This is a genomic window from Brevibacterium sp. ACRRH, assembly GCF_022346365.1.
Lineage (GTDB): Bacteria > Actinomycetota > Actinomycetes > Actinomycetales > Brevibacteriaceae > Brevibacterium > Brevibacterium paucivorans.
Window position 1 is genome coordinate 115,343 of sequence record NZ_JAKRMN010000005.1, and the last position, 56,755, is coordinate 172,097.

Sequence of the window (56,755 nt, forward strand, 5' to 3'; positions counted from 1 at the left end):
ATCATGGAACGCGTCCACGAACACTTCATTGCTGGCGTTGTACCACGCGGGGTGTACGCCCCCGGCTTGCCCGGCCCGAGCCGCCAACCCCAACGCGGGGAACGCTTGGTGATCGACCGGTTCAAAGGTCCACGTCACGGGTTGTGACCAGTCGTTCGGGACCGTGGCGGCGGGAATGTGTTCTTCGTACCCCAAGGCGTATGCGATCGGAAGTTTCATGTCCGGTGGCGACACTTGCGCCAGTGTGGAACCGTCCACGAACTGCACCATGGAATGAATGTTGCTCTGCGGGTGGACCACCACGTCGATCCGGTCATACGGCACGTCAAACAGCAGGTGCGCCTCAATCACTTCGAGCCCCTTGTTCACCAGGCTCGCCGAATTCGTGGTGATCACCCGTCCCATGTCCCACGTGGGGTGTTTGAGCGCTTGTTGCGGGGTCACACGTTCTAGCTGTTCGCGGGTCATGCCTCGGAAAGGTCCGCCCGAGGCGGTTAAGACTAACCTGTCGACCTCCCGGTGAGTGCCCGCGCGCAACGCCTGCCACAGAGCAGAGTGCTCCGAGTCAACAGGAAGAAGGCGAGCGCCCGTCGAGGCCGCTAAGTCCGTGATCATGGTTCCCCCGATGATGAGGGACTCCTTGTTCGCTAGAGCCGTGTCCGTTCCGGCCTGCAGGCTGGCATGGGTGGCGGTCAGACCAGCTGCTCCCGTGATGGCGTTGAGCACCGTGTCAGTGGGCATGGCCGCAATCGTTGCGGCAGCTTCAGGGCCACACACGATCTCACGCACCGAGTTCGGTTTACCCGCTTCGCTGGCGGCTGCGTCCACCGCGGAGGCAACTACCGCCTCGGCGTGGGAAGCACACCCAACGACAGACACCCCGAACTCAACCGCCTGACGGGCCAGCAACTCAACGTTGGCACCCGCAGACAGCGCCGACACACGAAACCGGTCAGGGTGAGCAGAAATGAGCTCTAACGCCTGCGTTCCGATCGAACCAGTTGAACCTAAAATCGCGATTTGTCGAACAGCCACCAGACAATCTTGACACGATAACTGCAGAGGACGCTGAGCCAGCCCCCGCAACCTCGGGCCGGGTTTAGTGACACGGAACACGCAATGTACAGTGCAAATAGACGAATCGGATACGCATTCGCGCATCTACACCAACGACAACAAGGAGAAAAACGTGGCAAAGACGCAAACACCGGACGAAATCCTGCAAATCGACTCGGTTTTTAGCAAAGAAGACCTCGAATGGGCCGGTGTTGTTCGCCAATGGGCCGATGACAACCTGCGTGACAAGATCGGCGACTGGTACTTAGAAGGCACCATTCCGGCTCGTGAGCTCGCCAAAGAACTGGGCCAGCTGGGCGTCCTAGGTATGCACCTGGAAGGCTACGGATGCGCCGGTTCCACCGCAACCCAGTACGGCCTGGCGTGCCGCGAACTTGAAGCCGTGGACTCCGGTCTGCGTTCGCTGGTGTCCGTGCAGGGATCGCTTGCAATGTTCGCAATCCACCACTGGGGTTCGGAAGAGCAGAAGAACGAGTGGCTGCCACGCATGGCTCAGGGTGAAGCCATTGGGTGCTTTGGTCTGACCGAACCTGATGTGGGATCCGATCCGTCCAACATGCGCACTGTGGCCAAGCGCGACGGTGACGACTGGGTGCTCAACGGCGCAAAAATGTGGATCACCAACTCCCCTGTTGCGGATGTTGCCGTTGTGTGGGCTAAGACCGACGAAGAGGACGACAAGGGTCGCCCCGTCATCCGTGGTTTCGTGGTTCCGACCGACACACCTGGTGTTGAGTGCCCCAAGGTTCAACGCAAACTGTCGCTGCGCGCGTCCATTACGGGTGAAATCGTACTGGACAACGTGCGCCTCCCTGCTGACGCCATGATGCCTAAGGCCAAGGGTCTGCGCGGGCCACTCACGTGCTTGTCTGAAGCTCGTTTTGGGATTGTGTTTGGTGCTACTGGTGCTGCTCGCGACGCACTTGAGCAGGCGCTCATGTACACCGGTTCACGTATCCAGTTCGACAAGCCACTCGCGGCATTCCAGATCACGCAGCAGAAGCTGGCAAAGGCCTTTGGTCAGTACTCACAGATCACCCTGCTGGCAGCCCACCTGGGCAAGCTCAAGGACACCACGGGTGTTCGCCCTGAACAGATCAGCTTGGGCAAGATGGTCACCGCCGACACCGCGATGAACATCTGCCGTGACTTGCGTGCGCTGTTCGGTGGTTCGGGTATTACCAGCGAATACTCGCCGCTGCGCCACGCCATTAACCTGGAAACCGTTCTTACGTACGAAGGTACTCACGAGGTTCACCAGCTCACGTTGGGACGTTCGCTCACCGGTATCAACGCGTTCGCGTAACGAGATACGTATAGGTCGTCTAAAGTGAGGTGGCTGGGAACGGTTGAGCTGTTCCTGGCCACTTTCGCGTTTTGGCATTCAGGCCCAGAGGGTACGTAGCCTACGAGTATGCTTTGATCGCTTCCACGGCTGTCAAGCGCTGAGTATTGGGTGCGTTGGAACACTGCACAACGGCGTCGGGGCGAAGCTCCACCACGGAGGCCGGCTCAACCCGTGCATCGCGCACAACCGTGTCCAGGACAAACTCGTTACCCTCAAACAGGGCAACAGCGCCTTCAAAATGGCTGGGCAACGCCTTCACGGGCTTAGAAAATGCCTGGTGGGCACCTCGCTCGCTGGGACTCTGAGCGGGCGTCTCCCCCGCCACAATCCGAACCGGGGCGCCGGAGTCCGCGGATGCGACACACGCGCCCACACGCCACGCACCCAATTTCACCAGGTGGGCTGTCAGCGGGGACACCTCGGTCGCAACCGACACGCACGTCCCTTCGCCCACTTCCATCAGGCGCAACACGCCAGCGAACTTCGCGGAGCGGTCTAACACCTCGGCGAAAGTAAGCTCCACCAACTCCCCAAAGCAGTTGCGATCGCGCACAAACACGTCATCAGCGCGACCCATGGCAACGGGGAAATCCAACAGCTCATACACCGGGTTCATGAGCCCCGGGTGGCCCTCCCCGCGAACGCCGGGCCGGGCAAACCAGTGGATATCAGTCAACCGAAGCCATCACTTCAACAACACGGTCGATAAACGCATCCACCTGGTCTTCGTTGTACGCCTTCTTGCCCTTGCGGATCTTGAACAGGACGCGACGAACCTCGTCCACGCTCATCGCTAGGCCATCGGTGAAGTACGCGTTGATCTTGTCGCACAGTTCGTCGACTTCTTCGATGTCGTAGCCAATGGTTCCGCGGCCAGCCAGGTTAAAACGCTCGCCCGGTGCACGGCTCAAACGCCCACGCAACGAACCGGCAGCGCGCGTGAGCTCATCAACCCAAGCGTCCTCACCAGAGGTGGCGACCAACTGCTCACGGCTACGCTTGGCGAACGCGTCCTCCAAACGGTCAAGGGCCGCGTCGACAACGCCCACGTGGTAGCCGCCGCGCTTTAGGTCAAAACCAACAGTGCGCACCGCACGCGCGTCCAGGTCACCGGGCTGAGGGGTTTCGCGCTCAAAGCTTTCGCGGGCGCGCTTGAAGAAGCTGTCGACCTGTGCCGGGTCATAACCGTTCTTCCACCCCGACATCTTGGGGAAGTTCTGTTCCAAAGCGTCTCCTTAGTCCTCATCCTCAGCAGCCAGCTGACCACACGCACCGTCGATGTCTTTACCGCGTGTGTCTCGAATTGTAGTCGGTACCCCCGCCTTGACGAGCCTGCGCACAAACTCAGCGGCAACCTCGGGCTCGGAAGCCGTCCATACGGACCCCGGCGTGGGATTCAGCGGGATTGGGTTCACGTGAACCCAGCCACGACCTCGGGCGTTGAGCTTCTTAGCCAGAAGCTCCGCACGCCACGCGTGGTCGTTCATGTCTTTAATGAGCGCGTATTCGATCGACACGCGCCGGCCAGTGGTTTTGTAGTAGTCGTATGCGGCGTCGATCGCTTCGTCGGCGTTCCACCGCGTGTTGACGGGGATCATTTCGTCGCGCAGGTCGTCATCCGGCGCGTGCAGGCTCAGTGCGAACGTCACCGGAATGTTTTCCGTGGCGAGTTTCTTGATGCCAGGCACCAGGCCCACGGTCGACACGGTGATGCGGCGCGGCGACATGCCCAGGCCGGCTGGCGCGGGGGTTGTGAAGCGGCGCACCGCGTTCATGACGCGCTTGTAGTTGGCCAGCGGTTCCCCCATTCCCATGAACACTACGTTGGTGACACGGTCGTGTACCCCGGCCGAGGTGGTTGCAGCTTGGGCGTCTGCGGCGCCGGTTTCTGCTGGTGTGTCTGTGGCGCTTTCGGGGGTGTCGGCTTCGGAGCCGACTTCAGCTGCCTCTTCGCCCAGGTAGTTGGTGGTCGTTGCGGTGGCAGGCGCCAGTTCCCCGGCTGCGATCACGCGGTTTGCTTGGATGACTTGGTCGACAATTTCGGCCGTGGACATGTTACGGGTGAGGCCCTGCTGACCGGTTGCGCAGAAGGGGCAGTTCATGCCGCACCCACACTGCGAGGACACGCACACGGTGATGCGGTTACGGTAGCGCATGAGCACGGATTCGACCATGGCACCGTCGAACAGCCGCCACAGGAACTTGATGGTGTCACCATCTTCGGTGCGCAGGCGCCTGACCTCGGTGAGCAGTGGTGGGAAGAACTCTGCAGCGAGTTCTTCGCGCTGATCGGCCGGCAAGTCGGTCATGTCAGCTGGGTCAGTGGTGTTGTGTACGTAGTAGTGGGTGGCCAGCTGTTTGGCACGGAACCCGGGAAGCCCTTTGTCTTTGACAGCCTGCGTCAGTTCTTCTAGCGACAAGTCGGCTAGGTGCTGAGGTGGCTGTTTTACCCGAGGTGAACGGAAATTCAGGAGGGGCCGACCGTCCCGCATGGGGGTTTTCGAGGTCGTTCCGTCCTCATGTTCGACAACAGGGCGTACCTGACGAGGTGTTAAATTCTGGGCCATGGCCCTCCCAGTATCGCACGAATTAGCTCAGACAGACACTTAGCGTGTTGTCCGGTCCACCTAGAACCGGTCCACCTAGAACAGGAGCCCCGGCAAGAAGTGGTACAGAGCGAGAGCCACCGGAGCGGTCGGAAGAATCGAGTCCAGCCGATCCATGACTCCCCCGTGACCAGGCAACAGCGTGCCCATGTCTTTGAGACCCAAGTCGCGTTTGATCATCGACTCAGAAAAGTCACCCAGTGTTGCGAAAACCGGAATGACCATGCCCAGAACAAGGCCGGTCCACCACGGGGCCCCGAACGCCAGCACCACCATGCACACGCCTACAACGGTGGAGAAAAGCGCGGATCCGGCAAAACCTTCCCAGGACTTCTTTGGCGAAATACTAGGCGCAATGGGGTGTTTGCCCCACAGAACACCAAAGGTATAACCACCGGTATCACTAGCAACGACCATGGCCAGGAAGGTGATCACCAGCATGTTGCCCATGGGAAACGACAACATGTAGGCAATGAACGAGCCCATCAGCCCCACATACGTGAGGGCAAAGATACTCAAGCACACGTCTTTTACAGGGTTGAGGCGGTGCCGGCGGATCTGGTTGTAGATGAGGATGAACCCGCACCCCAGTGTGAAGGTCACCCAGAGCGCTTCACGCCCCAGAAAATACGCGGCCAGGATCATGAACCCAGCCGAAATCATGGTGGGAACACGCGCCACTTTAGAACCGGATCGGCTCAGTGCGTTGGACAGTTCCCAGGTTGCAGCCACGACACCAATGAGTGCCACGACCAAGAACATTTCGGGAATGAACACCAGGCTGGCAAGCACTGCTCCACCCAGCACCAATCCCACGGCGATCGCAGCGGGCAGGTTACGCCCGGCTCGCCCGTAGTCCTTTTTAGGCGGCTGAGGTGCCTGCGGGTTGGGTTCAGCCCCCGTGACGGGGTTCTGAGAAGTCGAAGAGGCGCCAGCCGAAGTATTCGACTGGCGCTCGTCGTAAGACGACAAATCAGACTTCAAGCAGCTCTTTTTCTTTAGCGGCCAAAAGCGAGTCGATTTCGTCGACCTTCTTCTTGGTGAGTTCGTCGAGCTCGCCAAGAGCGTGCTTGACTTCGTCCTCACCAGCTTCGCCGTCCTTCTGGATGCGTTCGAGCTGTTCCTTGGCCTTGCGACGCACGTTGCGCACTGAGATGCGGCCTTCTTCAGCGTCGCCCTTGACGATCTTGACGTACTCCTTGCGGCGCTCTTCGGTGAGTTCCGGGAGGGTCACGCGGATAACGTTTCCGTCGTTAGCGGGGTTTGCGCCGATGTCGGAGTTACGCAGTGCGTTCTCAATGTCGGTCAACGCACTGCGGTCATATGGGGTGATGAGAATGGTGCGTGCTTCAGGCACCTGGAACGATGCGAGCTGCTGCATAGGCGTGGGAGTGCCGTAGTACTCCACAGGGATGCTGGAAAACAGTGCAGGGTTCGCACGACCGGTACGTACGTTACCGAAAGCGGACTGGGTAGCTTCGATCGCACCATCCATTTTGGCGCTAGCTTCTTTAAGAATTCCGTTGATCAATGTCTTCTCCTTGGGAACGTTCTGTTCAATCCTACCTGGGGTGACCTGGACGGCAGACTCTATGCGCTGACTACGGTTCCGATGTCTTCGCCCATGATCGCGCGCTCCAAGTTCCCGTCACCCTGCATGCCAAACACACGCATGGGAAGGGAGTTGTCCATGCACAAACTGAACGCGGTCGCGTCAACGACTTTGAGACCTCGGGTAAGTGCGTCCTGGAAGGTGATGTGGTCAATCTTGGTGGCCGACGGGTCCTTCTTGGGGTCCGCGGTGTACACGCCGTCCACACCGTTCTTGGCAATGAGAACTTCGTCGGCGTGGATTTCGAGCGCACGCTGCGCGGCCACGGTGTCGGTTGAGAAGAACGGCAGTCCAGCACCCGCGCCGAAAATGACCACGCGGTCCTTTTCCATGTGTCGCATGGCGCGGCGCGGAATATACGACTCGGCCACCTGGCTCATAGGGATCGCGGTCTGAACGCGCGTGTCCACGCCCTGCTGTTCCAAGAAGTCCTGCAGAGCCAGGCAGTTCATCACGGTGCCCAACATGCCCATGTAGTCCGCACGAGTACGGTCCATTCCACGTTGCTGCAGTTCCGCCCCGCGGAAGAAATTGCCGCCACCTACGACGATACTGATTTCCACCTCGGGCACGGTAGGCACGATCTGCTTAGCGATTGCCGACACAATGTCCGGGTTCACCCCAACGGATCCCCCACCAAAAACTTCACCTGACAGTTTCAGAAGCACTCGCCTGCGATCAGTACGAACCGGATGCATTGCGTGGCTAGAAAAATGAACAGGCGATTCCATGGGATCCTCACGTCAAAACTTGCGGGCCACCTCTAATACTAACGGTCGCCCACAGCGTTTGTGTAAGCGACGCCGAGGTGGTACCTAGTTTTCGCGGATCTGGGCGGTGCGCAGGTAAGGGAAGGACTCCTGGACGTCGTCAAAGCGGTCGCGGGCTTCGTCAGTGGTGACGGTTGGTGGGACGACGATCCGGTCGCCACTCTTCCAGTCCACGGGGGTTGCGACTTCTGCGCGGTCTGCAGTTTGGAGGGCGTCGATCACGCGCAGGATTTCGTCGAAGTTGCGCCCGGTTGACTTGGGGTAGGTCATGGTGAGGCGGATCTTCTTGGCGGGGTCAATGACGAACACCGAACGCACCGATGACGTGTCGCCTTCGTTGGGGTGGATCATGCCGTAGAGTTCCGCGACTTTCTTGTCGGGGTCGGCGATGATGGGGTACTCCACGGTGGTGTTGCCGTAGGAGTTGATGTCGGAGATCCAGTTGTCGTGGTCTTCCTTCGAGTCCACCGACAGGGCGATTGGCTTGACGTCCCGCTTTGCCCATTCCTCGCTTAGCTGTGCGACGCGACCCAGCTCGGTGGTGCAGACGGGAGTGAAGTCGGCTGGGTGCGAGAAGAGCACAACCCAGTTGTCACCAGCCCAGTCGTGGAACGAGATTTCGCCAGCCGAGGTTTCGGAGGTGAAATCTGGGGCTACGTCACCGAGCATGAGGGTCATCATGAGTCCTTTCGATTGTGGGTATTCCCCACACAGTAAACGCTGGGTGTAACCACGGACTCGCGAGAGGGTAAAGACCCGCCCCCACCTGGGTAAAGACCACGTGAACTTAGGAGAGTCGTATCCCTACGGGGCAACGTGGGCAAAACAAAAACGTGCCACCACAAAAATGTGGTGGCACGTTTTTGTTAGCTAGCGCTTAGATTAGGCTCCCACACGCACACGTGCGAAACCGGTTGCCTTGATGCCAGCTTCGTCCAAGATGGACTGAACCGACTTCTTTGGCTCCTTGGCAAAACCCTGGTCCAGCAGAACGTTTTCCTTGAAGAATCCGTTGACGCGGCCTTCAACGATCTTTGGCAGAGCAGCTTCTGGCTTGCCTTCGTTCTTTGCGGTTTCCAAAGCGATTTCGCGTTCCTTTTCAACCAGTTCAGCTGGAACGTCTTCGCGGCTGAAGTACTTAGGTGCAAGAGCAGCAATGTGCACGGCTACGTCATGTGCAGCCTGGTCGTTGTCACCTTCGTATGCCAGCAGAACACCAACCTGTGGAGGCAGGTCCTTGTTGGTACGGTGCAGGTAGGAAGCGATCTTGGCACCTTCGAGGCGCGCAACGGTCTTCAGGTCAACCTTTTCACCCAGGGATGCACCACCTTCGGTGATGATCTGGGAGACAGGCTTGCCGTCGATTTCCACGTTCTTGAACTCTTCAGCGTCCGAAGCGTTGTTCGCCACTGCCAGTTCCAGAATTTCGTCAGCCAGGCTGATGAACTTGTCGGACTTAGCAACGAAGTCTGTTTCGGAGTTGAATTCGATCATGGTTCCGACGCCACCGTCGGTCTTGATAGCGACAAGACCGTCCGAGGTCGAACGTCCTTCACGCTTGGTGGCACCCTTGAGGCCTTTAACGCGCAGAATTTCAACAGCCTTGGCCTGGTCGCCCTGAGCCTCGTCAAGAGCCTTCTTCACGTCCATCATGCCTGCACCGGTCTTTTCGCGCAGAGCCTTGATGTCAGCGGCGGTGTAGTTTGCCATGTGATCTCCTATAGTCGAGAGGATTTACGTGCGTGGGGTTACAGCACTAACGTGTCAGGCTTCAGTCGACTTGTCGTCGGCGTCAGCGGCGGCTTCTTCCTTGGATTCTTCCAGAGCTGCTTCTGCCTTGGGTTCTTCCTTAGCGTCGGCAGCCTTGGTTTCGTCCTTGGCTTCCTTTGTTTCTTCTGCCTTGGCTTCGTCAGCCTTAGCGTCTTCTGCCTTAGCGTCGTCCCCGCTCTTACCTTCGAGGAGTTCGCGTTCCCATTCTGGCATTGGTTCAACGTCAACAGCGGAGACGTTCTTTTCACCTTCGTCAGACGAGTGGCGCTTGAGCAGACCTTCGGCAACTGCGTCTGCAACGACGCGGGTCAGAAGGGCTACGGAGCGGATCGAGTCGTCGTTACCTGGGATTGGGTAGTCAACTTCGTCAGGGTCGCAGTTGGTGTCGAGGATACCCACGATTGGGATACCCAGCTTCTTAGCTTCGTCAACAGCCAGGTGTTCCTTCTTGGTGTCAACGATCCACACTGCTGAAGGGGTGCGCTGCATGTCGCGGATACCGCCCAGTGTGCGCTCAAGCTTTTCCTTTTCGCGCGACAGGATGAGCAGTTCTTTCTTGGTGTGACCTGAACCAGCTACGTCGTCGAAGTCGATTTCTTCGAGTTCCTTCAGGCGACGCAAACGACCAGAGATGGTCTGGAAGTTGGTGAGCATACCGCCCAACCAGCGCTGGTTCACGTATGGCTGACCAACGCGCTGTGCCTGTTCGGCAATCGCTTCCTGGGCCTGCTTCTTGGTTCCGACGAACATGATCGATCCGCCGTGCGCAACGGTTTCTTTGATGAACTCGAATGCGGTGTCGATGTAGCCCAGCGTCTGCTGCAGGTCAATGATGTAAATGCCGTTGCGTTCCGTGAAAATGAAACGCTTCATCTTGGGGTTCCAGCGACGAGTCTGGTGACCAAAGTGAACACCGGAGTCGAGCAACTGGCGAGTGGTGACGACGGCCATGCCGACGCCCTCCTTTCATGGCGCTTACGCGCGTTCGGGCACAGGTTCCAACTGGGTTGACCCTGTGCGGATTTCGGTTTGTTCCTGGTATCCGTGGCGATAGCCCACGCTTCACCCACGTGTCCTGTTGGAGGAATATGTGTGGATAAAACGCACCTGAGGCACCGCTCGTGTCTCGGATACGCGTAGTCAAGAGTTTTGACACTCCTGCTGGCCCTATTTTATGCAGGTCACGTGCGAGTAGCCAAATAGGTACTTGTGGCACCACGCGTGTGGATTGTTTTTCGTTCCCGTGGCAAAAGGATTGTGGAAGACTCCGCGGTTTCCACAGGGTTGGCTTCGGGTCTTCTATCAGTGCTGGTCGCGTAGTGCTATAAGTACATGATTTCTCGAATTTTGACTGTAGTTTCGTGGCTCGTTTTAGCGATGACGCTGATAAGTGCCACACATGTTCCAGATTCCGCGGTGTATGCGTCACCCGGTGAGCGCTCAGATGAACCGTCCGGTACGTGGATGACTCCGGTGCCTGGGTTTGAAGTAGTCCGTGGTTTCGATAAACCTGACAAGAATTGGCAGTCCGGGCACCGAGGTATCGATGTCCTGGCGTTGCCCGGTGAGCCCGTGCGTGCCCCAGGTTTTGGCGTGGTGCGGTTCGTGGGAGTGGTTGCGGGAAAACCCGTCATGAGTGTCGAGGTGGGTAACCACGTGGTGAGTTATGAGTCGGTGGACAGCGATTTGAAGAAGGGCGATGAGATTACTCCCGGGATGCACATGGCTACGGTGTCCTCCCCTTCGCATTGCCCGCAAGGGTGCGTGCATGTAGGTGTATGGCGTAAGGACAGAGCGAAGGATTACCTCAACCCGGTAAATTTCTTCTCTTCCGGCGCTTCGATCCTTTTGCCAGAGGCGCAAGCGCCCAAGCCCCTGGCGGTCGATCAGCAGCCGAGTTATAAGGGCAAAGGTAAGGGCGCAGGCCCGTGGGGTGGGCACCAAAACGGACGAATCCCAGCAGTCGCGATGTGTGCCGTGAAGTCTGCGCCAGGTCACATGCTCAGATGTGACGCCGCGCGGGCCTTCGATGAGTTATCGGCTGCGTTCAAGGCCCAGTTCGGCCGGCCGATCTCAGTGACTGACTCATATCGCACGTATGAGCAGCAGGTGATTCTGAAGAAGCGGAAAGGCAGAATGGCTGCCACTCCGGGCAGGTCGAACCACGGGTGGGGCCTTGCCGTGGACCTCGGTGGTGGCATCAACCGCTTTGGAACAGCGGAGCACCGGTGGTTGCGTGCGAACGGCCCAAAGTACGGGTGGGATCACCCTGGCTGGGCACGCCAAGGCGGGTCATTGCCCGAGCCGTGGCACTGGGAGTTCATGGGCTAAACCGGTGGGCTGAGACCGTCAAACATGATGGCGATGCAGTACACATGGAATAGTTCGCACGAAGTGTGTGTTTCGCGAGTATGAGCACACGTATTGCAATCATTGGTGGACACGGAAAAATTGCTCGTCTCGTCACTGAACGCAAAGGTGACGTCGATATCACCAGCGTGGTGAGAAACCCTGATCATGTCGATGAGCTCAGCGCTATGGGCGCTCACCCAGTAGTTCTCGATGTAGAGACAGCGGCGGTTTCAGAACTGGCCGAGGTCGTTAACGGTCACGACGCCGTTGTGTTCCTCGCTGGTGCGGGTGGAGGTTCGGGTGTGTTCCGGAAATACACCTCGGACTTGAAAGCAGCGATCACTTCTCAGCAGGCAGCCAAGGAAGCGGGTGTGAGCCGGTTCGTGCAGGTGTCGTTCGTTGGTGCAGAGCACCCAACTGCGGAAGGCACTGACCCGGTCTTTGCCGCGTACTGGGATGCAAAGCGTATTGCTGATGACTCGCTTCGGGCGTCCGACTTGGACTTCACGATTGTCAAACCTGGGCGTCTGACAGATGAGCCCGAGACTGGGAAGCTTTCGGTTTCCCAGGGTGAGGTGCGTAAGGGGTCGACTACGGCGCGTGCCGATGTAGCGAACTTCATTCTGCACATCCTGACCGATGAGCGCACGTACGGGAAGGACCTGGACATCCTCGACGGGGACACCCCGATGGAGGACTCGCTCAACGCGTTTCTTGCTTAATTCTCGATAGTCGCGCCTGAGTGTCAGGCGCTGGCGAAACACAAGCACACGGCGAGGCCCACTCACACGCTTAGGCGCGTGGGTGGGCCTGCGTATAGGAGTCTTTAAGTTTGCCCAGGCTCACGTGCGTGTATATCTGGGTTGAGCTCAGGGTGGCGTGGCCCAGGAACTCTTGCACTTGGCGGATGTCGGCCCCGTTTTCAACCATGTGGGTGGCAGCCGAGTGGCGTAGGCCGTGGGGCGAGATTTCCGGTGAGTTGGCTCGTTTGGCCGTCGCCTTGTGGACCACGTCGCGTACTTGGCGCTGGTTGATTCTGCCACCTCGGACGCCTACAAACAGGGCTTCTTGACCGTCACTGGCCAGGTGGTTCCTGACTTCTAACCATTCGGTGAGTGCGCGTTGTGAAGGGCCACCGAATGGGATTCGGCGCTGCTTGTCTCCTTTTCCTAGGACCGTGATGAGTCCGGCGGTCCAGTCGACGTCGGTGGTGTCGAGGTTGACGAGTTCGGATACGCGCATGCCGGTGGCGTACAGCAGTTCGACGAGTGCGATGTCGCGTGTGCGTGCGGCGCGTTGGGTCTTGGTGAGTTTCGCGCCGTCGGCGGGCGGCTCAAAAGGTTGTGTGAGTACGTCTTCTGTGTGGGACTGCTGTAAAACGGTGGGCAGGCGGGTAGCTTTTTTGGGCGTGGATAGTCTGCTGGCCGGGTTAGTGGCGGTGATGCCTGCCCGAGTGGTGAAGGTGAAGAACGACCGGATACCTGCGATGCGACGGGCGAGGGTTCCGGACGACGCGCCTTGGGACGATAGGTGTAGGAGCCACTGGCGGAGGTTGCCGATTTCGATGTCGGTCAAATGAATGGGGTCACCGTTGCCGTCGTGGGTGAGGAATTGCATGAGGTTGGTGGCGTCGGCGATGTAGTTGCGCACGGTGTGTTCCGATGCGTTCTTGTGTACCGTCAGTTCGTTGTGAAAGCGGTTAAGTGCGTCGACGTATTCGGCACTCAACCGGTTACGTTGAGGTTCGCCAGTTGCGGTGGCGTTGTGTGGGGAAGTCGCCATTCTTCAAGGATACAAGCTCTCTAAACCTGTTTCTTTAACCCAGTTGATCGTGGCTGTCGCGGCTCGGCGCCGCAGTCATAGCAGTATCTCCAACGCCAGGCGTAGCCGCGGCTTCACCTTGGGGAAGGCATCGGCCATGCGCAGCAACCTCGCGGGCGTTGACCCGGTACGACGCAGCCATCGCCGGAGCGCCTCGTAGGCAGTCTCGCTGCCCTCGTGATGCATGAGTCGGAAGCAATCGATGATGGTCCGCTCGGGCGAGTAGATCGCCACCGTCACGCCCGGAGCAACACGGCGTGTTTCACGCCCGAGGAGGAAGGTGTCGGTGGCGAAGCTGTGCCAGGTCACGTGGTCGAACCCTGCCGGGTGCCTTGTTCCGCGCGGTAAGGTATGTCGGTGTCGAACGGGATCACGTCGGTGAGGTCATGATGCGCGAGCGCGCTGGTCAGGCACATCGTCGCCTCCGATCGCAGGGCGGTCGCGGCGGCGAGAGAAACAAAGCGCTCATCAGGCATGCCGGGGTAAAGATACACGCCACGTCCCACGCGCTCGATCTCCTCAGCCGCGAGCAGGTCGTATACCTCATGCTTGCGCAGTCCAGCCATACGGGCCCGTTCGAGTGTGAACACCGGCGCCAGGTTAATCGCCGTCAGCCCAACAATCTCCTATCTGCATACACATCTAGCGTATGTGTCAACGGTTAAGAACAAAAGGAGTGGAGGACAACTAGCAACACCACCCTGCATCACACAGAATCATCAAGCGCCGCGGCCCCTCTAGCCATGCTTCTTCCACCCATGCCAGTCCTTTGCCGCTCGGCCTTTCATCATAAGCACACCAACCACCGAGTGAGCTTCAGCAACGGTCAGACTTAACTTAAGAGCTACCAGGACCAGCCGACCAGCGCGAAGGTATTGGTCACGATCGTGTCCGGCCTTGCGCTTGGGAAGCCACTCGCAATCCTGCCTTTTGCGTACGGCACAGAAGTCCCATAGCGTCCTATTCCATGGATCCCTGGAATAGCACGCTACAGTTCCTTACCGCCCCAGGCCAAAACGTCACTGACCTCGAATCGCCAATTCAGCTTGCAGAGACATTCCGACTTGCGTCGCCACCAACGGGACTTTGCGCCCACGCCCGTCACTCTCCACGGAAGATACCGAATGAATACCGACTCTAAACTCCACGCATCGATTAGTGAGCACGAACGTGCCCGCGTGCACAAACGCACGCTCACAGTTGTGATCCTGAGTCAGATCCTTGGGGGTGCTGGCCTGGCTGCCGGGATCGCTGTAGGAGCGCTGCTTGCGCAAGACATGCTCGGCTCCGATGCTCTCTCCGGCTTGCCGACTGGCCTATTCACGCTGGGCTCGGCCCTCGCCGCCTACCTTGTGGGCCGCTCCACACAGCGATTCGGTCGCCGCATGGGCTTGGCCTGCGGGTTCATCGCCGGTGGGATCGGCGCTCTCGGCGTCGTGATCGCCGCAATCGCAGACAACACTCCCCTGTTATTCGTTGCTTTGTTCATCTACGGCTCAGGCACCGCGACGAACCTGCAAGCCCGCTACGCTGGCACAGACCTGGCACTGCCCAGCAGGCGCGGGTTCGGAGCGAGCATGGCGATGGTCGCCACCACGATCGGTGCCGTCGCAGGCCCGAACCTCATCGAGCCAATGGGCGTTTTCGCTGACGCAATAGGCGTGCCAACTCTGGCGGGTCCGTTCATCCTGGCATCTGTTGCCTATACCGCGGCTGGTCTCTTCCTGTTTGCATTCCTCCGGCCCGACCCCTACCTGCTTGCACGAGACATAGCCAAACACGAAACAGACCATGCCGCCCAAAGTGATCAATCCACGACAATACCGAAAGTCGGGGTGAGCGCATACGTCGGCGCGACGGTGATGGTACTCACGCAGATCGTCATGATCGCGATCATGTCGATGACTCCGGTGCATATGAGAGCCCACAACCACGAAATGGCCGCGATTGGCCTCGTGATCGGACTCCATATCGGAGCGATGTGGCTACCTTCGCTATTCACCGGCGCCCTCGTCGACAAACTCGGTCGCACCCCAATGGTTATCGCCTCCGGAATCACACTGTTGCTCGCCGGGCTCTTGGCAGCGCTTGCTCCTGTCGATTCTCTCGGACTGCTAATCCTCGCGCTCGTACTGCTCGGCCTCGGATGGAACTTTGGCCTAGTCGCAGGCACAGCGCTCGTGGTCGATGCAACAGTGCCGCAGAACCGACCCAAAACACAGGGCACCATCGATGTGCTCATCGCGCTCGCCGGCGCTGGTGGCGGGGTGGCATCCGGGGCCGTCATGCACGCCACGAGCTACCAGGTGCTGTCCATTGGCGGCGGCACCCTCGTTACCCTCCTAATCCCCGTTCTCTTCTGGGCACGGAACGAACAGCGCTGAGGCGAAAGCTCACTGCTTCCCACCACGAAAACGTTACCCTTACTCCATTAAAGTGAAGAATATGTCTGGGCTGAGCAAAGCCGACGTGTTCGATGTGTTCGCCGAAGTCGTGCTGTACTGCCGGGGACAACTGTGCAGAATCTCACGGGAAGCCACCGTGTGGTTGCGTGAACGAGGCATCGACGCGAAAGCGATGGATGAGGGCATCATCGAGTGGAGAGCGAACAAAGACATCATTCTCAACGTCGCTTGAAAACCCGAAGCTTACGAACCTCAGAGCAAACCGCGCTTCCTGCAAACGCACGACACTTCGAGACCCATAGTGAGCAGTATGACGAGTGGTTGGACCGTCATGACATGCTGTATCGGGCCGAGGTGGATGCGGTGAGGCCGATCCAGTAAACCGCGTCACTTCCTGGGCTTGAGATCGGAATCAGCACCGGAATTGGGGATTCGGGACCGCTCTGCGCGTAGGCCGGATAGGCCATCAATCGACCTGTACGGCCTGGACGAGCATTGACGCCTGGCTGGTGTCGCGATGTGTTCATGCGCTCTCTCCTTGTTCAAGGAGGTGCGCTTTCCACCCCGCGCCTCGTACATAAACAACACGCCCTGCTGATGGCTTAACTCTAGCCGCCCTTCCTCCACCCGTGGGTGTCCTTTGCAGCTCGCCCTTTCATCATGAGCACACCAACCACCGACCGTGCTTCGTTCACCGTCACCCCAGCTTTACTGGCCACCGAATCCAAACCCGCACCTCTCACTGTGGGCAGTGCGGCGAACACCCGCAACTCACGTTCATCCAAATCATCCGTGATCCTCAACTCCGCCTGCGACGCATACGAATCCCCCTCACGCACCGCGTCCAAACCACCGACGAGCTCTTTGACCTCCTCGGTCGACGTCACCACAACCGCCGCCCCATCACGCAACAACCGGTGACACCCACTGGACTGAGGATCAGTCACCCGCCCCGGAACAGCCCCCACCTGGCGACCCAACTCAGCCGCCCGATGCGCCGTATTAATCGCACCCGACCTAAACCCCGCCTGCACCACCACAGTCGCACCAGACAACGCAGCAATCAGCCTGTTCCTCGCAAGAAACCTGTGCCTCATCGCAGTCGCACCAGGAGGACACTCGGACACAATTAGCCCCGCCTCAGCAACAGCACGCAACAAATCAACATTGCCCTTGGGATACAACGAATCCACTCCCCCAGCCATAAACGCCACAGTCGCAGGCCCACTCGCACCACGCATCGCACCCTCATGCGCCGCCGAATCAATCCCATACGCCCCACCAGACACAACCGCGACCCCATCCCGGGCCAACTCAAACCCCAACGACCTCGCCACACTCACCCCGTAGTCCGACGGCGCCCGCGCCCCCACAAGCGCAATCGCCTTCGAGGCCATCACCTTCAACGACCCAGCACCGCGCACCCACACACCCAGGGGACGCTCATCACCCAGATCATCCAACGCAGACGCCCACTCGCTACCACCTCGGACAATGAGCCTGCACCCCAACTTGCCCATCACCCGCACATCCCTAGCCGCATCCAGCATGTTCACCCGCGCAGACCACCGCTCAACAGCCGTCGCAAAATCAGCCGAGGACACCTCGGCACCGGCATCGTGCAAAGCCCTCACCACCCGGGACTCAGCAACCTCGCCCCGCACGCACGCCAACACCTCTTCAGGCCCCACCACGTCCACGCACATGCTTAGCAACCGGTCCCCTGGTTCGGACAGACGCATGACATCGGCCATCGCCAAAACCACGTCATCCACAACGCTCACCCTTCCCTGGTTCGTAACGTATACGCGTGCGCTAAGTCGTCACCCGTTGGACGTTCCCGGCCACCCAAGTCCGCCACCGTCGTTGCGATCCGCACGATCCGGTCATAGCCCCGCATGGTCAGATCACCTCGGTCCATCGCCGCATCCAAGGGCGCGGTCTCCTGCGGCGTAAACGCAAACAAAGCACGTAACCAACTACCAGGCGCCCGCGCATTCGTCGACCACACCTGACCCTCATACCTACTGGCCTGGATGCGCCTAGCCTCAACCACCCGAACAGCCACATCCGCCGTACACTCCCGCACCTCACTCGCATGAACATCCGCAGCGGACAACGGCAACATGTCCATCTGAATGTCGATCCGGTCCAACAGCGGCCCCGACAACCGATCCCGGTACCGCCTTTTGGCAATCGGCGTACACGGGCACGCCTTCCCGTCACCCACCGCCGAACCGCACGGACACGGGTTCGCCGCCAGCACCAACTGAAAGTCCGCCGGCAACGTCACCGTCCCCCACGCTCGGCCAATCTCACACCGACTGTTCTCCAACGGCTGCCGCAACGCCTCAAGCACGTCACGGTGAAACTCCGGAGCCTCGTCCATGAAAAGCACGCCCCGGTGAGCACGGGAAAACACGCCTATCGAGGTGGGTTTGGAACCGCCCACCATGGCCGCCGAGGTCGTTGAGTGGTGCGGAGCTTCAAACGGTGGCGTTGTATCCAGTCCGAATTCCGGGTTTAACGTTCCGTCGATGGATCGCAGTGAGAAGGTTTCGATGGCCTGCTCTTCACTGAGTGCTGGCAAAAGGCCCGGCAAGCAACCAGCGAGCATGGTTTTGCCCGCGCCCGGTGACCCGATCATGAGAATGTGGTGGCCACCTGCGGCCGCGACTTCGAGCGCGTACCGTGCTTCGTCCTGGCCTTGCACCTCTGATAAGTCGTTCACGGACAACGGTTTCCGTGCCTTAGTCGTGTGCCGCTCCACTGGCGGCAGTTGAGGGACTTGGACGTCCCCACCAAAGTGGTTCACCACTTCGCCAAGCGAGTTAGCGGCGATCACGTTAAGACCCGTCAGCATCCGCGCTTCTTTTTCATTCGCTTGGGACACCACCACGGTGGTAAGCCCAGCTTGTTTAGCTGCGATGAGCGTGGGCACGACACCGTTGACGGGGTGGAGCCGTGAGTCCAAACCCAGCTCAGCACAAAACACCACGCGGTCGGTTGCTTGAGGGATTCTGCGTTCTGCTTGGAGGATCGCCACAGCGATTCCCAGATCAAAGTTGGTCCCGTACTTCTTCACGCTGGCCGGTGAAAGGTTCACGGTGATGCGTTGAGCACTCATCGCAAACCCCAGATTCGCCGCCGAGGCGCGCACGCGTTTCTTCGCCTCATTCACGGACGTATCAGGCAAACCCACCACGTCAATTCCGGGCAGACCACTGTTGATGCTGGCTTCAATAGCGATTGGGGTGCCTTGGGTTCCCCACAACGCGACCGCGGTTGAACGTCCTACATGCAAACTCATTGGGCATTCCTCACGTGGGTGAGAACAGGCTGGCCGGAGTTCCACACGATGCCGATCACATCGACACGGAACTCAGGCACCCATTCGGGTTGAGCAGATAGCCACGCAATCGCCAGCCCACGCAACGTGCGCATCTTGAAGTAACTGACGTGCTCAAGCGGGTGACCAGCACGCACAGTGTTGCGGGTTTTGACCTCGACAAAAACAACGGAGGCACCGTCGCGGGCAATGATGTCGATCTCGCCTAGCCGGCACCGCCAATTGCGGTCCAGGATGTGCCACCCGAGACCTTCCAAATGGTCCGTTGCGAACTGCTCACCCAGCGCGCCAAGAGTCTGATTGCGTTTCATGCTTCAACACTGAACGCACAACGCACTCACGCATAGACGTACTCAGCTACCTGTGGAAACACCTCGGGCATCCACAGGGACAGCGCCACCTCAACACTGGCCCACTACCAGGGAAAACTCACTACCCACAGGGAAACGTCCCCTGTTTCAGGCGCTGTCCCCAGGTTCAGCGCCGTCAGAAGCCTGGGTTTCTTTCTTCATCCAGTCCTTACCGTCGACCGCGCGGGCAACCATCATCGACGACACGGTGTCACCGGCCGCGTTGATGGTGGTGGCTGGCGGGTCCACCACGGTACCGATCACCGAAATGATGGGCAGGGCCGCTGGCGGGAAGCCGTACATGGACACGATCATGAGCTCACCAAGGAACCCACCGGACGGAATCCCAGACATCACCATTCCGGAAAGCAGCGCAATCAGCACCGCAATTGCGAGCGCTTGAGGGGTGAAAATGTCGCGCTCGAAAACGGCGAACAAGAACGCGATCTTCAAAATTGCAGACAGGCAGGACCCTTCCATGTGGATGGTCGCGCCAATTGGAATGATCGTTTCGCGAATATCGTCCGGAACGCCGATGCGCTTAGCGGCACGCAAGTTGCTGGGAATCGACGCAACAGAGCTTCCGGTTCCCAAGGACACGGCGGTGGGCGCCAGAATGTTCGCCCACATGCGACGCATACCTGCCACACCGCCAGCGAGCCACGAATACAGTGTGAACGCTGCAAAGAAATACACGATCGCCACCGGGTAGTACACGGCGAAGGCCCTGACGTAACCGCCAACCAGCTGGCTGCCCAGTTCACCGATCAACGCCGCAATGTACGCGCCCAAACCAATAGGCGCGTAGTACATGACCAGCCCGGTCATCTTCATGAACACTTCGTTACCGGAGTCGAGGAAACTGCGGAATACCGCGCCTTTTTCTTTGACCAGGTTGGCTGACAGTCCTACCAGAACAGCGAACACGATCAGTGGCAACATGTGCTTCGTGGAGATCACGTCGCTGAAATCCTCCACCGTGAAGGCACCCACGATCTGGTCCCCAATGGACAGCTTCTCCTGTTCTTCAGGCAGTTCGTCCATTTTGACCTGCACGTTGTCGAGCGGTCGGAAAATCCCCAGAGCCAACAACATTACGCTTGACGCCACGATTCCTGTGGCAATGAACACCGCCATCATGGACCCCATGATGCGCCCTAGCCGTGTTGCTGAGTTCATGTTCGCAACGGCAGAGGCAATCGAGAAGAACACCATGGGCACCACCAGGGTGAACATCATGTTGATGAACACAGTCCCAAACGGCTTCAAAACCGTGGCACTTTCGCCCATGATCAGACCCACGATCGCACCAACGACCACGCCGGTGAGGATCAAGAGTGGGAACCGGTAGTTCTTCCATCCACCTGGTTGCGCAGTCATACGTGTTGCTCCTTGCGACTGGGGTTTATGTCATCAACACACAAGTGTGCCTACAAAAGTATCCATGACTGCACCAGTTTCGCCAGTGACGCGCCCTGGGCTCGCCTACAGTTGCCCGGTTACCTACCGGGTTCCTACCGGACGATTACCTGATTCCGCGCGGTGGTTCAAAGTCGGATTTGGCGATCTCTTCAATGTTGACGTCCTTAAACGTCAGAACATGAACCGTCTTGACGAACCGGGCAGAACGCCATGTGTCCCACACCCACGCGTCGCGCAAAGTCAGTTCAAAATAGACTTCACCGTCACTCTGATGAGCCTTGAGATCCACTTGATTGGCCAAATAAAAGCGCCGTTCCGTCTCTACGACGTACGTGAACAGCCCAACTACGTCCCTGTATTCCCGGTAGAGCGCCAGTTCGAGTTCGGCTTCGTACTCTTCGAGGTCCTCCGTGCTCATGCCCTCAGCTTACCCATAGCGTCAGCGAAATGGCCGCCCAGCAAGCTACTTCCCCAAGCGAAACGACTTCCGATGCCACAGAGTCACACCCAGGTCCACAATCGCTTGTTTGTGCGCAGGCGACGGGTACCCCACATTGTTCGCCCACCCGTAACCGGGGTGTTCACGGTCCAGATTACTCATCACCGCGTCCCTGTCGACTTTGGCGATCAGACTGGCCGCTGCGATTGGAATCCGCTGGTCGTCCCCACCCACATACATGCGCACCGGGGGCACTTCCACGTGACTCACGTCGCCACCCAGCAAGCCCGGGTCGGTGCCCAACCAGTTGAACTTCCCGTCCAACATCACCAGGTCAGTCGCCGGCAACTGGGCGAGCGCCCGCCGTCCCGCCAGGCTCAACGCGGCAGAAATCCCCATCGCGTCGATCTCCTCCGGGCTCGCGTACGCAACCACCGCATGCTCCCAGGTGGCACGGACACGCTCAGCTGCTAACGACCTCGGCCGTGGGGATAACTTCTTCGAATCCCGCAGCCCTGATGGGAATCCGCCGGCGCACAGCGCCTCCAGGTCGCACCACACGGCGCCCACGCCCACGGGGCCGGCAATGCAGCCGCGGCCCACTTCGTCCATGCCCACGACGCTGGTTGCGCCGGCCTCTAGCAACGCGCGTTCGTCGGTGACATCAGAAAGCCCTTCCCGAGGTGTCCCCCGGCCCCGAGGCGACGGCGAGGAGGTCACGATGGGTCGGGGACCTTGTCGAAAGTATCGGGGGCGCTGACCCACGAGAACCGGTTGGTGGGCCACGAGATGACGAACACTGTGCCTACCACCTGGTCTTCTGGCACGAATGGGCCGCCTTCGGAGTCGCCGTTGAAGCGTGAGTCGGCGCTGTTGCTTCGGTTGTCGCCCATGACCCAGTAGTGGCCCTGTGGCACGTCGACGGAGAACTCAATTTCCGATGGTGGGGCGCCGGGTTTGATGTATGTTTCGTCGATCGCCACACCGTTGACCATGATTCGGCCTTGGTCATCGCAACATTCGACGTGGTCACCGCCCACCCCAATGACACGTTTGATCAGTTGCTGGCCAGCGTTTGATGGCGCCAGGCCAACGAACTCGAGAAACGGGTTGGGTTTGTATTCTTCGGCAGTCCCAGGGGGCAGCCACCCGCCTGGGTCGTTAAACACCACGATGGAACCGCGCTTTGGGTGTGCGAACGGCAGCTGGTTGACCATGATCCGGTCATCGATTTGCAGCGTGTCTTCCATGGAGGCCGACGGGATGTAGAACGACCGCACAACCCAGGCTTTCAACGCCGTGGACACGATCAGCGCGATCACCACAATGATCGCGATTTCCCGCAGCGACGCCAGGAACTTCTGCGTTGCCGTACGTGAGTCCTTCTTGGCTTTCTTGGACTTCTTGGGTTCGTGCTGTTCTTCCGCCGTATCTTCCATCACCGGGAAGTCTACCCTTCTTCCGTTCTGTCAATGGACGAACCATGCCCAATGACCACGCCCACAGTGTCGGATTTGCGGATCATGCCCCCTCCCGGGCGGCTGAGCAGGTTACGTGAGTCGGTGGAGTTGGCCCGGTTGTCGCCCATGAGCCACAGACGGTCCGGTGGCACTTCAACGTCGAAGTCCACGTCCGAGGCGCGGGCGGCTTGAGTGCCTCCGTCACCTGCCCTGCTTCCAGCGGCACCCTCGCCTGCACCTGCCAGGTACGGTTCGTCTAGTGGCTTACCGTTGACTAGGAGTTTCCCTTCGTCGTTACAGCACTTCACGCGGTCACCGCCAACCCCAATGACGCGCTTGACATAAAACACGTCGCGCGGGCCGATCCCAAACCACGAACCCATTTTCTGTCCAAACGACGAATTCTGCCCCGACACGAACGACCCACGCCCGTCGATAACGACAATGTCACCTCGGCCGATGGACCCCGTTAGAGCGTCAGGCCGCCACACAGCGATCCGGTCATCCACGGAAATCGTGGGTTCCATGGACTCACTGGGCACCGTGAAGGTCTGGACCACCAGGCCACGCACCAACCCGGCCAACACCAGCGCGGCCACAACAACTGCGGATAACAAAAACCACGGGCGACGCCTCAAAGGCACACCCGTGGTTGTTTGTGTCATTCGACCAGAAATTAGCGCTTCTCGCGGATACGAGCAGCCTTACCGCGCAGGTCGCGCAGGTAGTAGAGCTTAGCGCGACGGACAATACCGCGGCTCAGAACTTCAATCTTGTCGACAACAGGTGAGTGGACGGGGAAAATACGTTCCACACCTACACCAAAGCTAATCTTGCGGACGGTGAAGGTTTCGGAGACACCCTGGCCCTGGCGACGGATTACGACACCTTTGAACACCTGGATACGTTCGCGGTTACCTTCAACAACGCGAACGTGAACGTTCACGGTGTCACCGGCGCGGAATTCCGGCAGGTCCGACTTCAATGACTTTGCGTCAAGAGCATCAAGCTTCTGCATTGTTAATCTCCTACTTGCAGTGCCCCGGATCACTCAAGCACGATCAGTCTAGGTTTTTGACCTAGAGAGATGGAGTCGTCTGCTCACTGGGACTTTCTTGCCCTCCGAGGCAGGCGAAAGTCGGCAAACGCAAGGCACTAGTTTAGTCGCGGGTGGGCCCGGTGGCAAGTGCGGGTGGAGTGTTATGCGTCGCGGTCTTCGTGGGTTTCGCGTGCGTCGTTCTCCCCGCGCGCCACCCGTACCTTCCTCAAGACCTCCAGGTCGCGCGCGTCCATGTCGTCCGGGTTCAACTGTTCGATCAGGTCCGGACGAACCCGCAAGGTGCGTTCCAGTCGCTGGTCGCGTCGCCACCGTGCGATCGCCCCGTGGTTGCCTGACAGCAGAATCGGTGGCACCTCGTGTCCGCGCCATTGCGCCGGCTTGGTGTACACGGGGTATTCCAGCAGACCGTCTTCGTAGCTTTCCTCGTCGAGCGACCCGGGGTTGCCAATCACCCCGGGGATCAGCCTGGCGATCGCTTCGACCATCACCATGGTCGCGACCTCACCGCCGTTGAGCACGTAGTCGCCAATCGAGAACATCTGCACGCGCGCCTGCTCCCCTGCCCAGTCGATGACGCGCTGGTCGATCCCTTCGTACCGGCCGCACGCGAACACCAAGTGGTCTTCTGCAGCAAGTGCCCGCGCGTGTGCTTGTGTGAAAGGGGTTCCAGCGGGGCTGGGAACAATGACCGTCGCCGAGGTGTCCCCCACCGGTTCCTGCCCCTCGCCTTCGCGTGGTTCAGGGCGAGTGTTTAACACGGAATCGAGCGCTTCACCCCAGGGCTCTGGTTTCATGACCATGCCCGCTCCCCCGCCGTAGGGGGTGTCGTCTACTGTGCGGTGGCGGTCGTGTGTCCAGTCGCGAAGGTCGTGAACATTGACCTGCAACAGGCCGTCTACCTGCGCTTTGCCGATCAGGGAAAGCTGTAGTGGCGTGAGGTATTCGGGGAAAATCGAGAAAACGTCAATGCGCATGTCACATGTCCAGCAGGCCCGCGGGCGGATCGATCTCCACCAGGTTGTTGTCCAGGTCCACCACTGGCACGATCTCTTCAACGAACGGGATCATCACTTCCCGGCCGGAATCTGCAAGCTTCACGTGGATGAGGTCTTGAGCCGCCCCTGGAGTCACCGCGCTCACAGTGCCAATGACAGATCCACCGTGGACGACCTCGGCGTCCACAAGATCGTCAATGTACCACGCGTCTTCGTCTTCATTGTCGCTCACATCCACAGTGATCAGGGTGTTGCGGATTTCTTCAGCGCGGTTGCGGTCCGGAACCTCGTCGAACGTCAGCATGAGGCGGTCGCGGTGCCAGCGAGCGCGCGTGAGAGTGAGGGTGCCAATGTCGGGGTCGGTGCCAAAGGTCGCTCCTGGTGTGAAGCGTTCGTCGGGGTCGTCGGTGCGAACCTCGACGGTCATCTCACCGCGGATTCCGTGGGGTTTGCCCAAACGGGCGACAACTTGGCTCATGGTCCTCTTTCACGTCCGGGAACAGTTAAAGGGTACTAAACGCACTGGTGAAACGGCGCAAAGTGAGCGAAACTACGCATTATATTGCGCAGTTTCGCTCACTTTGCGCCGTCTGGGCTTGGCTGAAACGCCCGGAGCGCCCTTTCCTGAGCAACTCTGCACACGACAACTCTCGCAAGGCGACTCTTTCGAAAGATAAACTAAATACACACAGTTAGTTTTGAGAAAGACGCGTCATGAGCCGGTTCAGCCCCTTCATTTCCACTTACACAGTAACCAGACGTCGCTATACACACGTGATGACCGCGTTAGCCGTCTCGTGTTGCCTTGTACTTTCGGCATGTTCGGGTGGCCCTGGCGACCCTGGAGGCCCGGGCGGACAAAGCGGTGACGGATCCGAAAAAGCAGAAGCACCCGTGTACACGTGGGGCGACTGGGTAGATCTCGGTTTCACCGCAAACCTCGAACTGGCCAACGACTCCTACGCAGCCTTTCGCAAGTTAGATGACATGACGCACGCGGTGTATGACACCTCGGGAAACAAAGTGTGGGACGTTCCCACGCTCAAGCCCATCACCATGTCCGTGTACAACACGTGGGCATCAGATGAGTTGTTTATCGCCGAGGTTGAAAACGGCGACCTGGTTGGTTTCAACTGGGCAGACGGAGCAGAAAAGTGGCGTCTGAACCCGGCTGAGATCCTCCAGTGCGACCCGGGCGACACAGCATCCTGGTCAGTCGCGTCACGCACCGACCCAAGGGTTGACGACGACTCGACGATCGTGCTGGGCATTTCCGATCAGAACGCGTTCGAAAACGGTTGCCGATCGGCAGGCGACTATCCGAGCTCGGTCGCCTTCGACCCAAAGACGGGTGAAGAAAAATGGCGTGGACCAAACGTTAACGGAGACTCCGGAACCGTTACCTCGTTCACCAGCGTCACCGGTAAATACCAGTACGCCGCGTGGGGTACGGACATGCAATATCAGATGAGCCGCACCGAGATCGGATCCGGAGAGACCACCTATGCCATGGTCGAAAAGGCACACGCACCGGGGTTCTCAATCGCTCACGAGGTGTCAGATACAGGATTTGTCATTGCCGGTGGCGAGCACAACGAGTACGTGGACGTCAACACGTGGTCTGACCAACCCGGCGGTGGCCCCATCAAAGCTCATCCGGCTGTCGATTTCCCAGTTCCTTACGACCTGCGAAACTCACAGAGCAGCGGGTACATCTACGGATTCAACGTGGGCCCCCAGAAACCCAACGGTTCGGATTTGAAATACCACTTCTTTAACCTCACCAAACCGGACAGCGACACCATTAGCCCGCGTTCCGAGTCATACCCCACCCCGGAGGCACCTGCCATTCCTGGCAGTGACGACGCGAAGGGCTACGAACCTTATTTGTGGAACGACCCGCTGGTGCCACGTGAGGGCGCTTCGCCCCTCATCGTCCTACCGGGAACTTCGTCTCCGCTTGTCGCATTCGACTATGAGACCGGTGAGCCCGTGTGGTCGGTTGACGGGAGCGACCAGATTTCGAGCACCACATATATCGCTCAAACAGACGAAGTCATTTTCGTTCTCGGCGATGAAGCCATAGCCGTGAACGCCCAAACCGGAGAAGAGAAGCTGCGGGAAAAGTTTGGTGATGACGTGTACGGTGTCGACTTCTTTGGCGGAGTCATGGCGGTCTACCACTCAGATGGCACATCGATTCGTGCGCTTAAACACTGACCGCACAGTCAGAACACTGATCGCACAACCACTGAAACAACAAGGACAACCATGAAGAAAACCACGGGTAGATTTGCACACGTGATGACAGCGTTAGCCGTCATGTGCTGCCTCGTACTGTCGGCATGTTCCGGCGGACCAGGTGGCCCAGGAGGCGGCGACTCCAAGGATGCAGGAGCACCCGCAGGAAAGTGGGGCGATTGGATTGAGCTCGACCAAACCTCTGTCCTGCGCGGCGCCTCTGGCGACTCTGCGCTGATCAAACCAGCTGATGGAGCCGTCCCCTACGTCATCGACGCGCAAGGCCAGAAGAAGTGGGAGTTCCCCGCTGGGACCATGACTGAGGGTGAAGATGAAACCCTCTACTACGACGACGAGCACATCTACACCATGCTGGAGGATGACCATTCGGTGATCGCGCTGGACTGGGCCACCGGAAAGCAGGCGTGGAAATTCACAGTGGCTGACAAAGCGAAGTGCGCAGACCCCAAGGAATACACCCTGTACCCAGGTGCGGGCGATATGGCGAACCGCCGGCTCAACGCTGACAACCCACTGATTCTTGGTTTCACGACCCAATCAGAAGAATCCTACGGGCCACCCGAATGTTCCGAAGTGGCTAGCGGTGAAATGGGGCCAAGCCCCATGAACTTTGGAATCGAACCCAAAAACGGAGAACAGCTGTGGGAAATGGAGGGTACGCCAAACCTCTACGGCTACCGCGGCTACGCATCAGATCCACTGGGCAAGCACCTGTACATGTTGTGGGACCTGCGCGGTGAAATGCGTATCGCCCGTATTGATATCAAGACCGGCGAGTTCTCCGAAGCGGGGCTTGGAGCATCTACCCCTGAATACTTATGGTCACTTAAGAAAGCATTCTTCGCCTCAGTGGGGATGAACGAATTCCTCATTATTACAGAAGAAGGAGGAGCAGCTCGCGCCCTTGCACAAGGCTACGGTCCTGACGGCAACACAGGAAAACTCCTCGTTCGAAAAGAAGAATCCCAGAACCCGTGGGATCTTGGCATCATGATCACCGATACCGGAGTTGCGTACAACCTCCAGGCACCCGCAGCACCCGGAGACGATTACGTTGCCAAGCTCATCGCCAAGCCTGGCGATGGAGAAGACGCGAAATACTCGGAGTGGAAAGCACCAGCACCTGACCTCACTGATAACGACGCAGAGGTCCCGCAACTTGCGTACTTCGGGGACAACCAGATCATCGATGCTGACCCCAAGAACCCCCTCGCGGTTGTGCCCTCACCGGACGGCGGTCTAGTTGCATATCAGCTCACTGACGGGACCGAGGTGTGGAAAACCCAAGGCGAAAAACCCGGCACACGCCCGTCCTACTCCGCGGCCGCGGGCCAGGTGAGTTACGTCGAAGGTGACGACTTCGTCACTGTCGATGCCACCTCGGGCAAGGAAGTCTCACGGGACTCCGTACCCGGCATACACGCGGTGAGCAGCGTGGGACAGTTCCAGGTGGTTGAGAGCCGAGGCGAGTCACCTACCCGCATGCGCGTGTGGACCGAGTAAGTCAGGTTATAGCCACAGCCACCACAAACACCATGTGAATACAAAAGTGCCACCTCATACGAGGTGGCACTTTTATTAGGCTTCGATCAGATCCACGCGAACGCGTTCACCATGTCCGGCGAGCGCCCCGATGACCGTGCGCAACGCTTTTGCCGTGCGCCCAGAGCGTCCAATAACGCGCCCGAGGTCGTCCGGGTGAACGCGAACTTCCAGGGTCAGACCCCGGTGAGTGTTGCGCTCACGCACACTGACATCTTCAGGAAAATCAACAATCCCGCGGACCAAGTGTTCCAAAGCCTGCTGCAACACGATTAGGCCTCAGCCTTTTCTTCTGCGTTGTCAGCTGCAGCTTCTTCAGCTGGAGCTTCCTCGGCTGCTGCTTCTTCAGCAGGAGCGTCTTCAGCAGACTCTTCAGCCTTGTCGTCGCCACCCTTAGGAGTAATCGCTTCCTTGATGACGGACTTAGCTTCAGGAGCAACAAAAGCTTCCTTTTCAGGCTGTGCCTGAACAGTGTTTTCGGTCGAGCCTTCGCCCTTGAACTTGCCCCAGTCTCCGGTGAGCTTTAGCAGTGCCTTGACCTGTTCCGTGGGCTGTGCGCCCACAGACAGCCAGTACTGAGCACGTTCGGAGTCAATCTTGATCACCGAAGGGTTTTCGGTGGGGTGGTACACGCCGATCTCTTCGATTGCGCGGCCGTCACGACGAGTGCGTGAGTCGGCTACAACAACACGGTAGAACGGCTTACGGATCTTACCCATACGGGTCAGACGAATTTTGACTGCCACGGTGGTGGTGTCTCCTTTTTCACATCAGATTTTCGGAAGTTCTCATTCGTGGGGTTAAATCAGTTCTTCCGAATGAACTTCGGCCGGATCGAGGTTGAGAGGGTCCTGTTCACCGGTCAAGTACAAGCCAATATTTTGCCAAATTTTTTGCGCTGTTTCCAATCAGAGCGCAAAAGGTGTAAGTGCCCCAGCCGCTCAGCCTTACCGGCCGAACCCGCCGCCGAATCCCTTGGGCAACTTCGAAAAGTCGATTTCGTCGTCATCGAGGTCGATTCCACCAAAGGATGCGCCCTGCTTCTTAGGCAACTTGCCTTCGCGACGTAGCTGCTCGTCGCGTTCTGCCTGCGCGCGCTTCGCTGGGTTACCCGACTTGGCTTTGCCCTTCTTCTTTGACGCACCCTTCTTACGGCGGTTCGAACCACCTGGTCCGCCGCCTCCAGGCATACCAGGCATTCCGGGCATACCTCCACCTGGCATCGCAGGCATCCCCGGCATTCCGCCACCGGCACCGCCAGCACCTCCGCCACCTGGCATCGCGGGCATTCCCGGCATACGACGACCACCGCCGCCGAACTGCTTCATCATTTTCTGAGCCTGAGCGAAACGGTCCATGAGCTGGTTAATAGTAGTCACGGAGTTACCCGAACCGCGGGCAATACGCGCACGGCGCGACCCGTTTAGAATCTTGGGGTTGGCGCGTTCTTGGGGAGTCATGGACCGAATGATGGCTTCAACTCGGTCAATCTCACGGTCGTCAAACGCTTCGATCGCTTCCTTGTACTGCCCCATACCCGGCATCATGCGAAGCATCTTCTTAAGAGAGCCCATCTTCTTGATGGACTCCATCATGTTGAGGAAGTCGTTGAGGTCAAATGACTCACCCGACTGCACCTTCTTGGCGAGCTTTTCCGACTGCTTCGCGTCAAAGGTCTTTTCAGCCTGCTCAATGAGGGTGAGAATGTCACCCATATCCAAGATGCGGTCGGCCATACGGTCCGGGTGGAACAGCTCAAAGTCTTTGAGCCCTTCACCCGTGGACGCAAACATGATGGGCTTCCCGGTGACTTCGGCAACCGAAAGCGCGGCACCACCTCGGGAGTCACCGTCGAGCTTCGACAGGACAACACCGGTGAAGTCGACACCTTCATTGAACGCCTGAGCAGTGGACACCGCGTCTTGACCAATCATGGCGTCAATGACGAAAAGGACTTCGTCCGGGTTCACAGCTGCACGAATATCGGCGGCCTGCTTCATGAGTACTTCGTCAATACCCAAACGACCAGCCGTGTCGACGATCACCACGTCATACAGCTTGGACTTCGCAACTTCCATGGAGTCGCGGGCGACCTTAACCGGGTCACCAACACCGTTGCCAGGTTCAGGCGCATACACATACGCACCCGCACGCGACCCCACAACCTCAAGCTGGTTCACCGCGTTGGGGCGCTGAAGGTCAGCCGCCACCAGCATGGGGCGGTGCCCGTCACTCTTGAGCCAGTGAGCAAGCTTTCCAGCCAGCGTGGTCTTACCAGCACCCTGCAGACCCGCCAACATGATGACCGTAGGTGGCTTCTTCGCAAACTGGATCCGACGGGTCTTACCACCCAGAATCTGCACCAGTTCGTCGTTAACAATCTTGACGACCTGCTGGCCCGGGTTGAGCGCCTCGGACACTTCTGCTGACAACGCGCGTTCACGCACACGACCCGTAAACGCCCGCACAACGGGCAACGCGACGTCAGCGTCAAGAAGCGCCCTGCGGATTTCACGAATGGTTGCGTCGACATCCGCTTCAGACAGGCGGCCTTTACCGCGCAGGTTCTTAAAAGTGGACGTCAGCCTGTCAGACAGTGAGTTGAACACGTAGATTTGCTTTCGTCGGTGGTTTCGTCAGTCTCTTAGGATACCAACCAGGCAGACACGCCCGGAAATGCACAACCTCGGCTAGTCCTCAAGGAGCGCATCAACAAAGTCTTCAACAACGAACGGCGCCAGGTCGTCAGCCCCTTCACCCAGGCCAACCAGTTTGACCGGCACGCCCAGTTCGCGTTGCACGGCAACCACAATCCCACCCTTGGCAGTCCCGTCCAACTTGGTGAGAACGATCCCAGACACATTTACGACCTCGGCGAAAACCTTGGCTTGTTGCATACCGTTCTGCCCGGTGGTGGCATCAAGAACCAGGAGGACCTCGTCCAGTTCGTGACCCTCTCCCAGTGGACGGGTGGCCACTTTTTTGACCTTGCCAAGTTCGTCCATGAGGCCCTTTTTGTTCTGCAGACGGCCCGCCGTGTCGATGAGCACGACGTCCACGTTGTCTTTCAGGCCACGTTCAACAGCGCTGTAGGCAACGGATGCGGGGTCGGAACCTTCGGGCCCGCGCACGGTTTCAACGCCCACGCGTTCGCCCCAGGTAGTGAGCTGTTCGGCGGCAGCGGCGCGGAATGTGTCAGCGGCACCCAGTAACACGGTCTTGTCCGAGGCGACCAACACGCGAGCGATCTTCCCCACCGTGGTGGTCTTGCCTGCCCCGTTCACGCCAACAACCAGCACCACCGACGGTTCGTCGCCGCCGGTTTCGGTACGCAGGGTGCGGTCCATGGTGGGGTCGACGACTTTGATGAGTTCTTCGCGCAGAAGTGCGCGCACGGTGGACAAGTCGCGGGTGCCCAGGACGCGGACGCGTTCACGCAGGTTGTCGACAAGTTCCGTTGCCGTGTCTACGCCCAGGTCCGCGACGATCAGGGTGTCTTCGATTTCTTCCCACGTGGCTTCATCCAGAGTGTCGCGCGAAAGCAGGGCCAGCAGGCCACGGCCCATCGCGTTGTTTGATTTGGCAAGCCGGTTACGCAGTTTGGCTAGGCGCGTTGTGGGTTCGGTAGGAACTTCCCGAGGTGGTTCGTCCTGTGTGGGTTCCTCCGGCGCGGGTGCGACTTGGGTGCTGCCTGTGGTGTCTTCAGGAAGTGTGTGTTCGGGTTTCTTTGGTTTCCGTGGAACCAGGAAGAACAGTCCCAGCGCGACAAGGACCACCAGTCCAAGAATCCCGTAAACAATCAGCGCCTGCGTATCCACAATCAACTCCTATCCGTGCTCACACACCACAATAAACGGTCATGTTGAGGATCAAGAATCAGGTAGTGCGGGCCCCACGCGGATGAGTTAGCGAAACAACAGGTGGAACGCAGTGCGCACGCCAGTTCCGGTTGCGGGCACTTTCCAGTGCCGGGTCCGAGGTCGCAGAGTGAAGAGCGACGGGGCGGCGTGCCTGCGTGGTTGAGGGTGCAGAATGTAGGACTCGTCACGCATCGCGGTCACGGCGGCTTGTTCGCGGGTGGCCAGGTGCGAGTGGTCGTCGTCATGGCCAAAGAAACCGTAGACGGACTTGTCGTGTCCTAAAAATTCCGCGGGGAGGCGGAAGCGTTGCGGCGTGTGCGTCTGCTTGTTCTGGCCGGAAGCCGACATTGCGACAAGCACCACAATGACAAGACCGATTCCGACGGTGATGCCGAGCCCCAAAAGAACGACGATGAAACCACTCATGTACGTCGCACCTGATTTCTCATTTCGAGGCAACCGCTCCCTTCGAATTACTGACCACTCAAGCTTATAGCTCAGTGGCTATGTCACCTGGTAAGGACGGCTAACAAAAGTGTCACGAACCAGCCCTATTTATTACAACGCTTCAACATTTGAGTTTCAGAAGAGCAATGGGAGCGACTCACGTCACACTCACCCTCAGTGGTCCGAGGTGGTTTCCCGGCTGAGTTTTTGAGAGATGACTTTCGAGATCCCGTCCCCACTCATGGTCACTCCGTAGAGAGCGTCTGCAATTTCCATAGTGCGTTTCTGGTGAGTGATGACGATGAGCTGCGACGTCTCCTGAAGTTCTTGGAACACGGTAAGGAGGCGCGACAGGTTGACGTCGTCCAGGGCGGCTTCGACTTCGTCCATGACGTAGAACGGTGAGGGGCGGGCTTTGAAAATCGCTACCAGAATCGCCACGGCCACCAGCGAGCGCTCTCCACCTGATAGCAACGAGAGCCGTTTGACACGTTTTCCGGCGGGCCGAGCAAAGACTTCCACCCCGGTGGTCAGCATGTCGTTTGGGTCGGTCAGTGTGAGTTCACCTTCACCGCCGGGGAACAGGCGTTGGAAGATGTGCTCGAATTCGCGTTTGGTGTCTGCGAAAGCTTCAGCGAAAACGTCTCGCACATGCGCGTCTACTTCGTCAACGAGTTTCAGTAGCTCCGCGCGGGATTTCTCAATGTCGTTGATCTGGGCTTCCAGGTAGTCGTGCCGTTCCTTTAGCGCGTTGTACTCTTCCAGCGCCAACGGGTTGACCGCACCAATTGCCGTGATTTCCTTCTTGGCTTGTTTGGCGATCTTTTGCATGTCGGCCCGCACATACGGCACGGGGTCCTCCCCCTCGACTGGTACGGGCACGTGGGGGCCAAATTGTTCGATGAGGTTTTCCACGCCTAGGCCCACTTCTTCGCTGGCCCTGCGGGTGAGCTCTTCCAACTGCAATACGTGTCGTTCACGTGCGAGGTTCGCGGCGTGTTGAGCTTCTTTGAGCTGTGCCAGTTTCTCCATGGCTTGTGCGCGTTGCTCATATGCCTGGTCGAGTTCTTCACGGTGTGTGTGCCGTTGGTGTTTGAGCGTCGTGAGCTGTTCAGTGAGGTGTTCTTCGACATCTGAAAAGTGGTCCGCTAACCGCGTCGCAGTTTCGCCAAGGGTTTTCGCCTCGTGGGCCATGCGTGCGCGCCGTTCCTTTTCTTCCCGCGCTTTTTCCCGCGCTTCGCGTTCGCGCTCCGCCTGGCGGGTCAGTGCCTGAGCACGGTCAGTGAGGAACTTGACGCGGTCTCCTGCGGCTCGCACCGAAACTTTCAGTTCCATGACCGTTTCGTTGAGTTCACGATGCTTAGCCGTAAGTGCCTCAACAACGCTGGTGTCCGGTTCGGTGTCGACGCTTTGCGTGTTGCTATTGAGTTTTTCAGAAGCGTCGTGTGCCCGCTGGGTTGCGGTTTCGATGTGGGCCTTGAGCACTTGCATCCGCGAATCACGGGCACTGATGCGTTCGTTGACATCGTTGATCGCCGTGGCAGCTTTTGCCACCTCGGCTTGAGCCGCCATGATTTTCGCATCGGACTCGTACAGGGCGTCCAGTGCTTCATTCTCAGCCGCATGAGCCTTCTCAAACTCCGCCTGCGCGGTCTGCTCGTTCTTCTCCAAGGCCGCAACCGCCTCGGTCGCTTCCACCTGCGTGCGTTCTGCTTTCTCCAACTCCGCTTTTGCCTGCATGCGGGCAGAATCTTCGCCACCTGCTCGCCGAATACGGTGTTGCGAAAACACTTCCCCGCGCGAAGTCACGAACGTACACGCGGGGTGCTCGCGCATCCACGTATGAGCGGTCGTACTGTCCGGGGCTTCATAAACCCCTGTGAGCGCACGGTCCAAGAGGTTATTCATGACCGTGGAGTCTGACGTCACGAACTTCCGCACCGGGTGTTCGCCTGCCGGCCCGCGCAGTGAGGTGCCGTCAGGGGCGGGTGTGGGAACGACCTCGGCGTCGTCTTCCACAATGATCAAGTCAACGTCCCCGTCAAACTGTGTGAGCACCTGTTGGGCAGTGTCCATGGTCGCGACAGCCACTGCCGTCGCGAGGGAACCCAGCACCGCGGTCACGTGAGGTTCGTGGCCGGGGGTGATGGTGAGCGACTCGGCGACAGGGCCGCCCACTCCGTCAATTCCGCTTTCGCCGATGTCGTGTGACGCGAACGTGGCGGCCAGCGTGAGGGCTTCGATGCGGGCTTGGATTTGGCGCAGGTTGGTGCGGGCTTCGGCGAGGTTTTCGCGCACGTTGGTGAGGTGGTCGCGGGCCTTCTGGGTGGCTGCGCTGGCGGTTTCGTGCTGAGAGTCCAGGTCGGTTTCGCTGTGTTCGAGTTGGCGTGCGTGGGTTTGGGCTTCGGTGAGTGCTTTTTCCGCCGCCGAGGTGTCAATCTGTTGATCCTGTAGCGTCGCCAGTTCTTTTTTGGCTTCTTCGAGTGCGCGGGTGGCGACGGTGGCTTCGGATTCGAGGCTGGCGCGTTCGCGGAGGTGGGTGCGGATGAGTTCGCGTTGTTGGGCGAGTTCCGCGTTGGCCGTGGCGAGTTCTTGTTCTGCCCGTTGGCATTTTTCAAGTGCGTCTTGGAGTTTCTGTTCGCGTTGCTCGAGGTCTTCGCGTGCGATGTCGCGTTCGCGTAGGTAGTGGGTGGCACGGTTTTCAAGTGCGCGCGGGTCTTCGCCAGTCTGGCTGGATGGTTGGACGGACAGGAGGAGTTCGCTACGGTCTCGGGCGCGTTCTGCCAGGGCTTTCGCTTTACTCACGGCTTTTGTCACGCGTGCCAACATTTTTTCGGTCTGTTCAGTGTGAGCTTCGTGTTGGGACACGCGTGCGGTGAACTGTTCGATGTGTGTTGCCAGGGTGGAAACAGTGTTTTCGAGTTCCTGGCGGATTGTTTCGTCTTCAGTGGTGTGTGTGGCTTCGAGTTTCGCTTGGACGCGCACGATGTCGTCTGCCAGGAGTCGGGCCGTTGCGTCGCGGAGTTGGGCTTGCACCGTAGCTGCACGTGTGGCGGCTTTGGCCTGACGGGCTAATGGCCCTAACTGTTTGGACAGTTCATGCCGCAGGTCCCCGACCCTGTCGAGGTTGGTTTGCAGGCCGGTGAGTTTACGTAGGGCCTTGTCTTTGCGGCGACGGTGTTTGAGTACACCGGCGGCTTCTTCGATGAAGCCGCGTCGGGTTTCGGGATCGGCGTGCAGGATTTCGTCGAGGCGTCCTTGGCCCACGATCACGTGCATTTCTTTGCCAAGACCGGAGTCGTTGAGGAGTTCTTGAATGTCGAGGAGGCGGGCAGGAGCACCGTTGACGGAGTATTCGCTTCCGCCACTGCGGAAGAGGGTGCGGCTGATGGTGACTTCTGTGTAGTCGATGGGGATAGCGCCGTCAGTGTTGTCGATGGTGAGGCTGACTTCGGCGCGCCCCAGGCCTTGTTTTTTGGCGGTGCCCGCGAAGATGACGTCGTCCATTTTGCCGCCACGTAGGTTCTTGGCTCCTTGTTCGCCCATCACCCAGGCAAGGGCGTCGACCACATTGGACTTACCGGAACCGTTGGGGCCAACAACACACGTGATACCGGGTTCGAGTTCAAGGGTCGTCGCATGAGCAAACGACTTAAACCCGCGCATCGTGAGTGTTTTGAGGAACATAGCCTTCTTATTTTATGTTGTGTGCGATCATTGAGGCATGGGGCCCGCGTTTACTGTGGTTCAGTTGTCTTTCCAAAGCGCTGTATCTCAGGCGCAACGTAGAGCCATCACACCGTAGTCAAACCACCCGATGCCTTATGATTAAAGACAAAGCACCCACCTGGGTTTCTCGCTTAGTTCGCACCAGAAATTTTGTTTTTGGTGCCGTCTCCATGTTTGCCGTGTCGATCATGGCCTTTCTTGCCGAAACCTGGCAAGCCGACAATGACATTGAAGGAACGGCAAAATGCCCCGTCAGTGGTTTAGACGAAGTTCGTCACTCAACTGCGACACGAATTGAAACGACATATTCCCCGCCACAAATCACGTGTTTTCAAGATGGCTACCCGCCTATGCATCTGAATACGTTTGCTTCAAGCATCACCTACTATTCGGCATTCATTTTGATTGCGGTGGCTTTTGTCATCTTCATCGTGAAGATGGCGCGCTTTTTCGGATGGTTCAGTAGAAAGCGCACTTAGATCACGAAAATTTGTGTAGGGTGTGTTGCACACGCCGAAGTGTTTTCTAGTGGTTTGGAATTGGCTGGTCCATATGCACACTCCAGATTCGAATTCTCAGAACATGCCCGACTACCTGGACGATCTACGTCCAGACCCTGATAAGGGCCGTGAGGTTGATTACAAGTCTCCGGGTGAACGCGCAACCGGGATTACCGCTAAGACGAACGCATTTCGCTGGGCGGGTTTTTCTATTGGACTCGTTATTGCGCTAGCCCTGTGGTTTCTACTCCCCGAAAGTGTGGGTCACAACGCGCGCTTGACCGCTTCGGTCGCAGGGCTGATGGCTACCTGGTGGATGACGGAAGCAATTCCAATTCCAGCAACCGCGTTGGTGCCGCTCGTTGCGTTTCCGTTGTTCGCGCGGCCCATCGCTGCAGACGGCGCAGAACCCAAACCACTCACGTTCAGCCAGGTTGGTGCCTCGTACGGAAACGCAACAATCTTCCTGTTCATGGGCGGATTCTTTATTGCGCTTGCCATGCAACGGTGGAATCTGCACCGGCGAATCGCGTTGGGTGTTTTGCGGATCATGCCCAACAGTCCCGGCGCAATGATCGCTGGGTTCATGATCGCGACCGCGTTTTTGTCCATGTGGGTGTCGAACACCGCAACGGCCGTCATGATGTTGCCCATCGGAATGTCAGTGCTCACGCTGGTAAACGAGGCTACAGGAAAGTCGTCAACCACCTCGGTGACGGAGATCGTTCAATCAAAGTTCGGAACCGCGCTGATGCTGGGTATTGCATATGCCGCGTCGTTGGGGTCGCTCGGAACACTGATCGGTACTCCGCCAAACACGTTCCTAGCCGGATACATGGCGGAGACTCAAGGAGTATCCATCAGCTTTGTTGGCTGGATGGTTGTTGGTGTTCCAATTGCTGCCGTCTTCCTGGTGATCACATGGTTTCTGCTGGTCAAGGTGCTGTTCAAACCGGAGATTTCTGAGATTCCCGGTGGCAACGAGCTCATTCGCAAAGAGCTAGACCGGTTGGGCCCCATCTCTTCCGGTGAAATACGAGTGTTGTGCGTCTTCATCCTGACAGCGCTGGCGTGGATTACTATTCCGCTCATTTTTGAAAAACCGCCTATTGATGACGCAGGCATTGCGATGGCCAGTGGCCTGTTGTTGTTTTTGCTCCCTGCAGGTGCGGAACGAGGCGTGAAGCTCCTGGACTGGCAGAGCGCTAAGGAACTGCCGTGGGATGTGCTGTTGCTGTTCGGTGGTGGACTTGCGTTGTCGAGCATGTTTGAAAAGTCCGGGCTTACCAAGGTGATCGGAGACATGGCGGCCGGAATGGCCGGGGTGCCGTTGGTCCTTGTCATCGCGGTGCTTGCGGGTGCAATTTTGTTCCTCACGGAGCTGACGTCAAACACTGCGACCGGCGCTACGTTCATTCCGGTGGCTGCTGGTATCGCAATGGGTATGGATGTCAATGTCCTGTTGTTCGCTGCACCGGTTGCGTTGGCTGCGACGTGTGCGTTCATGTTGCCCGTGGCCACGCCGCCAAACGCCGTTGCGTACGGTTCTGGTTATGTGACGATCGGGCAAATGGTCCGAGGTGGTATCTGGCTCAACCTGATCGGTATCGCGCTCATCACGCTGGCGTCCACGACCTTGCTGACGTGGGTGTTCGGTTTGTGAGATTAGTTGCGGGTGTCGCGACGATTAAGCGCCACGGAAGTGAGCATGAGGATCAGAGCAGTCAGCACTACGGCGACAATGACAGTAGTCACGATGCTCCCGGTCGTAACGGTGCCAGAGTCGGCGAAGTACCCGGTGCCAAGTAAAGTCGTGCGCGTGGCCAGACCGTAGGGCGAGATCATAGCGACATCACCAAGTACCATGAGCGCAGCAGTCGAGATCCCAGAAGCGACGAATGCGAAAGCAACAGGAGCTGCGAAGGAACGAAGGAACATCGAAATCGCTGACTGGAGTGCCGCTACCGGAACGGTTGCCAGGATCAGCAGAGCCGCAACGGCGAGGTACTGCCCCGGTAATATCCCCGGTAGCCCAAACGCGACCTTGCCAATCGCGATCACCGCAAGCACAAGTACGACCTGCATCAACGCGGTGAGGCCGGCGACGACGAACGCCTTTGCCAGCACGATGTTCACGGTAGGGGTGGGGCCGCTCATCAGAGCATTCCAGTTGTTGCCACGATGCTCGACTCTCCACACGAGAGAACCCAGTATGGCAATACCGATCGCCAGAGGGAACAGTCCGTAAAAGCCGACCGACTGCAACCACACGGTGTCCCAACCGTTTTCGGGCGTAGTGCCATCGGCGAGCTGGGTGATAGCTCCAACGAGGGCAAGGGTCATAGGTAGCAACACGACGATCGGCCAGGCGTGCGAGCGCCTGAGCTTGAGGAGTTCAGCAAAGATCGCGCCCATGTCAAATCTCCTGACGGTCGAAGCGAAAGGTGAAACAGGCAAACATCACGCCGACGACGACGGCGAGGAATGCAATGCTCGGATAGGACAACGGCAGGGCAACGTACTGGTCGCCCTCGTAATCGGCGGCACGAGCGAGGGAGTAATAACCCCACGGTGTCACGTGCGCAGCCGCCGGAGGCAGGCCCTGTGAGAAAACCGCCACAACACAGCCGAGGACGCCGACTCCGAGCGCGACAAGCTGGTTCTCTACCTTGGCGGAGAGCAGGATGTGAAGCGCCAGCATGGCGAGGTTGACGATAAGGACACAGATCGTGAAGCCTGCCCAGTGTCCCAGAGGCGCCGCAACGAGAATTCCGACCAACAGTTTGCCAAACGCCAGTACGATCAGGCTCGTGGACAGTGTGGAGACGGTGACGACGAAGCCAAGGGCGACAAACTTCGCCCGGCAGATCCCTCCCGGTGTGATCCCCGAGGTCGATTGCAGTAGCCAGCCGTTCCCGGTGTGCTCGATGTCGGTCTGTCGGGAGGCGATCACCGCCAGCATCAGGGGCGAGAGCAAAGGAATTCCCAGGGACATGCCCGCGAGGAGCGTGTTCCACGCGCCGGGGGAATCGGGCGAGAACTCCGGGCTTGAGATGACCGTATACAACGAGAGGAGCACCACGGCAAGGACCAGCACCGCGACCACCAGCCCGATTCGCAGGTGCTTCATCTTCGCGAACTCGTTCGCCACTGCACGATATCTCACAACTGACCACCTGCCGTCAGACGCATGAACACATCCTCGAGGCTCTGCTCGTGGCGACGGACGCCGTACACGCCCACCCCCTCTGCGCACAACGCAGCGACGACATCGGCTGTCTGCCTATTGTCGAGGTTGGAGATTGCGACCTCGCTGTCTATGGTGAGCTTGGCGTTGAAGCTTCCCAATCGCGAGACTGCGAACTCCGGGTCAGTGCAATTGATGAGTACGTCCGGGGTGGACGCCGCCATCAGCTCGGCACGGCTTCCCTGGAAGATCAACCGGCCCTGGCTGAGGATTCCCAGCACAGTCGCTGTTTTGTCAATTTCACCCAGGAGGTGGGAGGAAACCATGACGGTAACGCCTCCGGCAGCCAGCTGTCGCAACAAATTGCGCATCTCGTCGATACCGGCTGGGTCCAGGCCGTTGGTCGGCTCGTCCAGGATGAGCAACCGCGGTTGCCTCGCTAGGGCCATTGCGATGCCTAGGCGTTGCTTCATGCCCAGCGAGTAGTCGCGGACCTTCTTGCCCATCTGGTTCTGTAGCCGAACAGACCGGATGGCCTGGTCGACTTGTTGCTGGCTCAAACCCAGCAGGCGCTTGACGATGCGCATGTTCTCCGCGCCTGTGAGATGGGCGTAACCGGGAGGCGACTCGATGAGCGAGCCTATGCCACGTAACAGTGTGCGCCGCGTGCGACGCGTCATGGGCCGGCCCATGATATGGACCTCGCCACTCGTGGGCTGGATCAGTGAAAGCAACATCTTCATTGTCGTCGACTTTCCGGCCCCGTTGGGACCCAGGAAGCCGTACACGCTAGCTTCAGGGACGCGCAAGTCGAGATTCTCGACGACGGTACGTCCGCCGTAGCGCTTGGTCAGGTTCTGAGTGGCAACGATCATGGAGGTCATACCATCAAATATCCTGGAAGGCGCGGTTCGTGTCGTCTCTCCGCAGGCATATCTTGTGTCTATGCCTCAAGGCATAGGGCGATTCTTCTACGCCACGAGTGATACGACTATGCCGAATACGCTGAGCGTATTAACGGGCCGATCAGCTCCCACCCGGTGCGATAAGCCCGGTCTCGTAGGCGAGGACGACAGCCTGCACCCGGTCGCGAATACCGAGCTTCATGAGCACACGGCCGACATGAACCTTGACGGTCCCCTCACTAAGCACGAGTTCCCTAGCAATCTCAGCGTTGGACAGCCCCCGAGCGACGTGCCGAAGCACGTCGTGTTCGCGAGGTGTGAGCTCCTCGAAAACCTGCTCGCCCCGCGCGGGACCGCGCGCTTCATGCGTTACGTAGTCGTCTGGCTCAGGACGCGCAAAGTGCTCGAGCAGACGCTTAGTCGTGCTGGGGGCCACCACTGCGTCACCCTGGTGAACGTGACCGATAGCTGCCGCCAGTTCCTCAAGAGTCGCATCCTTGAGCATGAACCCTGACGCGCCGGCACGTAGCGCCTCGTAGGCGTACTCGTCGAGGTCAAAGGTCGTTAGAATCAGCACCTTCGGCGGATCTTCCAGCTCCGCTACAAGCCTGGTGGCCTCGATACCGTTCGTTCGAGACATGCGAACGTCCATGAGCACGACATCGGCAGGGTTCTCAGCTAGGGTTTCGAGCACTTCGTCACCGTCGCTGGCCTCAGCGACGACCTCGATCTCGGGGTGGGAGTTAAGCACCATCTGGAATCCCTTCCGGATCATCTCCTGGTCGTCAACCAGCAGCACCCGTACGCTCATTGCCGGGCCCGTTTCGGCAAACTCGCGACGACCTCAAATCCGCCCCCGGGTCGTGCACCCGTGCGCAACACGCCACCGTGCGCGGCGACTCGCTCGCGCATGCCGATGAGCCCGCTCCCCGTGCCGTCGCACCCCGCCGGTCCCTTCCCGTCGTCGACAACGCTCACCTCTATCGTGTCTTCCTGGTACGCAATGCGGACATCTACGCGCGTCACTTCAGGACCGGCATGCCTACGAGCGTTCGTCAGTGCTTCTTGCACGATGCGGAATACCGCGAGGTCGACACTCGTCGGAATCGGCTCCACACCGCTCTCCCCCGCTACGGAAAACGAAACGGGCAGGCCCGCAACCGCCGAATCCTCGACGAGGCGGTCGAGCTCGGCTATACCTGGCTGGGGGGCATGCGAGCCCGGTTCGTCGTTGCGGAGGACCCCGAGCATCCGGCGCATATCCGCCAGCGCGGCACGCCCCGTGTCGCGCACGCCAAGCATCGCCGTCTTAGCCTGCTCTGGAGCGCTGTCCACGGTCTTTGCCGCCCCATCGGACATGACCACAACCACGCTAAGGCCGTGGGAAACGATGTCATGGATTTCCCGGGCAATGCGCGTTCGCTCCGTCGCCGCCGCCATTGCCGCTTCCGTTGCTTTCTCGCGCTCGAGTTGCTCTGCCCGCTGACGCAGACTCTCGATGTAGCGTCGCCGGTTCTGAACCAAAAATCCCCACGTCCATGCCCACACTACGATAGTGAAGAGAACCCCCACGTCCCCGACGCTCAAATGGTCACGTGCCATAGTGGGCACTGTCACTGCGAGTAACCACCCGAGCGTCACCACCGTTGCGACAACAGAGACGGCCCATCGAGTCTTAACGGCGAGGTTGTAAACCACGAGTAAGAGCATCAAGTCAGCGGGCATCAACTCCACGCCGAGCAGGACCTGAACAAAGGCGACCGTCTGAACAGCGACGAACGCTCCCACCGGATACCGCCGGCGCAGTAAGTAGGGCCCGCAGAGCCCTATGGACAGCACGACACCGGTGCCCGACCAGAGATCGTCTGGCACCGAACCGAACTGTATCGGCAGGTTGTATGCGAATACCGCGAGCACGACGACCAGGTCCACTGTTCGGGGGTGCTGTTGAAACCAGTTACTCCGACCGCCTGCTTCGTCCCCCATGAACCGGATCGCACCGCTACGGTCCTCGCAGGGGGCGAGTCTATCCATCGCCACCGAGTTTACCCCACTAGAAACCATGGTCGGAGGCACCGCCGACTTTCACACAACACCAGAATCATTCACCGTCACAGCCACAGTGCCGCTCAACACACCCGGGCAGAACGCCACGACATCTAACGCAAGCGCTGCGGTTTCTGACACTTCACACACACGTGAGTCGACCGCCCGCCCAGCACAACCCGCGTAATGGGCGTCGAACAGCGCACACACGGCTGACCTTCCCGGCCATACACCTGTAGCGACCGTTCAAAATACCCGGACTCGCCGTTGACATTGACATACAGCGCATCAAAACTGGTGCCACCCACCTCCAAGGCACGCGCCATCACATCACGCGCAGCCTCCAGCACCCGCTCAATCCGCGAAATCCGCAACCGCGAAGCCCGCGCCGCCGGGTGTACGCCCGCTTCAAACAACGCCTCATCAGCATAAATATTGCCCACACCACTGACCACACGCTGGTCCAGCAGAGCAGACTTCATCGCCACGTTCTTGCGTGCAATAGCTCTTGCCACCACCGGCACCGAAAACCCATCCTCAAACGGATCCAGGCCCGCCCCACGCGCCGACTCCGCCACCAAACGACGCTCACCAGCCGTACCTGTAGCACCAGGCACCAGACGTTCAACACCCAGGTGACCAAAGATACGCTGATCCACGAACCGCAACTGTGCCACCCCTGCAGGCCCAGCCACGTCGAACACCGCCCGCGTGTGCGGGTGCAACGGGTCATCTGCGTCGTGAATCCTGGCCTGCCCGCTCATTCCCAGGTGCATGGCTAGCGCCCGTTCACCCACCTCGGCGGCCTCACCGTCACCAGCCAGTCCAGCACCAACCAGCCCAGTGCCAACCAGTCCAGCACCAACCAGCGGCATCCACATGTACTTTCCGCGCCGCTCAACTGACGCAATCCGCACGCCCGCTAGCGCGCGTTCAAAACTCACCACCCGCTCTGCAGGCACATTCCTCGCCGAGGTGGTCCCCAGTATCCGCGCATCGAGCACCCGGGCACGGGTGATGGTGGCGCCTGTGAGCCAGGCAGAAAGACCTCGGCGCACGGACTCTACTTCAGGAAGTTCAGGCATTCAGGCCCCCGCTCCTTTGCGTGCCCAGCCACTAGTTCCGGTGCCACCCAGGGTACTTCTCAAGAATCTTTTTCACCGCGATTTCCGCAGCCACAAGTTCAGCATTTTTCTTCGACGTGCCTTCGCCGGAAGCCCATCGCGTTTCGCCTAGATACGCCACCGCGGTAAACACGCGTGCGTGATCGGGGCCTTCACCGGTGACATCGTAATGCACGGCACCCAGGCTTAAGTCCGCGGCAGCTTCCTGCAATGTAGTCTTGTAATCCATGCCCGCGCCCAGGTTCACTGCGTCTTCAAGAAGCGGCCCAACCAGGCGCTCAACTAAAGCGTCCGCAGCGTCAGGACCCTGGGACTCATAGCAGGCACCAATGATGGCCTCAACGGTGTCGGCCAGGATCGAATCCTTGTCGCGGCCACCGGTGCGTTCTTCACCGTTGCCCAACAGCAGGAACTCACCAATCCCATACGTGCGCGCAACTCCAGCCAGCGCACGTGAGTTCACAACCGCGGATCGCATCTTCGCCAACCGGCCTTCAGACGCATCCGTGTTGTGGTCAAACAACCACTTGGTGGTCTTGAGCTGCAGGACCGCATCGCCTAAGAACTCAAGCCGTTCATTGGTGGGGATGCCACCGTTTTCAAACGCATATGAACGGTGGGTCAGAGAAAGACGAAGCGTCTCGGGGTCAATGTTGACCCCGAGACGCTTGTTAAGTTCGCTCATAGGTAGTCGCTCAGGCGTCAGCTACCTTGCGTCCCTTGTATTCAAGGAACAGCGGGGTACCTGCGGAGTCTTCAACTACGCGGGCCTGGTGTGGGCGCGAGTACACAACGCGACCGTTCTCCACAGTCTTAACAAGGGCAGGTGCCTTTGCCTTCCACTGCGAACGACGGTGGCGGGTGTTGCTGCGCGACATCTTTCGCTTTGGAACAGCCACGTCTAGCTCTCTTTCTCTTCAGTCAACAAACTCTTCAGTGTAGACCATCGCGGATCGGTATCATCAACCGGTTCCTCCACGTCACCCACGGTGTAACTGAACTCACCCTCTTCTCCAGACTTCAGTGGCCTGAAGGGCAAGCTCATCACCAGAGCATCGCGGACTGCCGGTTCAAGATCGAGCATTCCGTTCTCAATCTCGTACGAGTCTTCGTCCTCTTGGGGCCGGTCGTATACGAAGAGTTCGGTTATATCCACGTTGAGTGGCAACGTCATGTCTTCGAGCGTCCGGGCGTCCTGTCCTTTGGCTGTTGCGCTCACGGTGCCGGTGACATAAATGCCTTCGTCGACACTTTCGAGCTGCAACTCAATGTCCAGGAGGTCACCCGTGGGGACTCCGATCATTTCGTTCCGCAGGTCTTCCGGGGCGCCTACCGTCATGGTGTGCTTGATCCACTCACCAGGTTTCTTGAAGAGCCCAAGCGAGCGAAGATCTAATACAAGCTCTTTCACGCCTCACCCTCCTGACGGAAGCGGTCCCGACTGACACGCGATTGTCCAGTTTACCGAACGCGTCCCTGCATATTCAACTCGATGTTCAACTCGCACCCAAGCTTACTTGTTCGCCCGTTCGTTGAGTGCTTCAAGCACAGCTGTGGGCACCAAGCCTTCAATGTCACCACCCAGCGAGTAGACCTCGCGTACGAGTGAACTGGAAATGTGTTCGTACAGAGGGTCACCAGGAATGAAGATGGTCTCGATGTTCTTCAGATGCCGGTTCATGTGCGCCATGGGTAGTTCATACGCGTAGTCCGTACCGGAGCGGATTCCCTTCACCACACCCACAGCCCCAATGGATTCGCAGTAGTCCACAAGGAGCCCGCCGGGGACGTCGTCAAATTCGATGTTGCCGGCCGAGGTGGTCCGCGGGTCTTCCTGTAACCCGGCTTTGACGAGTTCGAGCCTTTCGCTCACGCTGAACGTCCCGTTTTTGTTGGGGTTGTGAACGACGGCGATCACGACCTGATCGAACAGGCGGGCCGCCCGCGCCACAATGTCGATATGTCCGCGAGTAACAGGGTCATATGATCCAGGGCACACTACCTTCATGCCCTAAATCCTAGCCCGCTCGTACATCCAGATGGCAGTTTCCCCGTATGTTTTTGACTTAAACAGGCTCAGAGTCTCCGGTGCTACCGGTTGTGGCGAGCGCGCGGACCGTTCCACCACGATGAGCGACGAGTCGTCCTTGAGTAGCGCTTCTGCCCGGGTGAGCATCCGCGTAATAGCAGTTTCGTCCAGGGGGTATGGAGGGTCGGCCAGGATCAGGTCGAACTCCCCTGTCACCGCGGGCGCGGTCGCGTCCCCCTGCACAACTAGGCGCTTCTCCCCTACCGCTGCCAGGTTTTTCTTCACTGTGGCGACAGCACGGAGAGCCTTTTCGACAAACACAGCGTCGCTGGCACCTCGGGAAAGCGCTTCTATTCCCAACGCGCCGGACCCGGCAAACAAGTCCAGGACCCGCGCCCCATCGAGCATGCCCAGCATGTCCAGGGTTGCGAAAAGGGATTCGCGCACCCGGTCCGAGGTGGGTCGAGTGTCCGCTCCGTGCGGCGCGGTGAGTGCGTGGCTCTTGTAATTTCCAGCGATGACGCGCATTCATGCCTCGATCTGCATGATGTCGGTGAGGTACAGCGCGAGCGCTGGCCTTTGGGCGAGTTGCGGGTCGTCCGTAAGAGCGTCCTGGGCTGCGTTGCGGGCGGTCATGATGAGGTTTTCGTCTTTGATGGACACAAAGCGCAGGCGGGCCGCACCCCACTGGCTCGTTCCCAAAACGTCACCCTCTTTGCGGGTTTTGAGGTCGTATTCTGCCAACGCGAATCCGTCCGTTGTCGAGGCCACGTACTCGAGGCGTTCTCTCGATTCGGAGTCTTCGCGGTTCTGGGTGACAAAAAAGCACATGGCTGGCTTGCCGTCACGCCCCACGCGACCTCGGAGCTGGTGGAGTTGCGCCACCCCGAACCGGTCAGCGTCGAACACCACCATGACGCGGGCGTTGTGGACGTCTACCCCCACTTCGATCACCGTGGTTGCCACCAGCACGTCGAACTCGTGATCCTTGAACCGCTGCATGGCGGTTTCTTTCACGTCTTGTTCGGACTTCCCGTGCAAGGTTTCAATGCGCACGTCTTTTAACTCCGGGAGGGAACGCAACTTGTCTGCAAGTTCTTCTACCCCTAAGAGCCGAGGTCGCCCTGGGTCTGAGCCCCCTGTCTCCCCGGCACCCCCGCCCTGCGTGCCGTCGTTCACAGCGTCTGGGTCTTCTTCGGAGTCGATGCGACTGGTGACAACGAACGCTTGGTGCCCGTGTTGCACCTGTTCGGACACCACTTCCCACACGCGGTTAAACCACCGGGGCTTTTCGTGCATCGGAACCACGTGGGTACTCACCTGTTTGGGGCCACCGGGAAGTTCCCGCAGAGTGCTCACGTCCAGGTCCGAGTACACCGTCAACGCCACGGTGCGTGGAATGGGGGTTGCGGTCATGACCAGGGTGTGCGGAACCTTCCCGCCGCCTTTTTCTCGTAGCTGTTCGCGCTGTTCAACACCGAACCGGTGCTGCTCATCGATGACGACGATCCCGAGTTTGTCGAAGATGGTGGTGTCGGACAGGAGCGTGTGTGTTCCCACGACAATGTCCACGATTCCAGCTGCGAGTTCGGTGGCGACGCGTTTGCGTTCGCGCCCGGACATTGAGCCGGTGAGGAGTTCGATTCGCACTCCGTCGGTGAACCCGTCCGAGGCGAGCTCACCTAACAGCGAGCGCAGACTTCCCACGTGCTGGGTGGCCAGGATTTCAGTGGGGGCTAGAAGGGCGGCTTGGTATCCGGAGTCCACCGCCTGCAACATGGCCCGCAGAGCCACAAGTGTTTTCCCGGACCCCACGTCCCCGTGTAAAAGCCGGTTCATGGGGGTTGAGCGCACCAGGTCGCGGGAGATTTCCGTGCCAGCTTGTTTTTGTGACCGGGTGAGTTCAAAAGTCTGGTTTTGGTCGAACTGGTCGAGCTTGCCCATGGCTGCCCCGGCGAGCGTGGGGGCGGCTTCCTTTTCATGAACCTGCTTGTTGCTGAGCATGTAGGTTTGGAGCGCGAACGCTTCTTCAAATGCGAACCAGTCGCGAGCCTGTTGAAGTTGGGCTTTGTCTCGTGGCCGGTGAATGCCTTCCAGCGCTTCCTTGTACGAGTACAGCCCCATCTCGTTCCGCACGTGCTGTGGCATGGTATCTGCGAACGCTTCCATGGGCAGGCGGTCAAGCATTCGGTGAATCACACGGGTGACCGTAGACAGTTTGCTTTTACCTTTGACGGAGTAGATGGGCATGGGCTTGGTCATCTGCATTTCCTGGTGCATGCTCACGGAGCCCCTGCCCCACTCACCGTCGTCTAGATCAAAGTTGCTGTCCAAAATCCTGGGCTGGTTGATTTGCCTCCCGTACTGGGTGTCAACCACTTTCCCGGAAACTGCGATGTTTTGTCCGAGTGCCAGGTTCTTTTCCAGCCACGGCATGTTGAAGAATGTCAGATCAACCGCTGTGTACCTTCCGCGAAGTTTCACCTTGGTCAGTGAGCGTTTACGATCTCTCAGCCTGATCAGATCAACCGAGAGCACCTTGCCTAGGACCACGGCGGTGGTGTCCGGTTCGAGCTCTTCCATGGGTGTGAGCTCACCGGGGAACAGATAGGTTCGAGGCACGTGCCTGAGCACTTGGTCGACTGTGCTGAGTCCCAGGTTTGAAAACGCCGTCTTCTGCTCTCGTGTGTGAACGAAGTGGTCAAAAAGTGTGTCTGCTGGTCCGGCCATCTCTATTCGCACCCAACAGCGACGATGCATTCGGGCACATCGCCTTCAATGACATCCACGCGCACGCCCGGGTACTGCGTCTTCAACTGGGCGACGGTGGCCACCAGCCCGGTGGCTTGGACGTCCCGGCCGGTCACAAGCGTGATGATTTCCGCCGAATGTTCGTGGGTTAACGACTCCACGAGCACCAAAACTGTTTCAGACAACGACTCGGACGCGCCTCGCGTTTCACCGTCCTCGGACAAGAACGGTCCTTCTGGGTGCGGGCGAGTGATCACACCTTCCCGGGTTCCTTCGATTGCCTCCCGCATGTCGTCCCTGCTGTCTTGAGCATCGACCTCGGGGTCAAACACGGCCATCGCGGCAAGCAAAGACACCGGGCCAGGAGTGGTGAGAACAGCATCAGCCGGGGCCGCGGTAAGGAGTTCGTGGGTCACTGAAGGAACACCACTGACGACTGTGTGGGCGCCGTCCTCAATCAGTTCGTCCACGTGATCCGCCCACCCAGGAACATTAGCGTTCACAGCGACCGCCTGGGTGAGCGCTGTTTGCATGAGAACACCCATGCCGCTGGCCAGCCCAACCACCGTAATCTGCGAACCGCCTTCGTCACTGAGATCTTCCATGCGTAACTGCACGATCCCCAACGGCTCACATGCCGCCAAAACCGAACGAGCCGTTTCATCGTCAGGCACGTGGACGTGAATCTTTGGCCACGACACCACAATGGACGTACCCCCGAGCTTCGTGAGCGCGCGCGTCACTTCCCGAGTCTTGTCTTTTTGCTCGGCACACCAAAACACCAGCTCAAGGCCAACCTCGGCACGCATTTCAACACCCTGAGCAGGCGCGTACCGCACGCCTTCAGAAGCCGGCGACCGCCCCGAAACGGTCAGGTAGAGCAGGTCAAACATCTCCACAATTCCAGAAGACCCCGCATCGACGACGTGCGCGTCGGAAAGGACCGCGAGCTGCCCCGTGGTCTCGCCCAGGGCTTCGCGTGAACGTTTGCGCACCGCTTCCAACTGGGCCAGCAGGTCCGATCCAGCATCAGCTTCTTCACGTGCCTTCTGAGCCATTTCGTGAAGCACGGTCACCATGGTTCCGTGAACAGGGGTCGCAATCGCTTGTTCGGCCCTAGCCGCTGCGAGTTCCATCGCCCCGGCGAACGTGTTCGCGTCGAGTTCGGCCACACCGTCCAGCGCGTCGGCGACCCCACGCAAGGCCACAGACAGGATCAGCCCGGAATTACCTCGGGCTCCCCTCAGCGCACCTGTCGCCATGGCGTCAACCACGCGGTGCATGGTCACGGTTCCCGTGAGTTCTTCGACCGCCCGGTACGCGGAACGAACCGTGTCGTACATGTTGGTGCCGGTGTCACCGTCGGGCACGGGAAACACGTTGATTTCGTCGATGTCGTGACGGCGCCGCTTCATGCGTTCAACCGCGCGCCTGGCCCACCGTGCCGCGAGCCTCGCGTTGACGCGAGCCGAATCCTTCACTGTGCCTCCGAAAAGTGGGTGAACGCTCCGGGCTGAACTTCTGTTCCGTCAAGCGTGAGTTTTCCCGTCCCGGCCACGCATGTTCCGATCCGGGTCAAGCCTACCGGAGCCGTGTCTGCTGGCCCGGTAACCAGGTACCCGTGGTCTTCGCCTCCGTGGAGCACCCATTTCAGTGCCCTGCCTGAGTCGCCAAGGATTTCCGCGGCTGGGCGAACCTGGTTGGCCAGTCCTGCGATTGCCTCCGGGTCCAGGTGGATGTCCACCCCAGACTTCCGCGCGACCTTGCCCAGGTCTCCGCTGAGTCCGTCGCTGGCGTCAATTCCAGCGTGCGCCCACCCTGGCAACAGGGCCGCTGTGGTGTAGTCCGGCCGAGGTGCCAGCTGGGTTTCGATGAAAGGGTCGGTTGCGCTGTTTCCGAGTCGGTGTCCGGCAAACAGCAGATCGAGTCCGGCCGCGGCGTTGCCTACCGTGCCAGCTAGGAACACCCCGTCGTGGGGGCGTGCGCCGGAACGCAGGATCGGCTCGGTGCGCAGGTACCCAATGGCAGTGATCGCTACCGTGATGAGCCCTCCGGTTGACAGGTCTCCCCCGATGATGGCGGCTCCGGCTCGCTGGGCCTCGTCATTGAGCCCGCGCGTGAACTCTTCGATCATGTCGATGGGAGTGTCGTTGGGGGCCGAGAGGGACATGAGGAGCCCGTGAGGCGTAGCACCCATTGCGTAGAGATCCGAAAGGTTTTGAGCCGCCGCTTTGACCCCTAATCTGTACGGGTCGAGCCACTCGCATAGAAAGTCTCTTTCCTCCACCAGCATGTCGGTTGTGGTGACGGTGGGGCCGGGCAAGGTGGAAACAGCTGCGTCGTCGCCGGGTCCCACCGACACGTAGTCTCCGGTGTCTACGTGTGACAGGATGCGCTCTAAGACGCGATCTTCTCCCAGGGATCCTAACGACTGTTGCATAGCCACCAGCTTACGCATTTTCATAACGGCTATCCTGGGTCATATGCGTCGTGTTCTGTCGATCTGTTTTGTTGGCCTCGCTCTTGCGGGTGTAAGTGCATGCACCCCAACCGTTGTGGTGGAACCGGCTCCGCAAGCGACGTCCGCAGCATGCGCCGATGTCATGCTGCGACTCCCTGACACAATCGGCGACTTCAAAAACCGCAAAACATCCTCGCAAGCCACCGACGCGTGGGGCAACCCCACCTCGGTCATTCTTCGTTGCGGAATGGAACCTCCCGCACCCACCACCGACCCATGCGTCCATGTGGACGGCGTGGACTGGATTTCGGTGGAAGAAAAGGACGACTCATGGCGTTTCGTGGCCTATGGCCGCACGCCTTCCGTCGAAGTGATTGTGGACCCCAAACAGGTGTCCGGCGCGAATGTCCTCACCGCGGTCTCAGGAGCAGTGTCCACACTAGAAAAAACCGGTGAGTGCGTAAGCACAAAAGACGCCACGGTTGTTGATGAAAACAACAACCCCATTGCCACAGAATCGCCCACACCGTAGCCACCGCTACGGCTCCGTGCCCTTACGCGGTCGTTGCGCGTTTGTGGTCCTCGACGGCGATCGTCAGCAGTTCGGTAATGAGGTCCCGGTACGGCAGTCCACTGTTTTGCCACATGACCGGGTACCCAGATGACGGGGTAAATCCGGGGGACGTGTTGATTTCGTTGACCAACACTTCACCGTTTGGTCTCACGAACGTGTCCACGCGGGTCAGGCCTGAGCAGTCGAATGCTCGGAACGTTTGGCAGGCGATTTCGCGAACCCGCTCAGCCACGTCTGGTTCGACATCGGCTGGGCACGTGAGCGTGGTCGCGTCCAAGTCCAGGTATTTGGCGTCGAAGTCATAGAATTCGTGGTCGCCCGACACGGTGATTTCACCTGGCGAAGATGCCCTGAGCTCAGCGTCGTTGACTGACCCAAGCACCGCGCATTCGATTTCGCGACCGTCAATAAAGGGTTCCACGATGACTTTGGTGTCGTGTGCGAAGGCATCGTCAAGCGCAGCTTTAAAGCCCGAGGTGTCACTGACCTTGCTAATGCCCACCGAGGACCCAGCGCGGGAAGGTTTAACAAACGCGGGTAGCCCCAGCTCCTGCAGGGAGTCGATGGCAGCGCGTGGGTCACTGTTGTACTGGGTAAACGTGATGGTTTTCCACTCCGCTGTGGGAATGCCGGCTGCGCGCAGCACCATTTTGGTGAAGTGCTTGTCCATCCCGGCGGCCGAGGCAAACACTCCGGGGCCCACAAACGGCGCGTCGAGGAGGGTCAAGAGGCCCTGCATGGCACCGTCTTCCCCGTACTTTCCGTGTAGGAGTGGGAACACGATGTCCGGGGAACCTAAATCGGTGAACGCCCCTTGTGCGTCGCGCTCGATGAGTGAACCGTTTCTCGATGGTGACACGAACACTTCGGTCTGGTTGTCTGCGACCTGCGGCATGTTGTCCCGGTCAAAAGCAAAGGACTTCCAGTCGTTAACAACCCGCCATTTTCCTTCCTGTGTGATGCCAATGGGAAGGAGGCGAAAAGCGTTCGGATCGATTTCGTTCATCACTCCGGCTGCCGTTACACAACTGACTGAGTGTTCAGAGCTACGGCCACCGAAGAGCACGGCGACAAGGGGGCGTTTCGTCATTATCACTTCACTTCATATGTGGTCTGGATCCAGGCACGACCAAGCGAGGCGAAGAACATGTTGAATCCAACAAAAGCTGGGGTTGCGTCAGGCTCAAGACCAAGAGGCTTGGAAAGAGCGTGGACAATGAAGTAGTAACGGTGCGGGCCGTGTCCTTCCGGTGGAGCAGCACCCACAAAACGTACAGAACCTGCGTCGTTGCGCATCATGACAGCACCTTCTGGAAGCAGTCCCGCATCGGGGTCACCCGCGTTGGCTTCAAGGGAAGTCACGTCTGCCGGAATGTCGGTGAGCACCCAGTGCCAGAATCCGGAGCCCGTTGGTGCATCGGGGTCAAAGCACGTCACAGCGTATGCCTGGGTACCTTCTGGGGCACCGCTCCAAGACAGGGCAGGCGAACGGTCCTGACCACCGTCGATTCCCATGATTCCCGAGGTCTGGGCAACCGCCAGTGGCTGACCTTCAGTAATGTCGGGGCTGGTGAGATCGAAGCGGGGAACTTCGTTCATACGTGCAAATGGTGAGTTTAGATAGTCGGTTGATGTGGACATGTCTTCCTCCTCCTTTTGTGGTTCTTTCAGCCTAACGAACTGGAGCTTCGTCCTTACGTTTACGCGCCAAAAGAACACCTGACAGATCTGAAACTGCCAGCGATCCATCCAGGGCGGCTGCCACAGCTTGTGTGATCGGAAGTTCCACTCCGTGAGCGTCACCCAGCGCCAGAACTGCGGGTGCGGTTTTCACGCCTTCGGCAGTTTGCGTCATCTGGGCGGCGACTTCGTCAACCGTGTTGCCCTCCCCCAGCAAGCGACCAAAGGTGCGGTTTCGCGAAAGTGGGGACGCGCACGTGGCCACCAGGTCACCCAAACCGGCCAGACCTGACAGCGTGTGTTGCTGAGCCCCCATGGCGACAGCTAGACGAGTCGTCTCTGCCAGACCTCGGGTAATGATCGACGCTTTTGAGTTGTCGCCTAAGCCCTGACCGTCTGCGATCCCCACCGCCAGTGCGATCACGTTTTTAATGGCTCCGCCCAGCTCAATTCCCACAACATCGGCGTTGGTGTAGGGACGGAAGTAGTTGTTGGCACACAAATCGGAAAGCGCCTCGGCCGTGGTCGCCGACTCGCACCCAATCACCGTTGCCGTTGGCTGGGACTCCGCGATTTCCTTTGCCAAATTCGGCCCGGACACAACAGCCACACGGGACAGCGGAACCTCTGCCACCTCGGCGATCACTTCAGTCATCCGCTTACCGGACGCACCCTCAATCCCCTTCATGAGGCTCACCAAAACACAGTCCGGTTTCAGGTGGTCCTTCCACTGCGACAGGTTGGCGCGCATGCTCTGCGCGGGAATCGCAAGCACCACAACATCTGCGTCGGAAACGGCCTGGACCGGGTCTGACGTGCTGGTGATGAGATCACTGAGCACAATGTCACCCAGGTACCGGGAGTTGGTGTGCTGCGTGTTGATTTCGTGGGCGACCTCGTCTTTACGCGCCCACACCGTTACGGGGTTACCCGAATCAGCAATCACTTTGGCAAAGGTCGTTCCCCACGACCCGGCGCCCATGACCGCGATTTTCATAAGGACAGCTCCAATGCGTGCGTGTAGCGTTCGGGCAGTGGTTTACCGCTGAGCCGTGCGACGTCGCGTGCGATCACGGCTTCAACGTGGTTGGTGATGGTGCGCAAGTTGTCGCGGGTAGGTTCAATACCCGAGACGTCGATGGGTTCACCGTAGGAAATGCGCACGATGTTACCTGGTTTGAGGGCAGGCTTTTTGGCCCCCGGTGGCATGAGGGCGCTGGTCCCCCAGTGCGCTACCGGCACGATGGGCACGCCACTTTCCAGCGCGAGGCGGGCCACACCAGTTTTGAAGTTTTCGGGCCAGAGTTCGGGGTTCTTGGTTAGGGTTCCTTGCGGGTAGATGACCACGCATTCGCCCGCGTCAAGTGCCTTGCGGGCATACTTTAAGGAGTCCGAGGCGGTCGCTGAGTTGCGAAGAACCGGGATCTGTCCCAGCGCGCGCATGGGGCGTCCGATGATGCCGGTGAACAGTGGGGACTTGGCCATGAAACGCGGCATGCGTCCGTTCGACCACAGGGATAGCGCAACGAACACCGGGTCGAGCAGGCTCGCGTGGTACACCGCCAGGATCGCTGGGCCGTCTTGAGGGATGTTGTGTGGGTTTTCGTCTACCCACCGACCAAAAACGCGATACGCGGTTCGTAGCGGTGGCGCGACCACGCGGGCCAAGCGGTGCGTGCGCTTTTGGTCTTCAGGCGTGAAGGTCACGTCGTAGGGTTTCTGGGTCATGGAATCTCCATTCGCGCACCCAGCGACTCGAGTTTGTGGGTGAAGTCTTCGTATCCGCGGTTCAGAAGTTGAAGCCCGCGCACATTACTGGTGCCTTCAGCGGCAAGCGCTGCGATGACGTGTGAGAAACCGCCACGCAGGTCCGGGACCTCGATGTCTTTGCCCGTGAGCGTTGTGGGCCCGGAGATCACGGCCGAGTGGTTGAAGTTCATACGACCGAATCGACATGGCGTACCGCCCAAGCATTCACGGTAGAGCTGGATGTTCGCCCCCATACGCACAAGCGCGTCCGTGAACCCAAACCGGTTTTCATACACGGTTTCGTGGATGATGGACAGCCCATTTGCTTGCGTAAGCGCGACCACCAGTGGCTGCTGCCAGTCGGTCATGAATCCTGGGTGAACATCGGTTTCCAAGGCTACTGACTGCAGGTCGGTTCCCGGGTGTGCAAAGAGGATGCCGTTTTCGCGAACGTCGAACTCTCCACCGATTTTTCGGAACACGTTGAGGAACGTGATCATGGGCTCTTGCTGGGCGCCTTCGACAAAGATTCTGCCCCCGGTGGCAAGTGCGGCCGAGGCCCACGACCCGGCTTCGATGCGGTCTGGCAGGGCGCGGTGGGTGTAACCGCGCAGGGAGTCGACACCTTCAATGCGAATCACGCGGTCAGTGTCAACCGAAATAATGGCGCCCATCTTCTGTAGCACTGCTACGAGGTCCATGATTTCCGGTTCAACAGCAGCGTTCTTGAGCTCAGTAGTACCTTCTGCACGGACTGCGGTGAGAAGGACCTGTTCGGTGGCTCCCACAGATGGGTACGGCAGTTCCACTTTGGTGCCGGCAAGTCGCCGAGGTGCTTCGAGCTTGATGCCGCCCGGCGTCTTATCGACGGTTGCCCCAAACTGGCGCAGAACGTCCAAGTGGAAGTTGATGGGGCGGTCGCCGATTCGACACCCACCGAGGTCAGGGATAAACGCTTGGCCCAAGCGGTGCAACAGCGGACCACAGAAGAGGATCGGTACACGCGAAGACCCTGCATGTGCGTCGATGTCGGGAATCGAACCGGACTCGATGTTGCTTGGGTCCATATGGAT

60 protein-coding genes (2 of these 60 cut by a window edge) are annotated in these 56,755 nt (G+C 59.1%); 10 read left to right on the forward strand and 50 right to left on the reverse strand.

The window, feature by feature from the left end; translation table 11 throughout:
• A protein-coding gene (gene dxr / locus MHX53_RS06600; RefSeq protein WP_239271653.1) for a 1-deoxy-D-xylulose-5-phosphate reductoisomerase crosses the window boundary here: on the reverse strand, nt 1-1,035 show its 5' portion. 165 nt of this gene lie to the left of the window's left edge; 1,035 of the gene's 1,200 nt are visible here — the first part of the coding sequence; the start codon lies at nt 1,033-1,035; its stop codon lies off the left edge, out of view.
• 154 nt (nt 1,036-1,189) lie between these two features.
• On the opposite strand from dxr, the gene MHX53_RS06605 reads away from it, so the two are divergent.
• Entirely contained in the window at nt 1,190-2,383 is a 1,194-nt protein-coding gene (locus MHX53_RS06605) for an acyl-CoA dehydrogenase family protein (protein ID WP_239271654.1), read from the forward strand.
• A 100-nt stretch (nt 2,384-2,483) separates the two neighbouring features.
• Here MHX53_RS06605 and MHX53_RS06610 read toward each other — a convergent pair whose 3' ends face one another.
• From MHX53_RS06610 to rpsB, 9 genes are all read right to left on the reverse strand, one after another.
• Nucleotides 2,484-3,101 (reverse strand): hypothetical protein, encoded by a 618-nt coding sequence (locus MHX53_RS06610; RefSeq protein WP_239271655.1) that lies wholly within the window; start codon nt 3,099-3,101, stop codon nt 2,484-2,486.
• Nucleotides 3,094-3,651, reverse strand: a complete 558-nt coding sequence (locus MHX53_RS06615) for a DivIVA domain-containing protein (RefSeq protein WP_239271656.1) — start codon at nt 3,649-3,651, stop codon at nt 3,094-3,096. Before MHX53_RS06615 ends, MHX53_RS06610 begins: the two co-directional genes overlap by 8 nt.
• A gap of 9 nt (nt 3,652-3,660) precedes the next feature.
• On the reverse strand, nt 3,661-4,917 hold the full coding sequence (rlmN, locus tag MHX53_RS06620; RefSeq protein ID WP_239271773.1) for a 23S rRNA (adenine(2503)-C(2))-methyltransferase RlmN: 1,257 nt from the start codon (nt 4,915-4,917) through the stop codon (nt 3,661-3,663).
• A 150-nt stretch (nt 4,918-5,067) separates the two neighbouring features.
• Nucleotides 5,068-6,015 (reverse strand): phosphatidate cytidylyltransferase, encoded by a 948-nt coding sequence (locus MHX53_RS06625; protein WP_239271657.1) that lies wholly within the window; start codon nt 6,013-6,015, stop codon nt 5,068-5,070.
• Complete coding sequence (gene frr / locus MHX53_RS06630) at nt 6,005-6,562, reverse strand: ribosome recycling factor (RefSeq protein WP_239271658.1); 558 nt, start codon at nt 6,560-6,562, stop codon at nt 6,005-6,007. Before frr ends, MHX53_RS06625 begins: the two co-directional genes overlap by 11 nt.
• Nucleotides 6,563-6,621: 59 nt before the next feature.
• Nucleotides 6,622-7,374, reverse strand: a complete 753-nt coding sequence (gene pyrH / locus MHX53_RS06635) for a UMP kinase (protein ID WP_239271659.1) — start codon at nt 7,372-7,374, stop codon at nt 6,622-6,624.
• A gap of 84 nt (nt 7,375-7,458) precedes the next feature.
• Nucleotides 7,459-8,091, reverse strand: coding sequence for a peroxiredoxin (locus tag MHX53_RS06640; protein ID WP_239271660.1), 633 nt, complete (start codon nt 8,089-8,091; stop codon nt 7,459-7,461).
• A 204-nt stretch (nt 8,092-8,295) separates the two neighbouring features.
• Complete coding sequence (gene tsf / locus MHX53_RS06645; protein WP_239271661.1) at nt 8,296-9,123, reverse strand: translation elongation factor Ts; 828 nt, start codon at nt 9,121-9,123, stop codon at nt 8,296-8,298.
• 54 nt (nt 9,124-9,177) lie between these two features.
• Nucleotides 9,178-10,134, reverse strand: coding sequence for a 30S ribosomal protein S2 (rpsB, locus tag MHX53_RS06650; protein ID WP_239271662.1), 957 nt, complete (start codon nt 10,132-10,134; stop codon nt 9,178-9,180).
• Between the two features lie 381 nt (nt 10,135-10,515).
• On the opposite strand from rpsB, the gene MHX53_RS06655 reads away from it, so the two are divergent.
• Nucleotides 10,516-11,514, forward strand: coding sequence for a D-alanyl-D-alanine carboxypeptidase family protein (locus tag MHX53_RS06655; RefSeq protein ID WP_239271663.1), 999 nt, complete (start codon nt 10,516-10,518; stop codon nt 11,512-11,514).
• A gap of 80 nt (nt 11,515-11,594) precedes the next feature.
• A complete protein-coding gene (locus tag MHX53_RS06660; protein WP_239271664.1) occupies nt 11,595-12,257 on the forward strand; it encodes an NAD(P)-binding oxidoreductase in 663 nt (220 codons plus the stop codon).
• 70 nt (nt 12,258-12,327) lie between these two features.
• Here the strand turns inward: MHX53_RS06660 and MHX53_RS06665 are convergent, their stop codons facing one another.
• The 3 genes from MHX53_RS06665 to MHX53_RS06675 all read right to left on the reverse strand — a co-directional run bounded on the left by MHX53_RS06665 (nt 12,328) and on the right by MHX53_RS06675 (nt 13,922).
• On the reverse strand, nt 12,328-13,317 hold the full coding sequence (locus tag MHX53_RS06665) for a tyrosine recombinase XerC (RefSeq protein ID WP_239271665.1): 990 nt from the start codon (nt 13,315-13,317) through the stop codon (nt 12,328-12,330).
• Nucleotides 13,318-13,392: 75 nt separating this feature from the next.
• Entirely contained in the window at nt 13,393-13,665 is a 273-nt protein-coding gene (locus MHX53_RS06670; RefSeq protein WP_239271666.1) for a hypothetical protein, read from the reverse strand.
• On the reverse strand, nt 13,662-13,922 hold the full coding sequence (locus tag MHX53_RS06675; RefSeq protein ID WP_239271667.1) for a hypothetical protein: 261 nt from the start codon (nt 13,920-13,922) through the stop codon (nt 13,662-13,664). Before MHX53_RS06675 ends, MHX53_RS06670 begins: the two co-directional genes overlap by 4 nt.
• 558 nt (nt 13,923-14,480) lie before the next feature.
• Between MHX53_RS06675 and MHX53_RS06680 the strand changes: the two genes are divergently transcribed.
• Entirely contained in the window at nt 14,481-15,740 is a 1,260-nt protein-coding gene (locus tag MHX53_RS06680; protein WP_239271668.1) for an MFS transporter, read from the forward strand.
• A gap of 61 nt (nt 15,741-15,801) precedes the next feature.
• On the forward strand, nt 15,802-15,993 hold the full coding sequence (locus tag MHX53_RS06685) for a hypothetical protein (RefSeq protein WP_239271669.1): 192 nt from the start codon (nt 15,802-15,804) through the stop codon (nt 15,991-15,993).
• Nucleotides 15,994-16,090: 97 nt separating this feature from the next.
• On the opposite strand, the gene MHX53_RS06690 is transcribed toward MHX53_RS06685, so the two are convergent.
• From MHX53_RS06690 to rimM, 12 genes are all read right to left on the reverse strand, one after another.
• Entirely contained in the window at nt 16,091-16,288 is a 198-nt protein-coding gene (locus tag MHX53_RS06690; protein ID WP_239271670.1) for a hypothetical protein, read from the reverse strand.
• 81 nt (nt 16,289-16,369) lie between these two features.
• Entirely contained in the window at nt 16,370-17,545 is a 1,176-nt protein-coding gene (dprA, locus tag MHX53_RS06695) for a DNA-processing protein DprA (protein WP_239271671.1), read from the reverse strand.
• Nucleotides 17,542-19,071 carry a YifB family Mg chelatase-like AAA ATPase gene (locus MHX53_RS06700; RefSeq protein ID WP_239271672.1) on the reverse strand — a complete coding sequence of 510 codons (1,530 nt, stop codon included), beginning with the start codon at nt 19,069-19,071 and terminating at the stop codon, nt 17,542-17,544. Before MHX53_RS06700 ends, dprA begins: the two co-directional genes overlap by 4 nt.
• Entirely contained in the window at nt 19,068-19,421 is a 354-nt protein-coding gene (locus MHX53_RS06705) for a YraN family protein (protein ID WP_239271673.1), read from the reverse strand. Before MHX53_RS06705 ends, MHX53_RS06700 begins: the two co-directional genes overlap by 4 nt.
• 147 nt (nt 19,422-19,568) lie before the next feature.
• On the reverse strand, nt 19,569-20,840 hold the full coding sequence (locus tag MHX53_RS06710) for a dicarboxylate/amino acid:cation symporter (protein WP_239271674.1): 1,272 nt from the start codon (nt 20,838-20,840) through the stop codon (nt 19,569-19,571).
• Nucleotides 20,841-20,985: 145 nt separating this feature from the next.
• Nucleotides 20,986-21,300 (reverse strand): DUF2469 family protein, encoded by a 315-nt coding sequence (locus tag MHX53_RS06715; protein WP_005885026.1) that lies wholly within the window; start codon nt 21,298-21,300, stop codon nt 20,986-20,988.
• A gap of 45 nt (nt 21,301-21,345) precedes the next feature.
• Nucleotides 21,346-22,041 (reverse strand): ribonuclease HII, encoded by a 696-nt coding sequence (locus MHX53_RS06720; protein ID WP_239271675.1) that lies wholly within the window; start codon nt 22,039-22,041, stop codon nt 21,346-21,348.
• Entirely contained in the window at nt 22,038-22,760 is a 723-nt protein-coding gene (gene lepB, locus MHX53_RS06725) for a signal peptidase I (protein WP_239271676.1), read from the reverse strand. The genes MHX53_RS06720 and lepB (MHX53_RS06725) overlap by 4 nt, the downstream gene beginning before the upstream one ends.
• Nucleotides 22,761-22,771: 11 nt before the next feature.
• Nucleotides 22,772-23,446: a signal peptidase I gene (gene lepB / locus MHX53_RS06730; RefSeq protein WP_239271677.1), complete on the reverse strand. Its 675-nt coding sequence runs from the start codon at nt 23,444-23,446 to the stop codon at nt 22,772-22,774.
• A gap of 11 nt (nt 23,447-23,457) precedes the next feature.
• The gene (gene rplS / locus MHX53_RS06735; RefSeq protein WP_102238717.1) at nt 23,458-23,799 is read right to left on the reverse strand and encodes a 50S ribosomal protein L19; all 342 of its coding nucleotides are present in this window, start codon (nt 23,797-23,799) and stop codon (nt 23,458-23,460) included.
• 182 nt (nt 23,800-23,981) lie between these two features.
• Nucleotides 23,982-24,815, reverse strand: a complete 834-nt coding sequence (trmD, locus tag MHX53_RS06740) for a tRNA (guanosine(37)-N1)-methyltransferase TrmD (RefSeq protein ID WP_239271678.1) — start codon at nt 24,813-24,815, stop codon at nt 23,982-23,984.
• 1 nt (nt 24,816) lies between these two features.
• Nucleotides 24,817-25,314: a ribosome maturation factor RimM gene (gene rimM / locus MHX53_RS06745; protein ID WP_239271679.1), complete on the reverse strand. Its 498-nt coding sequence runs from the start codon at nt 25,312-25,314 to the stop codon at nt 24,817-24,819.
• Nucleotides 25,315-25,613: 299 nt separating this feature from the next.
• Here rimM and MHX53_RS06750 point away from each other — a divergent pair, with 299 nt between their 5' ends.
• On the forward strand, nt 25,614-27,056 hold the full coding sequence (locus MHX53_RS06750) for a PQQ-binding-like beta-propeller repeat protein (RefSeq protein WP_239271680.1): 1,443 nt from the start codon (nt 25,614-25,616) through the stop codon (nt 27,054-27,056).
• Between the two features lie 51 nt (nt 27,057-27,107).
• Entirely contained in the window at nt 27,108-28,601 is a 1,494-nt protein-coding gene (locus MHX53_RS06755; protein ID WP_239271681.1) for a hypothetical protein, read from the forward strand.
• Nucleotides 28,602-28,676: 75 nt separating this feature from the next.
• Here the strand turns inward: MHX53_RS06755 and MHX53_RS06760 are convergent, their stop codons facing one another.
• The 6 genes from MHX53_RS06760 to smc all read right to left on the reverse strand — a co-directional run bounded on the left by MHX53_RS06760 (nt 28,677) and on the right by smc (nt 36,634).
• Entirely contained in the window at nt 28,677-28,910 is a 234-nt protein-coding gene (locus tag MHX53_RS06760; protein ID WP_005885005.1) for an RNA-binding protein, read from the reverse strand.
• Nucleotides 28,911-28,912: 2 nt separating this feature from the next.
• On the reverse strand, nt 28,913-29,386 hold the full coding sequence (rpsP, locus tag MHX53_RS06765) for a 30S ribosomal protein S16 (RefSeq protein ID WP_239271682.1): 474 nt from the start codon (nt 29,384-29,386) through the stop codon (nt 28,913-28,915).
• 201 nt (nt 29,387-29,587) lie between these two features.
• Nucleotides 29,588-31,249 carry a signal recognition particle protein gene (ffh, locus tag MHX53_RS06770; RefSeq protein ID WP_239271683.1) on the reverse strand — a complete coding sequence of 554 codons (1,662 nt, stop codon included), beginning with the start codon at nt 31,247-31,249 and terminating at the stop codon, nt 29,588-29,590.
• Nucleotides 31,250-31,330: 81 nt separating this feature from the next.
• Complete coding sequence (ftsY, locus tag MHX53_RS06775) at nt 31,331-32,464, reverse strand: signal recognition particle-docking protein FtsY (RefSeq protein WP_239271684.1); 1,134 nt, start codon at nt 32,462-32,464, stop codon at nt 31,331-31,333.
• 81 nt (nt 32,465-32,545) lie between these two features.
• The gene (locus MHX53_RS06780; protein ID WP_239271685.1) at nt 32,546-32,926 is read right to left on the reverse strand and encodes a hypothetical protein; all 381 of its coding nucleotides are present in this window, start codon (nt 32,924-32,926) and stop codon (nt 32,546-32,548) included.
• A gap of 195 nt (nt 32,927-33,121) precedes the next feature.
• The gene (smc, locus tag MHX53_RS06785) at nt 33,122-36,634 is read right to left on the reverse strand and encodes a chromosome segregation protein SMC (RefSeq protein WP_239271686.1); all 3,513 of its coding nucleotides are present in this window, start codon (nt 36,632-36,634) and stop codon (nt 33,122-33,124) included.
• Nucleotides 36,635-36,771: 137 nt separating this feature from the next.
• On the opposite strand from smc, the gene MHX53_RS06790 reads away from it, so the two are divergent.
• The gene (locus MHX53_RS06790) at nt 36,772-37,155 is read left to right on the forward strand and encodes a hypothetical protein (protein WP_204515673.1); all 384 of its coding nucleotides are present in this window, start codon (nt 36,772-36,774) and stop codon (nt 37,153-37,155) included.
• A 103-nt stretch (nt 37,156-37,258) separates the two neighbouring features.
• A complete protein-coding gene (locus tag MHX53_RS06795; protein WP_239271775.1) occupies nt 37,259-38,839 on the forward strand; it encodes a DASS family sodium-coupled anion symporter in 1,581 nt (526 codons plus the stop codon).
• A gap of 2 nt (nt 38,840-38,841) precedes the next feature.
• Here the strand turns inward: MHX53_RS06795 and MHX53_RS06800 are convergent, their stop codons facing one another.
• From MHX53_RS06800 to thiL, 14 genes are all read right to left on the reverse strand, one after another.
• Entirely contained in the window at nt 38,842-39,591 is a 750-nt protein-coding gene (locus MHX53_RS06800) for an ABC transporter permease (RefSeq protein ID WP_239271687.1), read from the reverse strand.
• A gap of 1 nt (nt 39,592) precedes the next feature.
• Nucleotides 39,593-40,327 carry an ABC transporter permease gene (locus tag MHX53_RS06805; RefSeq protein WP_239271688.1) on the reverse strand — a complete coding sequence of 245 codons (735 nt, stop codon included), beginning with the start codon at nt 40,325-40,327 and terminating at the stop codon, nt 39,593-39,595.
• 11 nt (nt 40,328-40,338) lie between these two features.
• Nucleotides 40,339-41,247: an ATP-binding cassette domain-containing protein gene (locus MHX53_RS06810; RefSeq protein ID WP_239271689.1), complete on the reverse strand. Its 909-nt coding sequence runs from the start codon at nt 41,245-41,247 to the stop codon at nt 40,339-40,341.
• Nucleotides 41,248-41,389: 142 nt separating this feature from the next.
• On the reverse strand, nt 41,390-42,079 hold the full coding sequence (locus tag MHX53_RS06815; protein ID WP_239271690.1) for a response regulator transcription factor: 690 nt from the start codon (nt 42,077-42,079) through the stop codon (nt 41,390-41,392).
• Nucleotides 42,076-42,993 carry a sensor histidine kinase gene (locus MHX53_RS06820; protein WP_239271691.1) on the reverse strand — a complete coding sequence of 306 codons (918 nt, stop codon included), beginning with the start codon at nt 42,991-42,993 and terminating at the stop codon, nt 42,076-42,078. Before MHX53_RS06820 ends, MHX53_RS06815 begins: the two co-directional genes overlap by 4 nt.
• A 434-nt stretch (nt 42,994-43,427) precedes the next feature.
• The gene (gene mutM / locus MHX53_RS06825) at nt 43,428-44,399 is read right to left on the reverse strand and encodes a bifunctional DNA-formamidopyrimidine glycosylase/DNA-(apurinic or apyrimidinic site) lyase (protein ID WP_239271692.1); all 972 of its coding nucleotides are present in this window, start codon (nt 44,397-44,399) and stop codon (nt 43,428-43,430) included.
• A gap of 31 nt (nt 44,400-44,430) precedes the next feature.
• Entirely contained in the window at nt 44,431-45,123 is a 693-nt protein-coding gene (gene rnc, locus MHX53_RS06830; protein WP_239271693.1) for a ribonuclease III, read from the reverse strand.
• A 10-nt stretch (nt 45,124-45,133) separates the two neighbouring features.
• Entirely contained in the window at nt 45,134-45,337 is a 204-nt protein-coding gene (gene rpmF / locus MHX53_RS06835) for a 50S ribosomal protein L32 (protein WP_040348679.1), read from the reverse strand.
• Nucleotides 45,338-45,339: 2 nt separating this feature from the next.
• Nucleotides 45,340-45,849, reverse strand: coding sequence for a DUF177 domain-containing protein (locus MHX53_RS06840; protein WP_239271694.1), 510 nt, complete (start codon nt 45,847-45,849; stop codon nt 45,340-45,342).
• Nucleotides 45,850-45,951: 102 nt separating this feature from the next.
• On the reverse strand, nt 45,952-46,446 hold the full coding sequence (gene coaD / locus MHX53_RS06845; protein ID WP_239271695.1) for a pantetheine-phosphate adenylyltransferase: 495 nt from the start codon (nt 46,444-46,446) through the stop codon (nt 45,952-45,954).
• A gap of 3 nt (nt 46,447-46,449) precedes the next feature.
• The gene (gene rsmD / locus MHX53_RS06850; RefSeq protein ID WP_239271696.1) at nt 46,450-46,995 is read right to left on the reverse strand and encodes a 16S rRNA (guanine(966)-N(2))-methyltransferase RsmD; all 546 of its coding nucleotides are present in this window, start codon (nt 46,993-46,995) and stop codon (nt 46,450-46,452) included.
• The gene (locus MHX53_RS06855; protein WP_239271697.1) at nt 46,996-49,197 is read right to left on the reverse strand and encodes an ATP-dependent DNA helicase RecG; all 2,202 of its coding nucleotides are present in this window, start codon (nt 49,195-49,197) and stop codon (nt 46,996-46,998) included.
• A 2-nt stretch (nt 49,198-49,199) separates the two neighbouring features.
• Nucleotides 49,200-50,699, reverse strand: coding sequence for a DAK2 domain-containing protein (locus MHX53_RS06860; protein WP_239271698.1), 1,500 nt, complete (start codon nt 50,697-50,699; stop codon nt 49,200-49,202).
• The gene (gene thiL / locus MHX53_RS06865) at nt 50,696-51,682 is read right to left on the reverse strand and encodes a thiamine-phosphate kinase (protein WP_239271699.1); all 987 of its coding nucleotides are present in this window, start codon (nt 51,680-51,682) and stop codon (nt 50,696-50,698) included. Before thiL ends, MHX53_RS06860 begins: the two co-directional genes overlap by 4 nt.
• Before the next feature lie 19 nt (nt 51,683-51,701).
• Between thiL and MHX53_RS06870 the strand changes: the two genes are divergently transcribed.
• A complete protein-coding gene (locus MHX53_RS06870; RefSeq protein WP_239271700.1) occupies nt 51,702-52,211 on the forward strand; it encodes a DUF3515 domain-containing protein in 510 nt (169 codons plus the stop codon).
• 22 nt (nt 52,212-52,233) lie between these two features.
• Here MHX53_RS06870 and MHX53_RS06875 read toward each other — a convergent pair whose 3' ends face one another.
• The 5 genes in view from MHX53_RS06875 to murA are tightly spaced (at most 31 nt apart) and all read right to left on the reverse strand, a layout consistent with a single transcriptional unit that may run on beyond the window.
• A complete protein-coding gene (locus MHX53_RS06875; protein WP_239271701.1) occupies nt 52,234-53,343 on the reverse strand; it encodes a D-alanine--D-alanine ligase family protein in 1,110 nt (369 codons plus the stop codon).
• A 2-nt stretch (nt 53,344-53,345) separates the two neighbouring features.
• The gene (locus MHX53_RS06880) at nt 53,346-53,894 is read right to left on the reverse strand and encodes a YbhB/YbcL family Raf kinase inhibitor-like protein (RefSeq protein ID WP_239271702.1); all 549 of its coding nucleotides are present in this window, start codon (nt 53,892-53,894) and stop codon (nt 53,346-53,348) included.
• A 31-nt stretch (nt 53,895-53,925) separates the two neighbouring features.
• Nucleotides 53,926-54,930: an NAD(P)H-dependent glycerol-3-phosphate dehydrogenase gene (locus MHX53_RS06885; RefSeq protein ID WP_239271703.1), complete on the reverse strand. Its 1,005-nt coding sequence runs from the start codon at nt 54,928-54,930 to the stop codon at nt 53,926-53,928.
• The gene (locus tag MHX53_RS06890) at nt 54,927-55,661 is read right to left on the reverse strand and encodes a lysophospholipid acyltransferase family protein (RefSeq protein WP_239271704.1); all 735 of its coding nucleotides are present in this window, start codon (nt 55,659-55,661) and stop codon (nt 54,927-54,929) included. The genes MHX53_RS06885 and MHX53_RS06890 overlap by 4 nt, the downstream gene beginning before the upstream one ends.
• On the reverse strand, nt 55,658-56,755 hold the 3' portion of the coding sequence (gene murA / locus MHX53_RS06895) for a UDP-N-acetylglucosamine 1-carboxyvinyltransferase (protein ID WP_239271705.1). 222 nt of this gene lie beyond the right edge of the window; the window shows 1,098 of its 1,320 coding nt (coding positions 223-1,320); the start codon falls outside the window, past its right edge; the stop codon is at nt 55,658-55,660. The genes MHX53_RS06890 and murA overlap by 4 nt, the downstream gene beginning before the upstream one ends.

Bases quoted from the DNA above. Each gene is read 5' to 3' on its own strand.
- MHX53_RS06700 (WP_239271672.1), bottom strand. From the start codon at position 19,071: ATGAGTTTGCATGTAGGACGTTCAACCGCGGTCGCGTTGTGGGGAACC.
- MHX53_RS06885 (WP_239271703.1), bottom strand. From the start codon at position 54,930: ATGAAAATCGCGGTCATGGGCGCCGGGTCGTGGGGAACGACCTTTGCC.
- rplS (WP_102238717.1), bottom strand. From the start codon at position 23,799: ATGCAGAAGCTTGATGCTCTTGACGCAAAGTCATTGAAGTCGGACCTG.
- MHX53_RS06870 (WP_239271700.1), top strand. From the start codon at position 51,702: ATGCGTCGTGTTCTGTCGATCTGTTTTGTTGGCCTCGCTCTTGCGGGT.
- rpsB (WP_239271662.1), bottom strand. From the start codon at position 10,134: ATGGCCGTCGTCACCACTCGCCAGTTGCTCGACTCCGGTGTTCACTTT.
- rimM (WP_239271679.1), bottom strand. From the start codon at position 25,314: ATGAGCCAAGTTGTCGCCCGTTTGGGCAAACCCCACGGAATCCGCGGT.
- pyrH (WP_239271659.1), bottom strand. From the start codon at position 7,374: ATGGAATCGCCTGTTCATTTTTCTAGCCACGCAATGCATCCGGTTCGT.
- MHX53_RS06710 (WP_239271674.1), bottom strand. From the start codon at position 20,840: ATGACTGCGCAACCAGGTGGATGGAAGAACTACCGGTTCCCACTCTTG.
- MHX53_RS06655 (WP_239271663.1), top strand. From the start codon at position 10,516: ATGATTTCTCGAATTTTGACTGTAGTTTCGTGGCTCGTTTTAGCGATG.
- MHX53_RS06690 (WP_239271670.1), bottom strand. From the start codon at position 16,288: ATGAACACATCGCGACACCAGCCAGGCGTCAATGCTCGTCCAGGCCGT.
- rsmD (WP_239271696.1), bottom strand. From the start codon at position 46,995: ATGCGCGTCATCGCTGGAAATTACAAGAGCCACGCACTCACCGCGCCG.
- MHX53_RS06855 (WP_239271697.1), bottom strand. From the start codon at position 49,197: ATGGCCGGACCAGCAGACACACTTTTTGACCACTTCGTTCACACACGA.
- MHX53_RS06800 (WP_239271687.1), bottom strand. From the start codon at position 39,591: ATGGGCGCGATCTTTGCTGAACTCCTCAAGCTCAGGCGCTCGCACGCC.
- MHX53_RS06685 (WP_239271669.1), top strand. From the start codon at position 15,802: ATGTCTGGGCTGAGCAAAGCCGACGTGTTCGATGTGTTCGCCGAAGTC.
- lepB (WP_239271676.1), bottom strand. From the start codon at position 22,760: ATGGAAGATACGGCGGAAGAACAGCACGAACCCAAGAAGTCCAAGAAA.
- tsf (WP_239271661.1), bottom strand. From the start codon at position 9,123: ATGGCAAACTACACCGCCGCTGACATCAAGGCTCTGCGCGAAAAGACC.
- smc (WP_239271686.1), bottom strand. From the start codon at position 36,634: ATGTTCCTCAAAACACTCACGATGCGCGGGTTTAAGTCGTTTGCTCAT.
- MHX53_RS06815 (WP_239271690.1), bottom strand. From the start codon at position 42,079: ATGAGCGTACGGGTGCTGCTGGTTGACGACCAGGAGATGATCCGGAAG.
- lepB (WP_239271677.1), bottom strand. From the start codon at position 23,446: ATGACACAAACAACCACGGGTGTGCCTTTGAGGCGTCGCCCGTGGTTT.
- MHX53_RS06790 (WP_204515673.1), top strand. From the start codon at position 36,772: ATGATTAAAGACAAAGCACCCACCTGGGTTTCTCGCTTAGTTCGCACC.
- MHX53_RS06890 (WP_239271704.1), bottom strand. From the start codon at position 55,661: ATGACCCAGAAACCCTACGACGTGACCTTCACGCCTGAAGACCAAAAG.
- rnc (WP_239271693.1), bottom strand. From the start codon at position 45,123: ATGAGCGAACTTAACAAGCGTCTCGGGGTCAACATTGACCCCGAGACG.
- MHX53_RS06665 (WP_239271665.1), bottom strand. From the start codon at position 13,317: ATGGCGACTTCCCCACACAACGCCACCGCAACTGGCGAACCTCAACGT.
- MHX53_RS06820 (WP_239271691.1), bottom strand. From the start codon at position 42,993: ATGCCCGCTGACTTGATGCTCTTACTCGTGGTTTACAACCTCGCCGTT.
- rlmN (WP_239271773.1), bottom strand. From the start codon at position 4,917: ATGCGGGACGGTCGGCCCCTCCTGAATTTCCGTTCACCTCGGGTAAAA.
- MHX53_RS06660 (WP_239271664.1), top strand. From the start codon at position 11,595: ATGAGCACACGTATTGCAATCATTGGTGGACACGGAAAAATTGCTCGT.
- MHX53_RS06880 (WP_239271702.1), bottom strand. From the start codon at position 53,894: ATGTCCACATCAACCGACTATCTAAACTCACCATTTGCACGTATGAAC.
- thiL (WP_239271699.1), bottom strand. From the start codon at position 51,682: ATGAAAATGCGTAAGCTGGTGGCTATGCAACAGTCGTTAGGATCCCTG.
- coaD (WP_239271695.1), bottom strand. From the start codon at position 46,446: ATGAAGGTAGTGTGCCCTGGATCATATGACCCTGTTACTCGCGGACAT.
- trmD (WP_239271678.1), bottom strand. From the start codon at position 24,815: ATGCGCATTGACGTTTTCTCGATTTTCCCCGAATACCTCACGCCACTA.
- MHX53_RS06705 (WP_239271673.1), bottom strand. From the start codon at position 19,421: ATGAAACGCAATCAGACTCTTGGCGCGCTGGGTGAGCAGTTCGCAACG.
- MHX53_RS06675 (WP_239271667.1), bottom strand. From the start codon at position 13,922: ATGGCTGGACTGCGCAAGCATGAGGTATACGACCTGCTCGCGGCTGAG.
- MHX53_RS06875 (WP_239271701.1), bottom strand. From the start codon at position 53,343: ATGACGAAACGCCCCCTTGTCGCCGTGCTCTTCGGTGGCCGTAGCTCT.
- MHX53_RS06640 (WP_239271660.1), bottom strand. From the start codon at position 8,091: ATGACCCTCATGCTCGGTGACGTAGCCCCAGATTTCACCTCCGAAACC.
- mutM (WP_239271692.1), bottom strand. From the start codon at position 44,399: ATGCCTGAACTTCCTGAAGTAGAGTCCGTGCGCCGAGGTCTTTCTGCC.
- MHX53_RS06795 (WP_239271775.1), top strand. From the start codon at position 37,259: ATGCCCGACTACCTGGACGATCTACGTCCAGACCCTGATAAGGGCCGT.
- MHX53_RS06755 (WP_239271681.1), top strand. From the start codon at position 27,108: ATGAAGAAAACCACGGGTAGATTTGCACACGTGATGACAGCGTTAGCC.
- MHX53_RS06810 (WP_239271689.1), bottom strand. From the start codon at position 41,247: ATGACCTCCATGATCGTTGCCACTCAGAACCTGACCAAGCGCTACGGC.
- MHX53_RS06680 (WP_239271668.1), top strand. From the start codon at position 14,481: ATGAATACCGACTCTAAACTCCACGCATCGATTAGTGAGCACGAACGT.
- MHX53_RS06715 (WP_005885026.1), bottom strand. From the start codon at position 21,300: ATGAGCACGGAGGACCTCGAAGAGTACGAAGCCGAACTCGAACTGGCG.
- MHX53_RS06750 (WP_239271680.1), top strand. From the start codon at position 25,614: ATGACCGCGTTAGCCGTCTCGTGTTGCCTTGTACTTTCGGCATGTTCG.
- MHX53_RS06780 (WP_239271685.1), bottom strand. From the start codon at position 32,926: ATGAGTGGTTTCATCGTCGTTCTTTTGGGGCTCGGCATCACCGTCGGA.